The organism is Streptomyces sp. SM18 (genome assembly GCF_002910775.2).
GTDB lineage: Bacteria > Actinomycetota > Actinomycetes > Streptomycetales > Streptomycetaceae > Streptomyces > Streptomyces halstedii.
Window position 1 is genome coordinate 5,947,319 of record NZ_CP029342.1, and the last position, 56,989, is coordinate 6,004,307.

The window sequence follows — 56,989 nt, forward strand, 5'->3', positions numbered from 1 at the left end:
GCTGCAATAGGCGAGTTGGATGGGCGTGCCCTCCCGGAAGACGGCGTTCGCCACATCGAGGCAGAGACCGCCGATCCGCAACGTGCCGTCGGCCGCGGTCTGCCACTTCTGCGCGTTGGTGCCGTTGCAGTTCCAGGCGTCCAGGCGCATCCCGTCGTTGAACTGGCTGTGCGGGACGTTCAGGCAGAGGCCGGCCATGTGGTTGCGGATGGACACCGGACTGCCGAGCGACACTGCCGACTTGGTGCTCGCCTTCTTGTCGGCGCCGCTGTTCGAGGAGGAGTTCTGGCCCGAGGACACCGTCTTCGGCTTCTCCTTCGGCTTCTCCTCCGTGACCTTCGCCTCGCTCGGAGCCTTCCCGCCGCCGGCCTCGTCCTTCTTCCCGTCCGCGTCGCCCTTGGGAGCCTTGCCGTCCTCGTCGTCCTTGTGCGCCACGGGAGCGCCCGCGTCGGCCGTCTTCGGCTCGGGCACCTTCGCGTCCTCGGGCGCGCCCGCCTCGGGGGTGGCCGCCACGAAGTCGCCCGGCGCCCTCTGCTCGTCGCCGGCGAGCACGGTACCGGGGGCTTCGGCGGAGGTGCTCCGTCCGTCGTCCTTGTTCCCGCCGAGCAGCAGGAACGGCACCGACACCAGCAGCGCGCCGGCCACCGCCGCGCCGGCCAGCATCGCCTTGCCGGGCCTGCCCACCGGGGTGGCCTGCGGCTCCTTGTCACCGATGGCGGTGGCGGTCATGGTCCGTACGAGAGCGGGCAGCCGGCTCTTCGCCGCCGCGGCCGCGCCGGGATCGCTTTCACCGGCGGCGGCCGTGCCACCGGCTGTCGCGCGGGCTGTGTCCCCGGCCGTGTCCCCGGCCGTGTCCCCGGCTGTGCCGGATCCTTCGGTCTCGGCGGTCTCGGCGGTTTTAGTGGTCTCAGTGGTGCCGGTGCCGGTGCCGGGATCGGGCTGCGTTGCCGTGTCCGTGCCGGACGGGGTGACGGCCGGGCGCGCGGCGGAGGCTTCGGTCTCCGTGTCCTTCGCGCCTTCTGCGCCCTTCGGGGCCTTGGGGTCCTTCGCGCCTTCCGGGGTCTTCGCACCCTCTGCGGTCTTCGCGCCCTTCGGGGTCGCGGCACCCGTGGGCTCCGCACCCTCCTCGCCGCTCAGCGACAGCGCGGGCGTGGGTTCGGGCTCGGGAGAGGCGGGCGGGGGAGAGCTGACGCCCTCCCCGCCACCGGGCTCCTCGTGCGCCGTCGCCGGGGGGTTGACGGGGTTCTGGGCCGAGCGTGTCACGGGGTCCTCCCTGTGGTGTGGGGCCAAGGGGCCTGACCTGAAATGTCGGGCGCCGCCTCCGAGGTGCCGGCCGCCGGAGCGGCGACCGTGCCGGAACCCGCGCCGTCCGTGGAGCGGCCGGTGTCCTCGTCCCTCGGGGGCGTGCTCACCGGCAGGCTGTCCGCCGGAACGACCAGCGGGGCCGCGGCTGTGGCGTTGACCATCAGCGACGTGTGCGATCCGCGCAACTCGCGTACCAACTCGCCCGCCGGGAGGGTCTCATGGATCAGTGTCGGGGACATGAACTGATGTGCCGGGGAAGTGAACACCAGGACGACGGGCTTCCCGTCCGAACCGGCGGCGGTCAGCCTCCGTCCGTCCGCCCCACGTACGACGGTGACCTCCGCGTCGGCGAGTACCGCCAGTGCCTCGTCGACCGAACCGTACCCGGTCGCCGCCCGCTGGGCCGCCGCGTCCACCGGATCGGTGGGCTCGGGCCAGCCGAGTACCTGGGCGGAGGGCCGGTACCGGGGATTCGCGCGGTACTCCCGTACGTCCCCCTCCTCGTCGGAGCGCCACTCACCGACCACCGCCCAGTCCGGCGGCGGCCGGTCCTGCGGCCATTGCGGATCGACCACGCCGAGCCAGTGTTCGGGAGCGTCCCGTGCCGCGTCGCGCACCGAGTCGGGTATCTCGGGGGGCGGGTCGGGTATCCCTCCGGTCCGCATCGTCTTACCTGCCTCCGGTCGTGCGGCGTCGACGTTCCCCGGCGCCCGTGCGTGGAAGGCAACAGGATGCCACGGCGAGGCGACCGGCGGGCGGTCCCGGGTCGATCCGGCCGCCCGTGCGGGGGCCCGGATGATCAGTGGTGCTCAGGCACACGATACGGTTCGCTCGCGCCCCGCCGTCATATCGCTCCAGGTCGGGGCGGCTCGTGCAACACGCCGGGGCTGTACGACGGTTGCCCACGGACGTCCGGGGACACCACCGCGCGGCCCGGGCTGTGGTTCCGACAGACGGTACGGAGGGCGGGTCACGGGCCGGCTCGTCCCGCCCCGGCCGATCCGCCTCGTACCCACGACCCGTCAGTTCCGTTTCGCGGAGGACCTCATGACCGAGCCCCAGCACGAAGAGCCGGCCGCCGTGGCGGAGCCGAAGTCCCCGAGCGGGGAACGGGACACCCCTGACGCGGAGCCGGAGTCGGCGGGAACACCCGTCCCTGCCCCGGAGCCTGGGACGACACGGGAGGAGCAGCCCGCGAAGGCCGGGGCGGAGGAGCCGGTGGAGGTGGATACGGCGGCGGAGAAGCCGGCCGGGACCGAACCCACCGGACGAACGGCGGCCGACGCGCCCCAGGTCGCGAAGACCGAGGTCACGAAGGCCGCTGCTGCGAAGACCGGCACTGCGGAGGGGGCCGAGAAGCCTGAGGCCGTGGGGGAGACCACGGTGAAGGCCACGGAGCCCGGCACCGCGACGGCCGAGGTCACGGAGCCCGAGTCCACGGAGCCCGGCACCGCGACGACCGAGGTCACGAAGGCCGCTGCTGCGAAGACCGGCACTGCGGAGGGGGCCGAAAAGCCTGAGGTCGTGGGGGAGACCACGGTGAAGGCCACGGAGCCCGGCACCGCGACGGCCGAGGCCGCGAAGACCGGGACGGCCGCCCGTGCGGGGGTGGCCGTCGCGGACACCGACCCGCCGGTGAACTCCGTGGGCTCCGGTACGGCCACCGGCGACCGGATCGGGCGTCCCGGCAAGGCGCTGCTGGCCGGTGCGGCGATAGCCGGCCTGCTGCTGGTCAGCGTCCCCTTCCTGGTCCGGACCGGCGACGGCGACAGCGGACGACCGGCGGCGGGCGAGGAGTCCGGAACGGTCCTGGGCCAGGGCGAGACGGCCGCGCCCGGAGCCTTCGCGGCGGCGTCCCCGGGCACCCCGCAGGCGAAGGGGAAGGACCAGGACAAGGGCGGCCAGGGAGCGAAGGAGGGGCAGGCCCCGGTCACGGCGGGCGGCGTCCCCGCCCCCGGCGCGGACCCGGCGACAGGCGGAGACAAGGGCTCCGGTGAGGCGATCGACGGCGGCAAGGACGCGACCGTCCCCGGTACGGCCGCCTCCGCGTCCCCGGACGCGCCGTCCGCCAAGAAGTCGTCCTCACCCCAGACCTCCGCCCCGAAGGCCCAGATGCAGGCGGCCTCGACCGTCGTCTACTCGGCGGTCGCCGGCCCCGGGTGCCCCGTTCCCTCCGGCGGCGGCTACAAGCAGCACAACTACTTCGCGGACGGCACCAAGGGCTGGTACACCCGCACCACGGGAGCCTGGACGGGCGACGGCTGCAACGGCGGTTATGTGGCCGTCCCCATGTCCGGATCCACGAGCACGGACGCCAAGAACCGCGTGATGTGGTGGTGGCGGCCCGGCACCACGGCCCGCACCTGCCAGATATCCGTCTTCGTCCCGCACAGCAACACGACGCTGTACGTGGGAGGGCACCCCACGACGTACCACGTCCTGGTGGACGCCAACGACCGGACGACCAAGTACGACAGCTTCACCGTCAACCAGGCCTCGCTCCGTGGCCGGTGGGTCGATGCCGGCACCTTTTCGATGCAGGGCGCCACCATCGGCGTGAAGCTCCTCGACCGGGGTGACGACTGGTCCAGCGGATGGGGCAAGGCCCACCACGCCGCAGCGCAGATGAAGGTGACCTGCCGCTCCTGAGACGGCCCGGCCTCCGTCCGTTCAAGGTCCCTCCCCGGCTCCACGCTCGTCCCCCTGCCGGTCCACCGGGCGCCCGACCCGGAAGACGGCCGTGTCGTTTCGCCTTTCGCGCGCGGCACTGGGACCATGGAGCGGTCAGCATCAGGATGCGTCCTGACCGATCCGAAGCCGCGAGAGGTGGCCATGTCCTCGAAACGACGACGCAAGAAGAAGGCGCGCCGCAAGAACGCCGCGAACCACGGCCGACGCCCGCAGTCCTGAGAGAGCCGCATGACGAAGGGTCCGGCCTACCGCACCGACGGTAGGCCGGACCCTTCGGTGTACGGCCTGACCTGACCCGGGCCGGGCCGGGTCAGGTCGGCGCACCAGACCCCTGGGCGTCGGGCGGCGGCTCCGGGCGCGGACGGATGATCGCACGTCAGGCGGCGTTGTCAGTGGCTCCCCATAAAGTCGAAGCATCACTCAGGGAGCCCTGGAGAAGGAGCAGAAGCATGTCCGCCAACAAGATCCAGCACAAGGTGAATCATGTCGCGCTGGTCGTGGACTGTTCAGGTTCCATGCGTCCGCACGAGAGCCAGCTCATCCGCGTCGTGGACGAGTTCGTGGCGGGTCTGAAGGCCGAGTCGGACAGCCTCGGCCACGAGACCCGGATCAGTCTCTACTCCTTCGACCACAGGGTGGAGAACCTCGTCTGGGACATGGACGTGAAGCATCTGCCGTCCATGCGGGGCCTGTACAAGGTGAACAACGGCGCCACGGCCCTCATCGAGGCCTCTCTGAAGTCCCTGGACGACCTGGGCCACATATGGGAGGAGTACGGCGAGCACAGCTTCCTCCAGATCGTGGTGACGGACGGCGAGGAGAACGCCTCCGGCGGTGACCGGCGGCACGACGGCGACATGGCCATCCTGGGCCCCTGGCTGGACAAGATCGCGTCGAAGATGGGCCGGCTGCCGGGCCACTGGACGTCCGCGATCCTCGTCCCGAACTCCCTGGCGAAGCGCACGGCCCAGAACTACGGCTTCCCGGCCGGCAACATCGCCATCTGGGACGCCGATTCACGGGAGGGTGTCGAGGAGGCGATCGGCACCGTGCGCGCCGCCGCCACCAGCTTCCTCCGGGGCCGCGAACAGGGCGTGCGCGGCACGAAGAACCTGTTCGCCGTCGGCCAGGACATATCGGTGGACGAGGTGCGCGCGACGCTCGAACCGATCCCGGCCGACAAGTACCGGCTCCTGAAGGTCGACCAGGAGATGGAGATCAGGCCCTTCGTGGACTCGCACCCGGGCGTGACGTACGAACGGGGCGCCTGCTACTACCAATTGGGAGCGCGGGCCCAGGTGCAGCCGAACAAGGAGGTCATCGTGGTCGAGAAGGACACGGACCGCGCCTACACGGGCGACGCGGCGCGCAGCCTCCTGTTCGGTACGGGCATCCACGGCACCGTCTCCGTGAAGGCGGGCAACAACCCGGCGCTGGAGGTGTACGTGCAGAGTCGTTCGGTGAACAGGAAGCTCAAGCCGAAGACGCGTCTGCTCATCATGCTCTGAGAACCCGGCGATCGGCAGGGCGGGGGCATCGGCCCCCGGTGGCGAGGAACGCGAGACCGGGGGAGGGACCCCTCAACCCTCGACGTGGGCACGGCCCGGCGCCACAGCCCGGCGGCACGGCCCGGCGGCACCGCACCCGCGCCCGAATCCCCGGCACCGCAGCGCAGTGCCGGACATCCGGGCATCGGGGGCATCGGGGGGAACGGTGCATCCGGGTATCGCGGTATCCGGGCGGACCGACGCAGGTGACCGACACAGGTGGCCGACGGAGAGGCGACCGGCGACCGGTAGCCGATGCCGGCGACCCCGACCGTCAGCCCGCCTTCTCCACGAACTCGGTGGTGTAGGTCTTGCTGAGATCGACCTTGGCGTCCTTGAGGTTCGGGTTGAACGCCTTCAGGACACGCTCGACGGTCTCCGGGCCGTCCTTCGGCATCACACCGTCCGTCGTGAACATCGGCAGCGTGCTCCGGATGGCCTCGGCGTACAGCTTCTCGCCGCCCTGGGCGTAGTCGGCCGGCATCTTCGCGGCGATCTCCTCGGGCGTGTGGCTGTTCATCCACTTGAGGGTCTTGACGAAGGCGTTGGCCAGCTTCTGCACCGTCTCCTTGTTGTCGTTCACCCAGCTCGTGTTCATGTACAGGCTGGAGGAGGGGTAGGGGCCGCCGAGTGCCTCCTGCGAGCCCTCGGGCGTGCGCATGTCGACGAGTATCTTGCCGACCTTCTTGTCGAGGATCTGCGTGACCGTCGGGTCCGTGGTCATCCCCGCCTGGATGGAGTTCTGCTGAAGGGCGGAGATGAAGGTCTGGCCGGCGCCGACCGCCACCGGGGTGATCTTTTCCGTCGGCACCCCGTTCTTCACCGCGAGGTACTTGGTGAGGAAGTCGGTGGACGACCCCAGACCGGTGACGCCGAGCTTCTTGCCGGAGAAGTCCTTGGGCGACTTGATCTCCTCCGCGGCGGCGTTGGAGACCACCTCCACCTCCCCCGAGGTGTGGGAGAGCTGCACGACCGACTCGACCGCCTTCCCCTTCACCTGGAGGTCGAGGGTGTGGTCGTAGAAGCCGACGACCCCCTGGACGTCGCCGGAGACGAGTGAGGTGGTGGCCTGCACACCGGCGGGTTCGGTCAGCAACTGCACGTCGAGCCCCTCGGCTTCGAAGTAGCCGAGCTTCTGGGTGAGCATGGCCGGCATGTAGATGACCTTGTCCAGGCCACCGACCATGATCTTGACCTGGCCGTCACCGGAGCCGCCTCCGCACGCGCTGAGGGAACACAGGACCAGCATGGTGGTGGCGGCGGCAGCGGCGGCCTTGAGAGGAGTACGCATGATCACGTCCTTGTCAGGAAGGGTTCGGGCCTCCCTCGACGGGAGGGCGGTGGAGGTGGGGACACCCCCGGTCGGTCGGCGGTGGCGGAGGTTCAGCGACCGTCGCCGGAGTCGGCCGGTTTCCACCGGAAGAGGCTGCGTTCGAGGAAGGACAGCACCCCCTCGGCGAGCAGGGCGACCACCGCGAGGATCACCATGGCGGCGTACACCCCGGCGGCGTTGAACGTGCCCTGGGAGGCGGAGACGAGCAGACCGAGGCCCTTCGTGGCGCCGATGTACTCCCCGACGATCGCCCCGATCAGGGCGAAGCCGAAGCTCACGTGCAGGCTGGTGAAGATCCACGAAGTCGCCGAGGGGATGACGACCTGGAAGGTGACCTGCCGGTTGCTGGCCCCGAGGATCCGCGCGTTGGCCACCAGGTTCCGGTCCACCTCGCGGGCACCCTGGAAGGCGTTGAAGAAGACGGGGAAGAAGACGAGCACCACGGCCGAGGCGATCTTCGAGGCCGGACCCAGCCCGAACCAGATCAGGAAGATCGGTGCCAGGACGATGCGCGGCAGCGCGTTGAGCACCTTGATGTAGGGCCCGAGGACGTCGGACAGGAAGCGGACCCTGCCCAGCGCGATTCCGAGGATCACACCGGCGACCACACCGATGATCCAGCCGACCAGGGCCTCGTACAGCGTGTACCAGATCTGTTCCCAGAGGGACCCCTGCGGGGTGCCGTCCGTCGCCCACCGGACGATCTGGTCCCAGATCTTCGACGGCATCGAGAAGTTGAACGGGTCGATGACGGCGGAACGGGCCAGCCACTCCCACAGGCCCAGCAGCCCGATGAGGAGGAGGACACGTGCGGTGTAGACGGTGATGCGGCGGTTGCGTGCGGCCCGGGCCCGCTCCTGCGCGCGGGTGCCGCCCGCGGTTCCCGTGGGTCCGGCGTTCTCGGCCGCGGCCCGTGCCTTCGGGGCCGGTGCGGAGTCGGTCTCAAGCGGCATCGGACGCACTCCGTTCGCGGGTGATGCGGACTTCTTCACCGAGCGAGGACCAGATCTCGCGGTAGATCTCCACGAAGCGGGGTTCGAGCCGGACCGCCTCCACCCGGCGCGGCCGCGGCAGGTCGATGGTGAAGATCTCCTTGACGGTCGCGGGCCCGGCCGTCATGACGACGACCTTGTCCGCCAGGGCGATGGACTCCTCCAGGTCATGGGTCACGAAGACGACGGAGGCCCCGGTACCCGCCCACAGATCCAGCAGCTCGTCGGACATCAGGGCCCGGGTCTGCACGTCGAGGGCCGAGAAGGGCTCGTCCATGAGGAGGAGTTCGGGGTCGTTGACGAAGGTGGCCGCGAGCGCGACCCGCTTGCGCTGCCCGCCCGACAACTGGTGCGGGTAGCGGTCCTCGAACGCGCTGAGGCCGACCCGCGCCAGCCACGAGCGGGCGCGCTCCTTCGCCTCCGCCTTGGGCACCCCACGGAAGCGGGGCCCCGCCATCACGTTGGAGAGCACCGACCGCCAGGGGAACACCGCGTCCTGCTGGAAGACGAAGCCGACCTTGTCGCCGATACCGGACACCGGGGCGCCGCCGACCATGACCTCGCCCTCGGTGGCCTCCTCCAGCCCGCTCACCAGGGTCAGCGTGGTGGACTTCCCGCACCCGGTGGGGCCCACCACGGCGACGAACTCCCCCTGCTCGACGGTGAGGTTCAGATCGCGTACGGCAGTGTGCAGGCCACCTGAGGGGGTGCGGAAGACTTTGCTCGCTCCCCGCAACTCGATGACCGGACGTTTCTGAATGCTCATGGCCGGGACGGTAGGAGCGGCCGCGGCGGGCCGACAGTCTTGTGGGCACAACCCGTCCTTGTGCCCGTAGTCACCGTTCTGCTCGTTGTGCTCACCCGGAAACGGCGATCCCGGTGCACGGGGGTGGGCAGAGATCGGTGAGCCGTTTACCTTGCGGCTACACAGGTGTTAAAAGGGCATGTCCGCCGCGGCCGAAAACCGCCGGTACCAAAACGGCCGGCACAAGAACCGCCGGCACGACAACCACAACCACGACAACCACCGGCACGGGAACCGTCCGTTCCCGGCCCACCGAAGAGGGAGGAGGAGAGCGTGCGACCGCACTGGCCCCAGCGGCTCTCCGGCCAGGTCCTGATGGTGCAGCTCGCCATCACGACCGGAGTGGTGGTCCTGGCCATCAGCCTCTTCACCGCGCCCCTCGCCCGGGAGCTGGACGAGGAGGCCATGCACCGCGCCCTGGCGATAGCCCAGACGACCGCGGCGGATCCGTCCATCGCCCAGGGACTGCTCACGACACGGCCCACCCCGGACGGCCCCGTCCAGCGGGAGACCGAGCGCATCCGGCGCGCCACCGGGGCGCTCTACGTGGTGACCATGGACATGCGTGGTGTGCGCTGGTCGCACACCACGACGGCCGAGATCGGCAGGCACGTGTCCACCGACCCGAGCGACCCCCTGGCGGGCCGTGAGATCAAGCAGATCGACAGCGGCACGCTGGGGCGCTCCGCCCGCGCGAAGGTCCCGCTCTACGACGGCTCCGGCGACGTCGTCGGAGCCGTGTCCGTCGGCATCGCGTACGACAGCGTGCGCCACCGTCTGATCGGCGCCTTCCCCGCCCTGCTGCTGTGCGCGGCGGCGGCGCTGGCCGTCGGTGCGGGCGTGGCCGTCGCGGTGTCCAGGCGACTGCGGCGCCGCACCCACGGCATCGCCTTCTCCGACATCTCGGCCCTCCTGGACGAACGCGAGGCCATGCTGCACGGGATCCGCGAGGGGGTGATCGCGTTCGACCCGCGCGGCAGGATCCGCCTGGTCAACGACGAGGCCGCCCGGCTGCTCGGCCTGGACATCGACATGACCGACTACGGCCTGGACGCGGTCATGCCGGCCGGCCGTACCTCTGACGTACTGGCCGGCCGGGTGGAGGGCGCCGACCTCCTGACCGTGAGCGGCGGCCGCGTCCTGGTGGTCAACCGGATGCCGACCGCCGACGGCGGCGCCGTGGTGACCCTCCGGGACCGTACCGAACTGGAGCTCCTCGGCCGCGAACTGGACAGTACACAGGGCCTCCTGGAAGCCCTGCGCGCCCAGGGGCACGAGCACGCGAACCGCATGCACACCGTGCTCGGCCTGCTGGAACTGCGCAGGTACCAGCAGGCGGCCGACTACGTCACGCACGCCGTGGGAGACCACCGCAGCTCCGCGGAGGAGATCGCCGAGCGGGTCCACGACCCCCTGGTCTCCGCGCTGCTCGTCGGGAAGGCCGTCGTGGCCGCCGAACGCGCCGTCGAGCTACGCGTCCGCGCCCGCACCCGCCTCCCCGACCGGCTGGTCGCCCCACGTGATCTCGTGACCGTACTGGGGAACCTGATCGACAACGCGCTCGACGCCGCCGCGGAGAAGCACAGCGCCGACTCCTTCGTGGAGGTGGAGCTGTGGGCCGAGGACACCACCGTGCTGCTCCAGGTCTGCGACACCGGACCCGGGGTGCCGCCCGAAGCACGTGAGGCCGTCTTCACCGAGGGGTACAGCACCAAACCTCCGGCCCGCACCGGTGTCCGCCCCCAGCCGGTCCGTACGCGCGACCCGCTCCCGCACGGCCGGGGCATCGGGCTCTCCCTGGTCCGCAGGCTGGCCGAGCGTTACGGCGGTTCGGCCAGGGTGACCGCCCGCCCGGGAGGGGGCGCGGTGTTCACCGTGATCCTGCCGGAAATGATCATCCCGGGTCCCGTCCCGGGAGCCGGGACGGCAGAGCCCTCCGGAACCGGCCTCACCGTGGTCGGGGGTGCCCGGTGATCAAGGTCCTGGTGGTGGACGACGACTTCCACGTGGCCGAGATCAACTCCGCGTATGTGGCCAGAGTTCCGGGATTCACCGTGGTGGGACGTGCGCACAACGCGGCCCAGGCGCTCCTCGGCCTGGAGCGCACCGCCGTGGACCTCCTCCTTCTCGACCACTACCTGCCGGACGAGACCGGGGTGACCCTGGTCCGCCGGCTGCGCCAACTCGGTCATCACACCGACGTGATCATGGTGACGGCCGCCCGCGACCTGGCGACCGTGCAGATGGCACAGCGCTACGGGGCGTTGCAGTACCTGGTCAAGCCGTTCACGTACTCGGGACTGCGGGCCCGCCTCGAAAGCTACGCGGCGCTGCGCCGGTCACTCGACGACACGGCTCGGGCCAGCGAAGCGGGGCAGGACCAGATCGACCGGATCTTCAGCGCGTTCACGACGGCCGAACCATCGCGGCCCGCCCTCCCCAAGGGCCACTCGACCGCTACGGTCGGCCTCATCCGGGGCACCCTGACGGGCAGCGCCCTCCCCCTCTCGGCCCACGAAGTCGCCGCGCACACCGGCGTGAGCCGGTCCACCGCGCAGCGGTACCTGAAGTACCTGGAGGGTGTCGGACACGTCAGACTGACCCTGAAATACGGCGATACGGGCCGCCCCGAACACCTCTACTCATGGGTGGGCACCCCCTGACGCGATGAGGAATCGGACATTCCTCCACAGGGAAAGAGCCATGAGAGAACGAACCGCTCGGATTCGATCTCCTTTCGTGCAGGCTGACAACGACCGGTCAACTCGTGATCAGGAGGGCTCATGCGCCGTGCGCAGCGCGGACCCGCCTCGGTCGCCGCTCGCACGGCGACGGTACGCACGCGCGTCGCCCCGCCCGCGTGCGCCGTCCCGGACGCCGTCGCGCCCCCTCCGGACGCGTGCCCGGTGGTACGCCCGCGCACACGACGGGCTGCCGCCGCCCCCCACACGAGAAGAAGGAGTTCCATCGTGCACCGTCGCCGTGCGGCCGTGGCCGTCACCGCCCTCGCCTTACTGGTTCTGCCCGCCTGTATGCCGGAGGACGGCGAGGGCAGGCAGGGGGCCGGTGACGCGCGCCAAGCGGTCGTCGAGTACGTCAGCGCCCTCAACTCACGCAGCGCCTCCCGGCTCATCCGGGTCGGCGGCGTGAAGGACGAACCCTGGTCGCAGAAGGAGGCGTCGAAGATCCTCGCCACCAAGGGCGGGCGCGGATGGAAGATCAGCAGCCTGAAGGTCGACCAGGGCAAGGACTCCGACACCAGCTCCGCCCGTCTCCTGGCCAACGGCAACTCGGGTGTGCTCCTGAAGGAGACCCTTACGGTGACCCGCGACAAGAACACCTGGCACGTGGACCTCTTCAGCCGCTAGGCCCGCTCCCACCGCCCGCACGACGGCCGGCCCCGGCCCCGGCCCAGCCGTGGCGGCCCCGGCCGCCGCCTGCGCGTCCCGCTCGGCCCCACCCCCGCTCAGCGCCGGAGCCGCGCCCCCGTGAGGGCGTCCGCGGGGGTGTCCTCCACCAGCGGGTCGACGGACCCCGGCAGCCAGCGGGAGGCGGGGTGGATCGTGCGCCAATGCCGGGCGATGTCCACCCGGCGGGCCACCCAGACGTCCGGGTGGCCGGCCACGACGTCGAGGAAGCGGCGCAGGTCCGCGGCGCGTCCGGGCCGTCCGCTGATCCGCAGGTGCAGCCCGACACTCATCATCCGGGGGCGTTCCGCGCCTTCCTCCAGGAGGAGTTCGAGGGCGCGTGTCAGGTACGCGGAGAAGGACTCGGACTGGAACCCGTAGGTGTTGACGTAGCGGCCGTCGTTGTTGTCCAGGGTGTACGGGAGCACGAGGTGCGCGGTGCCGTCCACGTCGGACCAGTACGGCAGGTCGTCGCTGAAGGAGTCCGAGTCGTAGAGGAAGCCGCCGTGGTTGACGACGAGCCGGCGGGTGTTCGCGCTGTTGCGGCCCGTGTACCAGCCGAGCGGTGGCTCGCCGCACACCTCGGTGTGGATCCGTACGGCCCGCTCGATGTGCTCGCGCTCGGTCTCCGGGTCGAGTTCGGCGTAGTTGATCCACCGCAGCGAGTGCGAGGCGATCTCCCACTCCGACTCCCGCGCGGCCGCGACCAGTCCGGGGTTGCGCCGGAGCGACTCCGCTATGCCGAAGACCGTCAGCGGCAGGCCGCGCTCCTCGAAGAGCCGGCGCAGACGCCAGAAGCCCGCCCGGGTTCCGTACTCGTACTGCGACTCGACGTTGAGGTTGCGGCGGCCCCGTAGCGCGCTGGTCGGCTCCTCGGTGAGGAACGCCTCCGACGCCTCGTCGCCGTGCAGGACGTTGTTCTCGCCGCCCTCCTCGACGTTGACGACGAACTGCACGGCCACCTTCGCCCCGCCGGGCCACTGTGCGTGGGGGAGGTCCCCGCCGTAGCCGGCCAGGTCGCGGGGGTAGTCGCCGGAGGGAAAGGCACGCGTCATCGAAAGTCCCTGCCTTGATCACGGAAGGCCGTGCCGTCACAGGAACAGGCACGGTATCCTGAGTTCGGCAGGCGTCGGTCAGTTCTGACTAACCATGGTCGCAGAGGTGTGCGCAGTCAAGTGCGTGGCTTTCGGCGGCCCGCCCTCGCCCAGGGAGGTTCGCCCCTCGCCTGGGGAGGGGAGGGAACGGCCGGCGGACACGAGGCGTCCGGCGGGACGAGCGAGGGGACGACGATGAACGACCGCGAAGGGGCCATGCTTGCGCTCCTCCAGCTGATGTCCGCGTCGAGCGGGCCGCTGGGGACGCGCAACGCCCAGCGGGAGCTGGCGAAACGGGGCAGGGAGCTGAGCGAGTCCTCCGTCTCGCGCCTGCTGCGGGAGATGGACGCCCGCGGGTGGACCGTGCCCGTCGGCGCCAAGGGGCGGACGCTGGCCGGGGAGGGGCGGCGGCGCGCGGCCGAGGCGGTCCTGACCCATCGCGCGTCGGACTCCTTGCAGCACGCGGTACGCGACACCAAGGACCTCCTCGACCTGCTCAGGGCGCGGAGCGCCGTGGAGAGCGCGGTGGCGGGCGATGCCGCCCGCGCACCGGAGGAGGCCCGGCTGCGGGGGCTGCGGGACCTGTGCGACCAGCATGTCCGGGTCGTCGGCAACGCCCCGATGATCGAGCAGCCGGGCCTGCGGTTCCACCGGGCCATAGTGGAGATGTCGTCGAACCGGATACTCAAGGTGGCCGCCGAGATGATGCTCGCGCCGCACCTGGACCGGGTCGAGGCGGTGCTCGACACGGTCCTCGCCACCCGGCGCGACGAGGAGAACGTCGTCGCCGAGCACCAGGCCGTCCTGGACCGGATCGAGCGGCGGGACCCCGCCGGTGCCGAGGAGGCCATGAGGGCGCACTTCGAGGCGATGATCGCCGCCGTGGAGACCTCGATCGTCGGGGGCAACGAGGTGCTCGTCCAGCGACTGCTGGACTGGGTGCCCGACGGTGACCAGTCGACGAAGAGCGTTCGTCAGTATTGACAGACATGGGTACCTGCTCAACACTGTCGTGCACCGACGCACGTGCCACCGGCACGGCGCCCCGACGACAGGAGCAGGCATGACCCGGACAGGCACCATGACCCCCGCCCGGATCCACCCGAGCCCCACCGGCGCCCGGTACCAGGACGCCCACCGCAGGTGGCAGGGCATACCGTCGGTCGAGCGCACCCCGGGCGGGCGGCTCTACGTCAACTGGTACACCGGGATGGAGACGGAGACCGGCGGCAACTTCGTCGTGATCACCAGCAGTGACGACGACGGCACCACCTGGACCGGCCCCCGCTTCGTCGTCGAGCACGACGACCCCGAGGTCCGGGTGTACGACCCCTGCCTCTGGCGGGACCCCGCCGGGCGGCTCTGGGCGACCTGGAACCAGAGCCGGGACTTCTTCGACGGCAGGATCGGCGTCTGGGCCGCCACGAGCGACAACCCCGACGACGAGCCGGTCTGGACGGCGCCGCGGCGGATCGCCAACGGGATCATGATGAACAAGCCCACCGTGCTCGCCGACGGCACCTGGCTCTTCCCCGCGGCCATCTGGGCCTGCCACACACCCACCGAGGAACACGCCCTGGAGTCGGAGCGGTTCTCCAACGTGTACGTCTCGCGCGACCAGGGCGAGACGTTCTCCTACCTCGGCGGGGCCGACGTACCGAACCGCAGCTTCGACGAGCACATGGTCGTCGAGAAGCGCGACGGCGGGCTGTGGATGCTCGTCCGGTGCTTCGACGGCGTGGGCGAGAGCTTCTCCGAGGACGGCGGACGGACCTGGTCGCCCGGCCGCCGCAGCCACATCGACGGCCCCTGCTCGCGCTTCCACATCCGCCGGCTCCCGTCGGGCCGGCTGCTCATGATCAACCACGCGGACTTCGGTGACCGGCGCTCCCGCGAGGAGATCGAGAAGCAGGGCAACGTCAAGGTGTGGAAGGGCCGTACCAACCTCACGGCCTTCCTCAGCGACGACGACGGCGCCACCTGGCCGCACCGGCTCCTCCTCGACGACCGCGACGACGTCTCCTACCCCGACGCCGCCATCGGCCCCGACGGCCGCGTCTTCGTCGTCTACGACCACGACCGCTTCGGTGACCGGGCCGTCTACCTCGCCCGGTTCACCGAGGACGACGTCCTCGCCGGACGGACGGACAGCACCGGCTCCGCCACCCGGATCGTCGTCAACCGCGCTCTCGCCCTGCCCGAGCCCGAGGGCGACACGCCGTCGCCGTCCGGCCCCGCCACCACCAGGTGACCGGGCTCCCGCTCCGATCGGCCCGACCGTCCCCCAGGGCGTACGCACCCGAGGTCCGCGCCCGCACACACCAGCAGAGGAAAGACTCATGGCAACGGCGAAGACAGTGTCGGAGAACCGGTGGACGACGCTCCCCAACTGGAAGTTCCAGCTCCTTCCCCGGGACACGCGCACCATCATCACCTGTGTGTTCCTCGGGCTGACCATGGCGGTGATCCTCCAGATCACCGAGCGCCTCGACCTGGCGCTGACCGGCGGCAGCATCCCGATCGTCTCGGCGATCGTCGTCTGCGCGATCTGGGTGCCCTCCGCGGCGTTCTACGGCCTCACCGGCGCCCTGATCACCGCGTGGATCAACCCGATCATCTCCAACCTCACGGCCTCCCAGCCGATGGCGCCCTTCCTCTTCCTCACCAACGCCGCGCACACGATCCCCGTCGCGCTGCTGGTGTGGGTCATGAAGTCCCGTGACAAGGGCCTGAAGCTGTGGCAGCTCATCCTCATCGGGCAGATCGGCGGTCTGGGTGACGCGCTGATGTTCGGCGTGGGTAACCGCGTCATCCTGCATCTGCCCTGGGGCTTCATCTCCGGCCAGGTCCTGATCGTCCAGCCGTGCTACCTCGTCGGTTCCCTCATCACCTACGGGATCATGCGGCGACTGGTCAACACCGGACTCGTCCAGAAGGAACGCGACCTCAAGGCGGCCGCCGATGCCATCTGACCGGCCCACACGAACCAAAGGGGTCCCGCGATGAGCGGAACGATGCTCTACCAGCCAGGAAAAACGTTTCTGCATCGCGCTGACGCCCGCGCGAAGATCGCCGCGATCATCGTCGTCCTCGTCGTCGCGCTGACGACGACCCGCATCGACGTCCTCGTCGCGCTCACCGCCGTCGTCGTGATCGGCCTCGCGGTGCTCGCGCGGATCACGCCGGCCTCGTACGCCAAGGCGCTGCTCCTCGTCATCCCGCTCGTCCTCCTGCTCACCCTCCTGCAATCCCTGGTCCAGGGCGGACCGGCGCTGGCCACGATCGGCGGTGTCTCCCTCTCCAGGGCGGGTGTCCTGCTCGGTCTGGGCATCGGGATGCGCCTGTTCGCCATGGGCATCTGCTTCTACGGGTTCTCGGTGACCACCAGCCCGTCGGACATCGCGCTCGCCCTCCACAAGGCCGGCGTGCCCTACAAGTTCGCCTACCTGACGAGCTTCGCGTTCCGGTTCCTGCCGCTCCTCCAGGACGAGGCGCGGACCCTGCTCACCGCCATGGCCGTCCGCGGTTCGGCCGAGAGCAGTTCGCGCCACCCGCTGCGGCGCGGCCGCGCGATCGTCCGGATGCTGTTCCCGATGCTCGCCGGATCCATGAAGCGCAGCAGCGACATCGCCCTGTCGATGGAGCTGCGCGGCTACAGCCTGCCGGGTCCGCGGACGTTCTACCGGACGACCTCCTTCCGTACCGGTGACGCCCTTCTGGTCGTCGGAGTGATCCTCCTGGGCGCCGCGCTCCTGGTCATGCAGTGGCAGCTGCCCGCACCGTTCACCGAAGGAGCATGAACATGACTGCACCGGCACTGGCGGTCACCGGCCTGACCGTCCGCTACGAGGGCGCCGAGCGGCGCGCGCTCGACGAGGTCGGCCTCGTTGTCGCCCCCGGGGAGATCCTGGGCATTCTCGGTCCGACCGGCGCGGGGAAGTCCACGCTCCTGCAATGCCTGTCCGGCGTCATCCCCCACCACGAGGACAACGCCGCCATGCGCGGGGACATCGAGGTGTTCGGACGCCCGCTGGGGGACTTCGCCGGCCTCTCCGAGATCACCGAGACCGTCGGCCTCGTCATGCAGGACCCTGAGGTGCAGCTCGTCAACACCGTGGTGCGGGAAGAGCTCGTCTGGGGGATGGAGAACCGGGGGATCCCGGTACCGGAGATCGAAAGGCGCCTGCGACGCGCCACGGACCTCTTCGACATCGGCGGCCTCCTCGACCGCTTCACGCACGCCCTCTCGGGCGGAGAGAAGCAGCGCGTCGTCGTCGCCTCCGTCTTCTGCCTCAGCCCCCGGATCATGCTCCTCGACGAACCGACGTCCGAACTGGACCCCGCCGGAACCGAAGGCGTCATGGACGCCGTCCGGGTGCTCGCGGACGAAGGCGTCACCGTCATCGTCGTCGAGCACAAGATCGAGGAACTGGCCGTCTACGCCGACCGGCTCGTCGCCATGCGGGACGGCCGGGTCGAAGCGGCCGGCACCCCGCGCGAGGTCCTCATGGGCCCGGCGGCCCCGGACCGGCCCCAGGTGCTCGACATCGCCCTGCGGCTGCGGGAGCGAGGGCACTGGGACGCCGAACTCCCGTTGTCCGTCCCGGCGGCGGTCGCGGGCTGGCAGGCGATGACGCACGCCCCGCACAGCGACAGGAACCACTCATGAACCACCTGGACACGGTCATCGAGATCGACGGCGTCGAGCACACCTACGGCACGGGGGCCAAGGCCCTGGCGGGGGTGGACCTGACCATCGGCCGGGGCGAGTTCGTCGCGATCATCGGGCGGAACGGCTCCGGCAAGACCACCCTAGCCAAGCACTTCAACGGCCTGCTCAGGCCGACGAACCCCGGCGGTGCGGTCCGGCTGCACACCCGGGACGGCCGGACCGTCGACACGCGCGGCACCCGGCTGCACCACCTCGCCGCGACCGTCGGATACGTCTTCCAGAACCCGGACCGCCAGATCTTCCACGACACCTGCCGCGAGGAGCTGGAGTACGGCCCGCGCAACATCGGGGCCGACCCGGAGACGCTCGCCCGGGAGGTGTCCGAGACCATGGAACTGGTGGGGCTCGAAGGGCGCGAGGACACCAACCCCATCCACCTCTCCCGGGGTGAGCGCCAGCGGCTCGCCATCGCCTCGACCCTCGTCATGGGCTGCGACGTCGCGGTCATCGACGAACCCACCACCGGTCAGGACCGGGCCGAATCGCGCAAGATCCTCGACTCGCTCGCCCACCACCACGCCCTGGGCCGCACGGTCGTCATCATCTCCCACGACATGGCGCTGGTCGCCGAGTACGCGACCCGGGTCATCGCCATGCGCCAGGGCCGGGTACTCACCGACGGGACACCCGCGGAGGTCTTCTCTCAGCGCGAGGTGCTCCAGGAGACCAACATCCGGCCTCCGCAGGCGGCGGTGCTCGCCGCCGAACTCGGCCTGCCGGGCGTCCTGACGGTCGACGACGCCGTCCGTGAGATGAGCGCCGCCCTCGGCGGGACACGCTCCGGCCCGGCCCCCCTTCCCCACGACGACAAGGTCTCCTGAACATGCGCTATCTGGTCACCGGCGCCCGCGGTTTCGTCATGAGCGTCCTGGTCGAGCGGTTGCTCACCGCCGAGCCCGACGCCGTCGTCACCGCCGTCGATCTGCACGCGCCCGACGACGTACTCACCGCCTCCCTCGCCGGACACGGGGGCCGCGTCCAGCATGTCCGGGCCGACGTCACGGACAGCGCGGCCATGACGGACGTGCTCGCGCGGAGCGCACCGGACGTCGTCGTCCACGGCGCCACGGTCACCCACGACCCGGCGAGCGAACACCAGGACCCCGGGCGCTTCGTCCACGTCAACACCCAGGGCACCACCACCGTCCTCGACGCCGCTCGGCGCACCGGCGGCGTACGACGGGTCCTGCTGGTCAGCAGCGGTGCCGTATACGGGAGTTCATCCCTGCGGCTGCTCACCGAGGACGCCCCGCCCGAGCCGGACGAGATGTACGGCATCAGTAAACTGGCCGGCGAGCTGATCGCCCGGCGCTTCGGCCGGCTCTACGGTCTCGACGTCCCCGTGGCACGGCTCACCAAGATGTTCGGGCCCATGGAACGGCCGAGCTCGGGCCGCTCCGTGATGTCCCTGCCGTACCACCTCGCGGCGGCCGCCGTACGGAACCGGCCCGTCAGGCTCACCGAACGGACGCTCCAGGCGGGCGGCGACTGGCTCGGTGCCGCCGAGGCCGCCCGCGCCCTGCACCTGCTCGCCCGCGGCGAGGGCCGGGGCGACGGGACGTACAACATCTCCAGCGGCGTCCGGACGAGCGTCCCCGACCTCGTGGCGCTCTTCGGCGTCCGGACCCTCCAGGTCCCGGCCGAGGAGGCCGAGGCCGACATGGACCCCGCCACCGAGTCCGGCAAGAACGGCGTCTACGCCTCCGACCGGGCGCGGCACGAGCTGAAGTGGGAGCCGGCCGGCCTCGATGCCCAGGTCGCCCGGTACGTCCGATGGGCGCGCGAGCACCCCGGGTTCTTCGCGGCGGACCGATGACCGCGCGGCGGAAGGGCGGCGGCGGGCTCGTCACCTTCGGCGAGTCGATGGGGCGGATCAGCGCCGACCAGATCGGCCTCCTGGACACCTCCCGCACGTTCTCGGTCTCGGTCGGGGGAGCGGAGAGCAACGTCGCCGTCGCGGCCGCCCGTCTCGGCGCGGACGCGACCTGGGCGGGCCGGCTCGGCCGCGACAGCGTCGGCGACCTCGTCGAACGGCGCCTGAGGACCGAAGGGGTACGGCGGCGGATCACCCGCGACGACGGTTTCACCGGGCTCATGGTGTGCTCCCGCAGGACCAACGCGGGCGTCCGGGTCGACTACCACCGGGCCGGGAGCGCCGGGTCGCGACTGACCCCGGAGGACGTGGGCGAGGACCTGATCCGCCAGGCCGACGTCCTGCACGCTACCGGCATCACACCGGCCCTCGGTCCCACCGCGCGCACGACGACCTCCTGGGCGCTGCGCACCGCACGGGAGGCGGGCGTGACGGTGTCCCTGGACGTCAACTACCGGGCCAAGCTCTGGTCCCCGCGGGAGGCGGCACCGGTCCTCCGGGAGCTGGTCACCCAGGCGGACATCGTCTTCGCCGGTCCCGAGGAGGCCGCACTCGTCCTCGGAACCCAGGACGTTTACGCCCGGGAGCCGTTGGAGGCCGCCCGCGCCTTGGTCGCGCTCGGCCCCCGCACGGCCGTCGTCAAGGACGGGCCGCGCGGCTGCGCCGCCGTCATCGACGGCCGGGCGTACGTGCGAGAGGCGGTCCCCGTGCGGACGGTGGATCCGGTGGGCGCGGGCGACGCGTTCGTGGCGGGCTACCTCGCCGAACTCCTCGCCGGCCGCGACGCCGGGGCACGCCTGACGACGGCGACACGCACGGGCGCCTACGCCGTCACCGTCCCGGGCGACTGCGAGGGCCTGCCGTTCCGTCACGAACTCGACGCCTTCACGGCGGCCGAGGATGTGGCCCGATAGCGACCGGCCCCCGCGACAGCGCCCGGCCCGCCCTACCCCGCCACCGGCACCGAACGGAAAGGCCATCCACGTGTCCGCCACCCCCGCAGACGTCACCCGGTTCTTCGACGGCTGCTTCGCCACCGTCCCCGTCATGGCCATCCTCCGTGGCTACCCGCCCGAGCGCACCGTCGAACTGGCGGAGAGGGCATGGGACCTCGGCGTCACCCAGGTCGAGGTACCCCTCCAGGACCCGGACGCCCTGCCGTCCCTGCGGGCGGCCGTCGCCGCCGGGGCCCGGCGGGGCATGGGCGTGGGAGCCGGCACCGTCACCACCCCGGAGCGGCTCCACCTCGCCCGGGACGCCGGTGCGGCGTTCACCGTCGCCCCCGGATACGACGAGGATGTCCTGGACGAGAGCCTCGCCACCGGCATCCCCCACCTCCCGGGTGTCTCCACGCCGTCGGAGGCGGGCAGAGCACGACGGCGCGGCCTCCACTGGGTCAAGGCGTTCCCGGCGTCCCACCTCGGACCCGCCTGGGTACGGGCGGTGCGAGCGCCCTTCCCGGAACTGCGCATCGTCGCCACGGGCGGCGTCGACGCCGAGAACGCCGCGTCCTTCCTCCACGCCGGGGTCCGCGTCGTCGCCCTGGGATCAGCCCTCGCGGACCCGTCCCAGCTCGACCGCGTCACCGCGCTGCTCGCGCGCGACGGCGCGGGCGACGGCTGATCACGGCCGCTCGGGCACCCGCCCGTCCGGGACTTGCCGTCAGCGTGAGCCCCGGCACGCACATGGCGCGCCGCCGGGCCGGTCGTGCCGGGGACGGCATCCCGCCCTGCCCGTTCGGTCAGCCGGTTCTGCCCTCCCGTGCCTGGCCACGGGGGGCACCGTCCGCGTATGCAGGAGGAGTTGGTTCCCACCCGTTGGAGGAGAGGCGCTCATGCGCGCAAAGGACGGCGTCGGACGGTCCACGGCCGGGAACGGCCGGGCGGCCGCCGCTCGCACGCAGGCGTCCCGCCCCGCGGTGCGCCCGGACACGCCCCTGACACCGCAGGCCCTCCGGTCCCTCCAGGGCAGCATGGGCAATGCCGCCGTCGTCCAACTGCTCCACCAAGGTGGGCACCGGCAGGAGCAGGAGCAGGAGCCGGGCGCCGGCCCCGGGCCCCAGCCGACCGAGAGGGCCGAGGTACAGCGCGCCGCGGTCCAGGACGTCCTCCGCAGTGGTGGCCGCCCTCTCGACGACACGACCCGCGCGACGATGGAAGCCCGGCTCGGTGCCGATTTCTCCGATGTCCGGGTGCACTCCGGCAGCGCCGCGAGGGCATCGGCCACGGCACTGGGCGCCCGTGCCTACACCTCGGGCAACCATGTCGTCATCGGTGACGGCGGCGCCGACGCGCACACGCTCGCCCATGAACTCACCCACGTCATCCAGCAGCGCCAGGGGCCGGTCACGGGCACGGACAACGGCGACGGCCTGAAGGTCTCCTCTCCGGACGACCGCTTCGAGCGCGAGGCGGAGGCGAACGCGCGCCGAGCACTCAGCGGCCCGGTCCCCGCCACCGACGCCGGACCTGTCCAGCGGTCCGGCGCGTACCCCCCGCCGGGACGGCACGAGGAACACGTACAGCGTGCGGTGGCGTACCGGCAGGACAGCGACACCGGCAGCGCGGCGGACCAGGCCGCGTTCCAGAGGATCGTGACCGGTCTGGACGAGGCCGTCCAATGGGCCTACGACTACGTGAGAACCACCCCGGGCCTGGGCGCACTCGCCGAGTTCGACGGGCACACCAAGCACTGGGTGCGCACCTGGGAGGCGTATCTCGGGGGCGACGTCGGCTCACCCAGCAAGGAGTTCGGCTACGCCGTGGAGTCAGTGGCCACCTATCGGCTGAAGGGCCGGACGACGTTCGCCGACCACCACATCGGGCTACAGGAGGTACACGGCGGGACCCGGCCCGATGTCGTACTCACCGGTCCCGGCGGTCGACTCGTCGCGGCACTCGACATCACCGCGTCCAGCAGCGGACTCCATATCTTCGCGAAGGACAACTGGGAGGGACGGTTCCCCAGTTTCGCCGAGATCACGTACAACTCCCTCACCCCGGAGACGCTCGTGCTCATGCGCGCGCGGAAGGACGCCACCGGCTCCGTCTCGGCGGAGGAACTGGCGGCGTTCGAAGCCGCGGCGACGGAACAACGCGCCCGGTTCGAGGCACGGCGCTCCGAGATCCGGGCCGACTTCGACACGTATGCCACTCCTCTGGCCCCCAAGCGCGAGGTGTTCCGGCTCCAGCCCCAACTCGGCATCAACGTTGTCCTGAGCTGGCTCAGGAGCGGACGCTTCGACCTGTCGAACGATGTGGAGGGGCTGGACAAGACGGCTTCCTGCGTACTCGCCGCACTCGGTGTCAGGGGCAGCAGCTGGGGCTTCGACACCGGCTACACCGCCAACGTCGCGCGCGGGGAGTCCTTCCTCATGGTGACCGACACCCGCCCGACGGCGGATGCTTGGGGAAGGACCTTCCAGGTCGAGGAGTAGGATTTCGACCTCACGTGACCGACGTGTCGATCGACCCGTACCCCCGTTCGGACCGGACGAGCCCTGCCACGACCGTATCGGGCCGTCCCCGGCGGCCGCCGTGCCGACGCATCCTGATGACCGCGTCCCGGGCCTCCGTCACGCGACTCAAGCCGTTCGGTGGCGGCGCGAGTTGAGATCGGCCCTCCGTCGGCCGACCCGCCTTCATGACATAGGGAAGATGTACCTCATGCAGCCGTACAGCAGCACGTGAAGCCCCGCAACGATCAGCGGAACCTTCAGGGAAAGAGAGAAGGTCTCGCGTACTTCCCCGCCTTCGGGATGCGCGCCACTGCTCAGAAGGGGCTGAATGTGTCTCCTGATCAGCCGGGCTGACGGGTAGCCCGCAAGCTCACCGACGATCGAGGTGCCGACGACGCGTGCCCTGATTTCACTCCCGTTTTTGAGTGTGAACGTCAGCCCGTTTTCGATATTGACTCCGGCTATGTGTCCGTAGGGAACGACAGTCTCGGTCACCCAGTTCCGTATCCTGATGGTGTCACCGCACATCACCAGTCGTGGGCGGATCGTGATCATCCACCCCATCCACGCAATCGCCATGCTTATGGTTCCGCCGACGAGCGACCTGTTGATCAAAGGTTCGCCTCCCTTGCCCGGCGCCACCACAATAAAAGCCCCGACCCAGAACATTATCGCAGTCCCAGCCAGACCCACGTAGCGAACCTTGCTGTAGATGGTTGTACCCCTCAGGGTGACGGCAGTGAAATTCTTCACGATAGCTGAAAACTCGCTCTCATGAGGCGTTCGGGTCGGCGTCAAGGTCGTTCCGGCGCGCACAACGACGGGATGTGTCCCCGGCGTGATCGCGTGACGAGAAGATTGAGGGGCACGGTCTACAATCTGGCGATGACCTGGACAATCAGTGAAACGCCAAGAATGGCGCCAGTGATGCGAATGATGAGTGGACTGAAGCCGAATCCGGGGCTGACCGGGCTGTGGTTCATGAGCAATTCGTAGACGCGATATGCGGAGTCACGGAAATTCAAGGCAAGGAGAATTCCCGCTAGTCCTGGGAGTGTCACGCATGCGAAGAACAGGTACATCGTCACGGTCTCACCCTCGGGGTGGTTGAAAGTTTTCCGATTTCACTGTGCGCGGAATTCGGTCTCGGCGGCCCTGCCGAGCTACGCCCCGTCGTCGAGGGCGTACAGGTCGCGGCTGCGCGGCAGGCCTTCGACCAGGTCCAGAATCGCTTCGTGGAGCAGGCCGTTGGTGGCCAGCACCGTCATGTCACCCTTCAGTACGGGCCTGCCGCTCAGGTCCGTCACCCGGCCGCCGGCCTCCGACACGATGACAGGCATCGGGGCCACGTCCTCGTAGCCCATCGGCGGGCCGGCGATCACCACTGCGTCCGCACGGCCGGTGACGAGGTCCACGATGCAGCCCATCGACGCCATCAGGAAGACCTGACGGTGGAGAGCGGTGAGGAGTTCTTCCGGCCATCCGGCCGGGTTGAGTGCCTGGGTCCTCGCTCCGCGCGTGCTGGTGCGCTGGGTGACCCGGGCGCGGTGGCCCGACGTCAAGTCCGGCTTCTCGCCGTTCAGTACCCAGCAGCCCAGGCCCCGCCCGGCTACGATCATCTGTCGGCTCATGGGCATGTTGATCACCCCGACAGCGGGACCGTACTCGTCCTCGTAGGCGATGTCGTTCGAGAACAACGGCCACCGACGGGTGAACGACGTGGTGCCGTTGATGGGGTCGATGATCCATCGTCTCCCTGAGACCCCGGCGGTCGAGCCCCTCTCCTCGCCGTAGATGCCGTCCTCCGGCACATGGCGGGCCAGCTCGTCCCTGACCAGCTCTTCGACGGCGAGATCGATCTCGGTGACCTCGGTGCCATCTTCTTTGCGGCGACTGCCCCACTCTCCGAAGAAGCCCTGCGCGGACACCTGACCGGCCCGCGTGGCCAAGCCGACAGCGAAGTCGAGGAGCTCTCGGTCGGCGGGCGGAACGTCGAATGCGTGATCCATTCGGTGAGCTTCCCACGCCTTACGGCGCCAAGGTGCAGCCTCCCTCAACCGGCCAGTTCAGGACGCCGTTCGGAGTCGGAATCGGGGTCGGCGTACGCAGAGGAAGCCGCCGGCATGGTGGGGCGGGCCGAGGTGGAGAGGGGTGCGTACCTCGCAGCGGATCCGCAGCCATGGCCGGTGCCTTGCGGGCGGTGGTGCCGGTGGTGCCGGTAGTGCCGGTGGTGCCGGGCGGAGGCTCTCAGTCCGCAAGGCCCGACGGGTCTGTCGCGCCTGACGGGTCGGCGAGGAACGCGCTCAGCAAGGCGGCGAGCGACGCGGCGTAGTCGTCATGGCCCTCGTGTCGGTCCAGTGCGCGGACGCGGGTCAGCGCCGGGAGTTCCGCGGGATCGGCCCCCTCCATGGTCCGTTCGCGCTGGCTGGGCTGCCGGGGTGGCGTGAGCGGGTGCTCGTCGAGGAGTTCGCCGATGGTGAGGTGCCAGCAGGCGCGGTAGGCCGTGGAGGCGCGCCGCGGGTCGAGTCCCGCGGCGAGGAAGTCGGCCAGGCAGGCGTCGCTGAAGGGGAGGGCGTTGCGGGCGACGAGATCGCCGCGGATCAGGATGTGCAGCACCCAGACGTGGGCGGCCATGTAGTCGTGCGCGGTGAGGAGCCGGTTGAAGAGCCGCTCCCCGGGGGTCCGGCCGGGCACCTCCACCGGTAGTCGGGCGGCGATGTCCTCCAGGATCGCCACCAGGAGGGCGTCCCGGTCCGCCACGTGCCGGTAGAGAGAGGTCGCGGCCGTACCCAGCTCGGCCGCCACGGCGCGCATGGTGAGCGCGTCCAGCCCCTCGCGCTCGATGAGGTCGCGTCCGGCCCGCGCGATGGCCTCGGGGGTCAGTCCGGGGCGCGGCTGCGACCGGGGCACCCCCCTCGACGGCCGTGCGGGATCCGGCGTGACGGTCTTCGAGGGGCGGCTCATCCGGCCAGTCTCGCATCCACGACCTCACCCCCGTAGAAGTTAGGTAAGCCTTACGCGTACATTGTTCGCATCGCGTCGGCCGACGTGATGTGCCTGACGAACGGGAGTACGACCCCATGACCGAGACGGATTCCGGGCCTCCGAGCGCGGCCGGACCCGGCGCGGCGGCGGTGCCGCGCCACGCGGGCCTGGTGCTCGCCACCGCCTGTGTCGCCCAGGTGATGGTGGTGCTCGACGTGAGTGTCGTGAACGTGGCGCTGCCGTCGATCTCCGCCGACCTCGGATTCGCTCCGGGCAGCCTGTCCTGGGTGGTCAACGCCTATACCCTCGTGTTCGGCGGTCTGCTGCTCCTGGGCGGGCGGTTCGCGGACTTCGTGGGACACCGGGCCGCGATGTTCCTGGGGCTGGTCGTCTTCGGCGTCACCTCGGTCATCGGCGGCCTGGCGCAGACCCCCGGCCAGCTGGTCGCGGCCCGAGCCGGTCAGGGCCTGGCGGGAGCACTGCTGGCACCGCTCAGCCTCGCCGTCATCATGGTGACCTTCACCGAGGGCAAGGCGCGTGCACGGGCGGTCGGAGTCTGGGCGATGGTGGCCGCCTGCGGCAGCGCGCTCGGCGTCCTGCTCGGCGGCCTGCTGACCGAGTGGCTGTCGTGGCGGTGGGTGCTGTACGTCAACGTCCCCATCGTGGCCGTCGGGCTGCTGCTCGCCTGGGCGTCCGTCCACGACCGGCGGACCACCCGGGTCAGGCGACTCGACACGGTCGGCGCGGTCCTGGTGACGGTGGCGGTCACGGCTCTGGTGAACGGCCTCATCCGTGCCGGGGAGCACGGCTGGGGGACGACAGGCGTGCTGCTGTCCTTCGCCGTCGCCCTGGTGGCGGGTGCCGCCTTCGCGCTGTGGGAACGGCGAACGGCCGGACCGCTCGTCCGATTCGGCGTGTTCCGGGCCCGCTCGGTCTGGGTCGCCAATCTGGTCGTGCTCTTCATCGGGGCGGCCACGGTCGCCGGCTTCTACTTCGCCTCCCTGTTCCTCCAGAACGTCCTGCACTACTCGCCGCTGCGGGCAGGGGCCGCCTTCCTGCCGTTCTGCCTCGGGACGGTCGTGGGGGCGATGCTCTCCGGCCGGCTGACGCCCCGACTGGGTACCCGTACCGTCCTGACGGCGGGACTGACCCTCGGCGCGATCGGCATGCTCCTCTTCGGCATGATGCACGCGGAGTCCACCTTCGTGGGGGGCTTCCTGCTTCCGTCCCTCGTGGCATCGACCGGTGTCGGCCTGTGCATGGTCGCCAACACCTCCCTGGCCACCGCGGGAGTCTCCGCCGACGAAGCCGGAATGGTCAGCGGACTCGTCAACGCCGCCCGGCAGATCGGTGGCAGCATCGGCCTGGCCGTCCTCACCACCGTCGCCGCCGCGGGCAGTTCGGCGTCCGGTTCCGGCGACGCGGTGCAACGGCTGGTGCAGGGATACGACCGTGCGTTCCTCGTCACGGCGGGGCTCTGTGCCGTCGCGGCCGTGCTGTCGGGCCTGTTCGCCCCCGGAGCCGCCGTCTCGCGCCCGCCGGGGTCTCCCGGAGCGGACTCCGTCACCGAGCGCGCGGAAACGGCCGACGGCACGGCGGCCCCCGCCTGACGGACGGGTCGCGCCGCGCCGAACGAAGCCGTCTCGGCGCGGCGGGCCCTACGGTTTGTGGGTCACCCAGAGCAGTTCCGCCGGCCAGCGGTGTGCCCAGTCGGGTGGGTCGGTCTCGTTGTAGCCGTTGGGTGTTCCGGGGTCGGGCCGCGGCTCGATGAGGTCGTCGATGAGGAGACCCGCGCCGCGCAGGACCCTGACCCAGTCGCCGTACGTGAGCTGATAGCTGGTCGCGCCGTCGCCTTCGGCGATGGTGTCCAGCCCGAAGTAGTCCTGCCGCATCGTCGTGGTCACGCGGCCCGCGGCTTCGTCGTAGCACGCTTCGAACCATGGGCCGGCGACGTTGAACACCAGGCGCCCGCCTCGGCCCAGGACGCGTGCGGCCTGCGGGACGGCCAGGTGCGGGGGTGCCCAGCTGAGCCCACCGAAGTCGCAGAACACCAGATCGAAGCTGTTGTCGGCGAAGGGGAGCTGTTCGGCGGCGCCTTGCACCAGCGGGTAGCGGTCCACTCCCATCGCGCGGGCGGCGGCGGCCAGTTGGGCTTCGGACAAGTCGAGCCCGACCACGGTGGCGCCCTCGGCGGCGAGCGCCCTGGACCACTGGCCGGCGCCGCAGCCGAGTTCGAGGACGCGTTTGCCGGTGACGTCGCCCAGGGCGTGCAGGCGCGTGTCGGGGATGGAGTACATGCCCCACAGCCGGGGCGTGGCGCCGATGCGCGGGTCGTGCTCGTGCTGGTAGGCGCTGCTGATCCGGTTCCATAGCCGCCGGTTGGCGGGGATGCTGTCCACGTGCCGACTCCAGCACTGACCGCCTGCGGCGGTCAACACGATGAGGACACTGACCGGTCCTCGCCCCGGTCCGGCTCCGGCTCGGCCCGTGATCCGCCGGACGAGCCCGACGGGACTCGTCCGAGGGCGGTGACCAGGAGCGCCCCGAGCGCGAGCACACCAGCCAGCCACAGCACCGACGCCGTGCCGAGGCCGTTCACCGCCATGCCGCCCAGGAAGGCGCCGAAGGCGATGGCCGCGGCGCGTGGACACGGTGTACGACCGGCGCGGACCGTGTCACTGGAGGGAATGACCAGGGCCGTCGTCAGTGCGGGGCCCGGTGCCGGGAAGCGCCCGTCGGTGGGCACCGTGGAGATCCGCGAACTGGAGTGCTTCCTTGTCCTGGCGGACGAACCGCACTTCGGACGGACGGGGGAGAGGCTGTACGTCTCACAGGGCCGGGTCAGTCAGCTGATCCGCGCCTTGGAACAGCGCATCGGTGCCCGCCTGGTGGAGCGTACGAGCCGGCGGGTGCGGCTGACCCCTCTCGGAGAGGCGTTCCTGAGCGACCTCCGGCCCGCCTATGACACCCTGCGCGCCGCCGTGGACCAGGCACGTGCCGCGGCGCTCGGTGGCAGAGGCCCTCTGCGCATCGGCTTCCAGGGGGTGGCGGGTCACGAATTCATCGACGTGGTCCGCGAGTTCGAGGAACGGTGTCCCGGCTGCGAGACCCGCATGACCGAGTTGCCGCTCTCCGATCCCTTCGGGCCGCTGCACCGGGACGAGGTGGACCTCGCGGTCGTCCTGCTGCCGGTCCAGGAACCGGATCTCGTGCTCGGACCCGTCTTCTCCCGTCAGCCGCAGTATCTGGCGGTCTCCCGGCGGCACCCTTTCGCCGGCCGGACCGCCCTGGACGCCGAGGAACTGGCGGATGCACCTCTCATCGGGCTGGGTGCCCCGGCGCCGGACTACTGGCGTGACGTGCGGGCACCCACCCGGACCCCCTCCGGCGCCCCGGTGCCGCGGGGTCCGGTGGTCGGCACGCTCCAGGAGGGCCTGTCCCTGGTGGCGGCGGACCGGGGCGTGATGCTGCTCTGCCTCCCGACCACCCAGTACCACCACCGCCGGGATGTGGCCTACGTCCCGGTGGCCGGGCTGCCCGAGTCCGCGCTCGGCCTGGTCTGGCACGGCGCCCGTGAGAACGCGAGGGTCCGCACCTTCGCCGAAGCGGTCGCCGACGACCTGGTCCGGTTCGGCCTCTGAGGCAGTGCTTTCATGGGTGAACTCGCCGCCACGGCAGCTGAGTTCAGCGCGGCCCTGGCCTCACCGGCGGAGGGCCGCCCGACCGTCGCCGCCCGGCCCGGCCTCGACAGGGCGGCGACGGAGACGGAGAGGAACGAGCCCCGAGGCGGTGGCCGCCCACAGAGCGACGCCGATGTAGAGCAGTTGTTCGGGAATTCTGAACCACAGGGGTACGGCGGGGTCCTCGCCGAGCGGAATGCCCTCGGCGGCGGCGTGGACGTTGGCCGGGAGCAGCAGCACGAACAGCACCGCGAGCCCAAGGCCCGCGGCCGGGCGTGTGGCGGTCCGTACGAGTCCCGCCGCGCCGAGAAGTTCCAGGACGCCGGTCAGCAGGACCACTGCTCCGGGGAACGGTACGAACGGCGGCACCATGGCCGTCAGATCGGCATGGCCCGGCATCACACCGTTGCCGGACGGGGCGAAGTGGGCGGCGGCGGTGGCCACCAGCATGACCGCCATACCGTGGGCGGCCGAGACCCGCCAGGACGCGAACCGGCCGACGCCCAGGGCGCCGAGGCAGCGGAAGGCCATTGCGGAACCGGCGAGAAGCAGCAGAGTGACGAACACGAGATCCTCCGTGGTCTTCCGGGTCTTCCGGATGGTGCGGGTGTTACGGGTGTTGTGGATGTTCCGGGTGTTCCCGTCGTCCCGGCGGGAGCGCGTCCCGCCGGGGGGCCGGAGCCGTACCGGCCGGTGGGCAAGCTCAGCCGGCGCTGAAGAACAGGCCCGCCCCGTACGCGTCGCGTGCGGAGACGAAGAAGCCGTCGGTGGTCGGCCGGGTGGCCGTGCCGCCCCGTTCGACGACCCGGCGGGCGTGGTCGGCGTCCTCGACCACGACGGTCATGGCGGCCAGGTAGGAGGCGGCCGGCGCCGGCTCGCCGGGCAGCACCTCCCCGGCGTCCGACGCCCGGACGACCCGCAGCCGTGCGGCCCCCGTGCCGAGGACGGTGACGGGGCCCTCGCGCCGGGGCGCGGTCCCCAGCAGACGGGCGTACCGGTCGGTCATGGCGTCGTACGCGGTGTCCTCGGCCACGATCAGTACGGCGGCGAGGCCGCGTGCGCCGTTCGGGTGCCGGAGGTGGCGCGGCTGGTGCACGTACCGCCGGGTGAGGTGCTGGGCGACGCCCACGTGGCCCTCCGGCGTCGCGTGCGGGTCCAGGTGCACCGCGCGCGCCCGTACCGTGCGGGGACCCTCGTCGGTGACGACGTCCCGCTCCAGGTCCAGTACGCCCGAGGTGCGCAGACCCGCGTCGCGCAGGCGGCGGTGGGCGGCCCCGGCGTCCCCGGTGTCGAGGTTGAGCACCCGGAAGCCCTCGTACTCGTCCGCGACCGGCCGGGTGTGCCAGGGATCGGGCGCGGTCTCGTCGACGATGCCCAGGAGTTCGATGTACGCGTCGCCGAAGAGCGCGCACCGGTTGGCCGTGCAGCCGGGCACCGGCGCCTCGCCGGGGCGCCCGGCGAGCAGATGGCGGGAACGAGGGCTCAGCGTGAAGCCGAAGGAGGCGTAGGCGCGCTCCAGGCCGTCGAGGTCGCGGGTCAGGATGGCGGTGTGATGGATACCTCGGATGTCGCCTGTCATGGAAGCGATGCTGCACGCGCCCGCCCGCCGGGGTCCGGCTGTTCCGGCCCGCACGCCGGTATCCGACACCGGCCTAGACTGAGCCGGTGGATTCGGTCACCCTCGACCCCGTCGACCTGCGGCTCCTGCACGCCCTCCAGATCGACGGACGGGCCGCCTTCAGCAGGATCGCCGACGTGCTCGGCGTCTCCGACCGCACCGTGGCCCGCCGCTTCGACAGGCTCCGGGCGCGGGGGAGCGTCAGGGTGGCGGGCGTCACCGGCAGCCGGCACACCGGCCACGCCGAATGGCTGGTACACCTGCGGGTCCTGCGTCCGGGGCCGCGGCCCTCACCCGCAGGCCCGACACGGCGTGGGTGACGGTCACCTCCAGCGGCACCGGGATCGTCTGCGTCTTCCGCGTCCCCGGGGAGGGACCGGCACGGGCGGGCGGCCTGCCCGGATCTGGCTGGCTCCGGTCGAGCGTGCGTGCGCATCGCGCGGCCGACACGGGGCACGCGAGCGGCATGCACCGAAACCCCCATGACCGCAGCGGCCCCGGCGGCCACCCGCTTCGGGCCGCCCCGGCGCCCGACCGAATCCGGCATGGCACCGCCCACCCGTGCGGCGAGAACCCGGCCCCGGACGCCCGGCCCGGCGCGGCAGCCGCGCACGCGCCCCCGGCCCGGCGATCCTGACACCAGCCCTCGGGCCGTCACCGGCGCGCCACCGCCCCGTACCGGCCCGGCGGTCCCGGGCCCCCGACCGAAAGGACCACCTCGTGCCCGAAGGGCAGCACAAGAACATCTTCGTCATCGGCCTCGACGACGCGAACCTGCCGACCCTGCGAGCCGTCCCGCACGCCGACACCTACCGCTTCCACCGACTCCTGAGCATCGAGGAACTCCAGGAGGGCGAGGTGTCCGTGCCCGAACTGATGGACCGGGCACGAGCCGTCCTCGACGCCCACGACGGCAGCGTCGACGCCGTCGTCGGCTACTGGGACTTCCCGGTGAGCGTCCTCGTACCGCTGCTCGGCAAGGAGTACGGGGTCCGCACGACCAGCCTCGAATCCGTCGTCAAGTGCGAGCACAAGTACTGGAGCCGCCTCGAACAACGGAAGGTCACCGACGCCCTCCCGCGTTTCGGCCGGGTGGACCTCGACAGCGACGACCCCCGTCCGCCCGAGGGCGTGGCCTTCCCCATGTGGCTCAAACCTGCCCTCGCCTACTCCTCCGAACTGGCGTTCGGTGTCTCGGACATGGCGGAGTTCAGGGAGGCCGTCGAAGCCGTACGCAAGGGCATCGCTCGCGTCGGCCGGCCGTTCGACGCCGTACTGGACATGCTGGAACTGCCCCCGGAGATGCGAGGGGTGGGAGGCCAGGTCTGCCTGGCCGAGGAGGCGATGACCGGACTCCAGGTGGCGGTCGAGGGCTACGTGCACGACGGGGAGGTGACCGTCTACGGCGTCCTCGACTCGGTCAACTACCCCGGCTCGCCCTGCTTCCTGCGCCACCAGTACCCGAGCAGCCTCCCCGCCCCCGTCATCCGCGAGCTGCGCGACGTCAGCACGCGCACCATGCGGCAGATCGGCGTGGACGACGCCACCTTCAGCATCGAGTACTTCTACGACCCGAAGACCGGCGACGTCAGACTCCTGGAGATCAACCCCCGCCACTCCCAGTCCCACGCCGAGCTGTTCGACTACGTCGACGGGGCCCCCAACCACCACCGGATGATCAGCCTCGCCCTCGGTCAGGACCCCTCGCTGCCCGGCGGCCGGGGCCCGTACAGGACGGCCGCCAAGTGGTACTACTGCTGGTTCGGCGACGGCACCGTGCACGAGGTTCCCTCCCCCGAACGGATCGCCGCCATCGAACGCGAGATACCCGGCGTACGCGTCGACGTGGTGCCCGGCGAGGGCCAGAAGCTGTCCACCGTCTCCCAGCAGGACAGTTACAGCTACGAGGTGGCGCACATCTTCACCGGCGGCGACGACGAGGAGGACATGCGCCGCAAGTTCGACCGGTGCGTGGCCGCGCTCGGCCTCACCTTCGACGACACGGAGCCCGGCGGGCACGGCGGCAACCCGGGCTGAACCGGCGGCCCCGTACGACGAAGCCCCCCGTACGACGAAGTCCCGCAGGACGAAGTCCCGTACGAAGACGTCCCGTACGACGAAGTCCCGTACGACGAAAGGAGGTCGCCCCGGCATGCGCTACGTGGACGAGCTGCCCCACGCGACCCAGGAAGAGAAACACGTCACGATCCCGATGAGCGACGGAATCCGGCTCTCGGCCCGGATCTGGCGGCCCGCTTCCCCGGACACCGGACCCGTGCCGGCCGTCCTGGAGTACATCCCGTACCGGAAGAACGACCTCACCTCCACCCGGGACGCCATCCACCAGCCGTACATCGCCGGGCACGGCTACGCGTGCGTACGCGTCGACCTGCGGGGGACCGGCGAGTCCGAGGGCGTGCTGCGGGACGAGTACCTGGAACAGGAGCAGCGGGACGCCGAGGAGGTGCTGGCCTGGATCGCCGCGCAGCCCTGGTGCGACGGCAACACCGGGATGATGGGCATCTCCTGGGGCGCGTTCGCCGCCCTCCAGGTCGCCGCCCGCCGCCCGCCGAGCCTGCGCGCCATCTGCATCGCCTCGTTCACCGACGACCGGTACGCGGACGACATGCACTACCTCGGCGGAGCCATGCTCTCCGACAACCTGGCCGAGGCCGGGACCATGTTCGCCTACGCCACCTGCCCCCCGGACCCGGCCGTCGTCGGCGACCGCTGGCGGGAGATGTGGCGGGAACGACTGGACGCCGCCCGCCCCTGGGTCCTGGAATGGCTCCGCCACCAGCAACGCGACGACTACTGGCGCCACGCCTCCCTCAGCGAGGACTACTCCGCCCTGCGCTGTCCCGTCCTCGCCTCGAGCGGCTGGGCGGACGGCTACTCCAACGCCGTGACCCGGCTGCTCGCCCACGTGGACGTGCCGCGCAAGGGGCTCATCGGCCCCTGGTCGCACAAGCTGCCGCACCTCGGTGAGCCCGGCCCGGCCATCGGCTACCTCCAGGAGGTCGTCCGCTGGTGGGACCACTGGCTCAAGGGCGCCGACAACGGCGTCATGGACGGGCCCGTGCTCCAGGCGTGGATGCAGGAGAGCATGCCGCCCTCGACCGCCTACGAGGAGCGCCCCGGCCGCTGGGTCGGTGAACCCTCCTGGCCCTCGCCGAACGTCGGCGAGAGGGTCCTCCCCCTGCGCCACCACGCCCTGGGCGCGGAGGGCGACGCCCCGGGAGACGGGGTGCACACCGTGCTGTCCCCGCTGTCGGTGGGCCAATTCGCCGGCAAGTGGGCCTCGTACAACGCACCGCCGGACCTGCCCTACGACCAGCGGGAGGAGGACGGCGGCTCCCTCGTCTTCGAGACCGGGCCGCTGTCCGGACGCGTCGAGATCCTCGGCTCCCCGGTCGCCGTCGTCGAGGTCTCGGCGGACGCGCCGGTTGCCCAGCTGAACGTCCGGCTCTCCGACGTCGCCCCGGACGGCCGCTCCACCCGGGTCACGTACGGGGTGCTCAACCTGACGCACCGCGACAGCGAGGAGAAACCCGAACCCCTGGAACCGGGCCGGCGCTACCGGGTGCGCGTCCCGCTCCACGGCGTCGCCCAGGTCTTCCCGCCCGGCCACCGCGTCAGGCTCTCCCTGTCCACCTCGTACTGGCCCCTGGTCTGGCCCGCCCCCGAACCGGTGCTGCTCACCGTGTACGAGGAGGGCAGCACCCTCACCCTGCCCGTCCGCCCGGCCGGCGGCCCCGGCGACACCGCGCTGCCCGCCTTCGGGGAGCCCGAGGGCTGCGAACCACCCGAGGTCACCCGCCTTGGGGAACCGGAGCAGCGCTGGACCGTCTCCCGCGACCTGGTCGACTACCGCTCGGTGCTCGACATCGTGAAGGACCGGGGCCTCCAGCGGTACGAGGACAACGGCATCGAGACCGGACTGCGCGCCCGCGAGCAGTACAGCTGGGTCGGCGAGGACTTCGGCTCCGTACGCGGCGAAAGCGCCTGGGAGATGCGTTTCCGGCGCCCCGGGTGGGACATCCGGGTCGAGACGCGCACCGTACTCACCTGCGACACGGACACCTTCCGCGTCGACGCGACCCTCGACGGATACGAGGACGGGCGCCGCGTCTTCTCCCGCACCTGGAACGAGCGGATCCCCAGAGAGCACGTCTGACCCCGGCCCGCCCGCCCGGCACACCCCCGGCAAACCGGGCCGGGTGGCGCCCGCCGAGGAGACGTGAAGGCGGGTTCCCCGCCCTCGCGGTCCACCGGCGCACGGCACCCGGCTGCACCCACGTCGTGGCTCTCCCACGGCGCGGGAGAGTTCGGTGGCGGGCCCTCTGCTGTGGTCGGCCGAGGAACCGTGGCCGGTGTGCGCCGTGACACACACTGCCGGCGAATCCGTTCCGTGAGCCGAGGCAGGGTAGCTGTCACGTCATCCATGCCAAGATTCGAGGATGGAGATGACCGACGTCACGCGTGCGATCGCGGCTGCGACTTCGGTCGCTGCCTCTCTCGACCTGCCGGCCGACGACGCGATCGTTCTCCACAACTCGAACAAGCTGGCACTGCGGCTGACGCCGTGCGACGTCTTCGCGCGGGTCGCCCCTGTGGGACAAGAAGTCGCACAGTTCGAAGTAGAGCTCGCGCAGAAGCTCGCAGAGGCTGGATGCCCGGTGTGTCCCTTGGAGCCTCGGGCGGACCCACGTGTGCACAGGCGCGATGGCTTCGCAGTGACGCTGTGGACCTACTACGAGCCCGTGACTCCTCGCACCCCACCAGTCGACTACGCCAGGGCGCTGGAGCGGCTGCACGCCGGCATGCGCACGGTCGACGCACCGAGCCCGAGGTTCACGGACCGGGTCGCGGAGGCGGAGGAAGTCGTCGCCGACCCGGATCGCTCGCCGGAACTCGCCGACGCGGACCGCGTGTTCCTGAGCGGCAGGCTCGCAAGCGTGCGACGGGCGATCGAGGATCGCGGCGCCGTGGAACAACTGCTCCACGGCGAGCCGCATCCGGGCAATGTGCTGAACACGAAGAACGGCCCGTTGTTCATCGACCTTGAGACGTGCTGCCGTGGACCCGTCGAGTTCGATCTCGCCCATGTTCCCGAGGCGGTCTGTGAGCACTATCCAGACCTTGACCGAGGGCTGCTCGACGACTGTCGGCAGCTCGTTGCCGCGATGGTCGCCGCGTGGCGCTGGGAGATTCGCGACCAGTTTCCGAACGGGCGGAGATTCGGGGAGGAATTACTGCGCTTGCTGCGAGAGGGGCCTCCGTGGCCGGCACTCGACGCAGTCACCAGGCGACTGGACGGATTTCGGCAGTGACAGTCGTCGGGCTTCGGCTCATCCACCGGGTTCTGTCCGGCGGCCCGAAATGCTGCCTGTGAGAAGCCACCGCCCCCCGGCCTACCAGCGGGTGGAGGCGGGGACCGGGCCCACCGGATTGACTTGTCATCCCGCCGGGCAACGACCAATTCCCTGACTGTGGCGTACCCCGCGCCGCGGCCCACCGCGGGCCCGCAGCCCCGGAGTTAGAGGTCATCTCATTTGGGAGACTCGGTATTCTGTGAGTGTGAGTCATGGCGGGGATCGTTGAGCGGCTGGTGCCGGACGAGCTGTGGGAGTTTTCCAGCGGGTGGTACCGGAGGCGCCGTCGCGGCCGCAGCGCGGTGGTCGGCGTCGTCACGGTGACCAGGAAGTGCTGGCGGCGATCGTCTTCGTGGCCACGTCGGGTTGTACCCGGCAGCAGATACCCTCGGCGTCGTTCGGCCCGTCCGGAGCAACTGCCCACCGGCGGTTCTCGGTGTGGTCGAAGGCCAGGGTGTGGGCGAAGCTGGACTAGTCGCGTTGCGCGATCGACTCGGTGAACATACGGGCCCCGAAAAGGGGGACCTGACAGGTCCGAATCCTGTCGACCGGGGCAAGTACGGCTCGAAGATCCACCTGATCACGGAACGATCAGGTCTGCCCATATCCATCGGAATTTCCGGGGCCAACCTGCACGACAGCCAGGCCCTCATGCCGCTCGTGAAGGGCATCCCACTGATCTGCTCCCGCCGCGGCCGCCGACGGCGCAAGCCCGGCAAGCTCCACGCCGACAAGGGCTACGACTACGCCCACCTGCGGCGATGGTTACGCGAACGCGGCATCACCCACCGCATCGCCCGCAAGGGAGTCGAGTCCTCCCAACGGCCGGGCCGCCACCGCTGGACCGTGGAACGCACCATGGCCTGGCTCGCCGGCTGCCGCCGCCTCCACCGACGCTACGAACGCAAGGCCGACCACTTCCTCGCCTTCACCAGCATCGCCTGCACCCTCATCTGCTATCGCCGACTCACCAGATGAGCCAGCCCAGGCAACGTCAGCGCCCGTGCAAGCCCGCGCCCCACAGAGCAGAGTCCTGCATGGCCTTGGCCCCGCCATCTGCGCTCAACATCCTATAAAGGAACTGCGACATGCCGTAGTCGAAGCGCGTCCAGGTGTCGTCGCCGTGGCTGAAGAGGACCACTGGCCAGTCCTCCGGTGCACCTTGGGTAAGCCAGCAGTACAGGTCACCACCACCATCCGCTCCCCAGGCCACCAGGTCCCCGACTGCTGTATCGATGTCGTTGGGTTTGGTGTCCATCCACGTAGCTCGAGCGTCTGCGGTGATGAACCCCATGCCGCCTTTCGGGGCTCCCGGTTCGTCACAGAGTGACGGTCGAAGGAACCAACACACTGAGATCCAGATCCGACAGGACATCCCCGTATTGCGCGAGGAACGCCTTGAAGTCTGGCGGGAACACGAGTCTCCAGGCCGTTTGCACAGCCTCCCAGTGCACCATTGCCCCTGCTCTGGCCGGGGGCGGCAACAAGCGGCTCAGGCCAGCGAGGCCATCACTGTCAATCATGTCCCTACTCCGTCCCTTCACGGGTCGACTTGCAGCGATGCCGTGTGAGTCGAACCCGGAGGACACCCTAACTGGGCCAAATGAGATGACCTCTTACTCCCAGAGACGCCGCCGCACCCCTCTCTGCCCCGCCGAACAGCCGGTCAGGCGGGGTGCGGCGGCACTCGCCGGTCAGATGTCCCGGAAGACACCGCGCACTTCCATGACCTGCGACGATGCGCGGTTGTACAGCGTCGACCTGCGTCGATCATCTTTCAGATGTCACCTGCGCGTGCACGTTGATGCTGGCGAAAGTCCCAGAAAAGTCCCAGGGGTCCTTGCAGCCCACGACCGTTCTCTGGGCTCCACATGGGCCTTTGCCCTGAGCCGTTGCCGAGGTCTTCCCGGGCCGGTCTCGGGGCTTTCGGGTCCCGCGGTGCAGACAGTTGAGGTCGGTCAAAGAGTGGTTCCCGGGCGGGCAGGGATTCCTGCCGCTGGTTGGTAACCAGCGGCAGGACGGGTGCTGGTGAGTACGACGATTTCCCTCTGCGGGGATGGACGGCAATGCACTGCCGTCCATCCCCGCACCCGTTATTCTCTTCTGGCAGAGGGGAATGCTCCCTGTCCAGGCGGAGCAGCCGTGTCGATGACTGTCTGGAGGTCGAAGACGAGAGCCAGCCAGTACCGTCGCAGAGTCGCGAGTTCGTGGAAGATCTGTCGGGAGATGACTGCTTCCCGCTCCATCGAGCTGTTGGATTCCCGTACAGTCAGAACGACTTGGTAGCGCTCGAACGGGATGCCCTTGTCCTCCTCGTACTCATGCTCCATTTCTAGTTCAAGTGTTGCGTCGCTCAGGCTTACGACGTAATCCGCGGGCACGTTCACGGCTCGCCGCAGCCTCCCGCCACAAGCCAGTGCCACGTCCGCGAGGAGGGCTTCCACAGGGTGACCGGGGTGGATGAAGATGCTGTGGTGGGAGGTCACAGTTCAGCTCCCTCAGGGGTAGGTGATGTCATAGCCGTCGCCGACGATGCGGATGTAGTCCATCCGTCCGGGCGGATTGTTGCGCAGGAACTTACCCAGCCCCTCTTGTGCTGCTGACTCACTCAGTCCGCTCGCGCGTGCGTCGATGATGGCATGCCTGGCCTGGCCCTTCGCCGAGTTCAACTGGTTCTTCACCGTGTTTGCGGCGGCTCCCGGAATCAAGCTCTTGAACTCCGTCGGCACCCCGTTCACTTCGGAGTCGGCGGTCCTCACTCCCGGCACGGTCGACTCCTTGAGTGCCTTCACGTTCTTGCCCTCGGACACGAGGAGTTCGGCGATGCGCCCTTCGGCGTCGTTGAACGCCTTCGCACTGAGGTCGAGTGTGCCGCGCTTCGGCCCCAGACCCCCAGATTTCATGATGGACGTCTCGGTCTCGTACACACTTCGCCGCCACCCGGTCAGTCCTGCGAGTCCGGTGACGGCGAGCTGTTGGGTGAGTTCGTCGGCTGCTTCGGCGTAGAGGTCGGCGAGTGCGTCGCAACCTTGTTGGCGGAGCATGTATTCGGCGCGGTAGAGGCGGTAGGCGGGGCGGACGGGGAGGTACTTGTCGAGGAAGGCGCCGGCGCCGCCGTTCTGGCCGGTGACGGCGTCGTAGGCGTCTCCGAGGAACTGGAAGGGTGCCTTCAGCCCTTGGAGGAAGCCCGAGCCGAAGTCGCCGAGGACCGCGCCTGGGCTGTTGGGGTCTTCGGGGGTGAGACCGCTGGGGTCGGTCAGGAGGGTGGGCTGGTTGTCTGCGTAGGCGTACGGGGACACATAGGGGGTCGAGGCGCTTCGGGCTGCCGGGTCGGTGCTGGTGAAGCGCCCGGTGGCCGGGGTGTACTGGCGGGCGTGGAGGTCGATGTTGCCGGTGGTGGTCTCGTAGCGGGCGCCGGTGTAGGTGGGGGTGCTTGAGGGGGCGCCGCCGGTGACGGTTCCCAGGACGCGGGTGCCGTAGGGGTCGTAGGCCCAGCGCTGGTGGAGGGTGCCGGTGCTGCTGGTGACGTCGAGCGGGGAGCCCTGGGTGTCGTGGTGGTAGTAGAAGACCGCACCTGCACCGGTTCTGGTGGCCGCGGGCTGGCCGAGGGGGTCGTAGCGGTAGGACTGTTTGACGGCCCAGGCGCTGTCGTACTCGGTTGCGAGGATCGGCAGGGGGGCGTTGGGGTCCCACTGGGTGCGGCTGGTGACCGCGCCGTCCTGGAGCGTGGCGACCTGATTGCCGGTCGCGTCGTGGTCGTAGGTGTAGTTGGCGTCCGAGACGGTGGCGGCGGAGATCTGTCCGGCCAGGTCGTAGGTGAAGGTGTCGGCGCCGGCCTTTGTCTGGTTGCCTTCCGCGTCGTACTCGTATGCGGTGGTGGTGGCCCCGGCGGTGGTGGAGGCGAGCTGGTCGGCGTCGTCGTAGGCGTAGCTGGTGGACGTGGTGCCGAGGGTGGAGGTCAGGCGGTTGCCGACCTTGTCGTAGGTGTAGGACGTGGTGCGGGTGGCGGCGCAGCCGGTGATCCAGGGCTGGGGGTAGCAGCCGGAGGTGAGGCGGCCTGCGGTGTCGTAGGTCTGGTCGTAGCCGCCGGTGCCGACTCCGGCCCGGGTGACGTCGACGTGGGTGGGCAGGCCGGCCGCCGAGAGGGTCAGGGCGGTCTTGGTGACTGTCGTGCCCGCCTTGGCGGAGGTGACGGCGGTGACGCGGCCCGCCCGGTCGTAGGCGCGTTCCTCGGTCTCCGTGTTGGGCAGTGCCGTCTTGGTGAGGTTGCCCGCCGGGTCAGAGGTGTAGGTCGTGGTGGCGCCGTCGGCCGTCATGGTGGCGGTGCGGCCGTCGTTGTCGTAGGTGTAGCCGATGGTGTTGCCGTCGGAGTACTTGCGGGTGAGCATCTGCCCGGCGGCGTCGTAGGTGTAGGCGAAGCCGCGGGTCTTGGTGAGGTCGCCGACCGCGTTGTAGACGAAGTCCTCGGTGATCTTCGCGTTGGCGCGGGCGGTCATCTGTCCGGCGTCGTCGTAGCCGAGGGTGACGTCCGGCGTGGTGTCCGAGTAGTCGATCTTGGTGACCAGGCCGCGGACGTCGTACGTCCGGGTGGTGGAGCCGCGGGGCGTCGTCACTTCGACCGGGTTGCTGTCCGCGTCGTACGCGTAGGTCGTCGCCCGGTCCAGGGGGTCGGTGACCGACGTCAGGCGGTGCGCGGCGTCGTAACCGTAGGTGGTGACGTGGTTGTTGGCGTCGGTCCGGCCGGTGACGTTGCCGACCGCGTCATAGCCGTAGGCGGTGGCCGCGCCGCCGGGGGCGGTGACGGTGGTCAGCTGGTCGAGTGTGTCGTAGTGGTAGGTGGTGGCGCGCTGGTCGGCGTCGGTGCTCCGGGTGACGTTACCGGCGGCGTCGTATTCGGTTCTGGTCACGTTGCCGAGTGGGTCGGTGACGGCGGTCGGATTGCCCGACGGGTCGTAGTCGTACGTGGTGGTGTACTGGGCGGGGGAGGCGCCGGTGACGTTGCCTCGCGGGTCGACGGCCGTGGCCTGGCGGCCGTCGTCGTCGTAGGTCCAGCTCTCCTTGTTGCCCATGGGTGAGGTGCTGCTGAGCAGGTTCCCATCGGCGTCGTAGGTGTAGGTGCTGGTCTTGCTCAGCTGGTTGGTGCTGCTGGTCAGCTGGTTGTTCTTGTCGTAGACGGAGAGGGTCGTCTCGCCCGCGGCGTCGGTGACCTTGGTGACGTTGTCGTTGGCGTCGTACGTATAGGCGGTGGTGTGACCCAGTTGGTCGGTGTTCACCAGCGGCCTGTTGATCGCGTCGTAGGTCGTGGTGGTGAACGCGCCGGTGGGACCGGTGACCTTGGTGCTGTTGCCTGCGGCGTCGTAGGCGTAACTCGTGGTATAGGCGGCCGGGTCGTTGCCTGTGATGTTGCCGCGCGGGGAGACGCTGGTGAGCAGGCGTCCCACCTTGTCGTAGGTGTAGGTGGTCTTGTTGCCGGCGGCGTCCGTCTCGGAGGCGAGGTGTCCGGCGGCGCTGTAGGTGCGGGTGACGAAATTGCCCGCCGCGTCCGTCGTCCGGATCAGGTGCCCGGCATCGTCGTAGGCGAATGCCGTGGTGTCGCCCTCAGGGTTCTTCGCGGTGAGGAGCTGTTCCGCGCCGTTGTAGGTGTAGGTCGTGGTGCGGTCCAGCGGGTCGGTGGCCGAGCTGAGCAGCCCTCGCCCGTCGTAGGCGTACGTCGTGGTGTAGGCGGCTGGGTCGGCGTTGGTGACGTTGCCGCGCGGGTCCGTCTTGGTCAGGATCCGCCCGGCCGCGTCGTAGGTGAACGTCGCCTTCTCACCCAGGGGCGTGGTCACCGACGTCCGGTTCCCGGCCGTGTCGTAGCCGTAGGTGGTGACCTTGCCCCGTGGCGTCTTCACGGTATGGACGGCGCCGAGCGTCGTGTACGTGTAGGCGGTGGTGTTGCCGAGCGGGTCGGTGGCCGTCGTCAGCTGGTTGGACGTGTTGTATGCATAAGTGGTCTTGTTGCCGCGGCCGTCGGTGTGGCTGGTGATGTTGCCCGACGTGTCGTAGGTCCAGATCTCCTTGTAGCCGAGCCCTGAGGGCGAACTGCGCGTCAGCATCCGGCCGGCGCTGTCGTATGTCATCGACGTGGTGTTGCCGCGCTGGTCGGTGATGCCCACGGGCCGCAGATTGCGGTCGTAGTCGTAGGTGATGCTCTTGCCGTACGGGTCGATGGTCGACATGAGGACGTTGCCGGAGTACACGTCGGTCCACACGCCGCCGTCGGGCGCCGTGGTGTGGGACTCGCGGCTGCCATCCCAGGTGAAGGTGGTCGTCTTGGTGTTCTGGTCGGTCTGGGTCTTGATCCGGCCGGCGGTGTCGTAGGTGTTGCTGACCTTGCCGCCTGCGGGGTCGGTGTAGGACGACAGCCGCTTGTTTGCGTCATACGTGTAGGAAGAGGCCTTCCCGGCGGGGTCGGTCACCGAGGTCAGCAGACCACCGGTGTAGCCGTAGGACACCGATGTCGTGTCCGGCAGGGCCACGTTGGTCAGCAGCCCGTCGGCGCCGGCCGTGAAGGTCGTCGTGCGTCCGGCGGCGTCCTTGACGGAGGCGAGTGTGCCGGACGCGTACGTCAGGTTCAGCCCCTTTCCTGCCTTGTCCACGACGGAGGTGAGCTGACCACCGCTGGTGAAGGTCCGCTTGGTGTGGTCGGGCGTGGTCAGGGTGTAGTCATGGGTGCCCTTGACCAGATTGGCCGCCGACCCGGCCGGGGCTCTGTATGTCCCGTCGCTGTTCTGCGTGAACACGAACGACGCCCCGTCGTCCGCCCGGTAGGTGGCCCTTCCCGTCGCGACTGTGAGCTTCGAGTCGAACGGTGTCGCCCAGCCGCGGCCCAGCAGGCCCGCTGTGGCCGAGTCGGAACGGTACGTCCGCTCCAGGGCAAGGGGCACACCTGGGCCGACCAGGGAAGCGTCGGTGAGCTGTTCGAAGAACATGCCGGTCGCCGTGTTGACGGGGTCGGCACGGTGGGCCTGCGCGTAGCAGGTGCAGATGCCCGCCTGCGCTCCGGGAATGTCGGGCGTGTAGAAGGCTTCCACCAGGGGGGAGGTGGTTCCGCCCGGACTCGAAGACCCGTCCGTGCCGGTGAGGAAGATCCAGGCGTAGTACTTCTTGCCGTCATCGAGATGCCCCCCGAGCGTGCTGCCGCTCCACCAGAAGCACTGGTCGGCGGGGTAGGCGTTGCCTGGCCACCAGCCGTAGCACCAGGCGCCGTTGTCGAGATAACGGCCCGAAGGATCGCCGGTGGAGCGCTTGATCTCCTGTTGGAGGACGAAGTTCCCCGCCTCGTCGCGGACGTAGAGCCACATCCCGGACACCGAGGAAGCCGTCGTGCCCGTCGGCAACTGCAGTTGCCCGCCGATCGACAACATCGCCGGGTAAGCAGTGGCGTACGCGCTGACCCACGAGGGATTCCCCGTTGCCTGCGCGCCGAACGGAGTCGCCGATCTGTTGGCGGCCGGGCCTCGGTCGGCTGGTTCGGTGGGGCGGGGGCGCGGTGTGCCGGACGGCTTTTCCGCGCGCGGGTCGATGTAGCTGTGCATGGGCGACAGCTCGCCCCGGACCCGCTTCACCTGCTGGCGTCTCTCGGCCAGCGTCATGGCCTTGGGCGGCTTCGGGAGGTCCGAAGCGGTTCTGGCGGCGGCCGTCCTTATGGCAGCCGACGGGGGTAAAGAGGTCTGTTGGCCTCCGGGGGATGCCCAGGAGGGGACGACTCCTGCGACGGCCAGGAGAGCCAGAGCCAGGAGTGTGGTGAGGATTCTTCGCGCTTGTGTGCGCACAGTGCATCACCCGTGAGTAAGTCGTGAAAAGAGTCGGGGTGATGCTTGATCCAAAAATGGATCGAACTAACGCACGACGTGGGATGGGGCTGGATTCCGACGTGCAGCGCCGAACGGTGCCCGGGGTGTCCCTTGGTCACGTGGGCAACCAGGCGCCCCGTGGTGGGTGATTGGCGTGAACACGCCGTCCTGTCCTGGAGGTGGTAGTTGAACACCCGGAGAGCTGTCAGCCAAGCCTGGGTTTCTGTCCGGAGGCCGGCGTGGTTGTGGCGGCCGGCGGGGGAGTGAAAGGTGCGCCTCGTTCGCGGGCCTTGCCTGCTGTCGACCGGAGCTTCGAGCGGCGCTGTGGCTTCGCGGGCCGTGGGCGGCCGGGTGCTGTCAACTGTCGTTGGTCACGCCCTCGGCCGGGCGGTCGGTGCCTACCCCATGGGCCGGCGCGAGGCGGCTGGGGACAGGGTCGGACGCGCCGAGCAACCACCGTCGACGGCAAGGTGCTGAAGGGATCGGCCCCATCTGGCCGCTACTCACAGGCGCCTGCTCTCCGCGGTCACCCACCGTCGTGGCGCAACTCTCGTCCAAGCGGAGGCCGGGCCGGTGATGGGGCTCTCTCGGTACAGCGCGAAGCCGTTGGTGTCTGTGGTCGAGAGGTCACTCCGCACGGGTACGGGGTGTTGTCGCCCGGCGGGCAGGGCTCAATGATGTTGGTCGGACAGATGGTGCGGGGGATGACAGGGAGGGCCGGCGGTCGGAGCCGGCGGGGTGGACCCGATGGGTGACATGCCTTGGGCGGCCTGTTCACCGGCTGTCGGCCATGACGCTCGTTTGACGCTCCGAGCCGCCTCACGCAGGACCAGCTGAGAAATGGTCTCTGACCTAGGCTTTTCCATTAGGTGCTCAGGTCGACATCTTTTCGATGACGCATCATGTGGAGTGCGTGGCGATCCTTGAGCCTGCCGAGAGGGGCCGCTGACCTGCAAGTTTGCCGAGTGTGCATTATGGGCGTTACGTGCGCTAGGTGCGTTATCTTGACGCATATCTGACGCACGTGACGCACGTTTGACGCACGGACGGCGCGCATTCTAATGGGTCGTCATGCAGACTTGGTGACCACGGAGTGGAGCCCTCAGCTGTAGACATCTCGAGGTGGCTGAGGCGCTGGCTGCTGAGCTGTTGGCTGGCCCGGCCCCACCCGCTTCTCGGTAGTGACATTCCGTGAGCTAGGTGGGGGTCCGGCCCATGTTGAGTCAGGGGCCGTATGGGCTCCAGTGCCCGAGAAAGGGCCTGAGATCGTCGGCTCGTGGTTCGGGGATGTCGGGCAGCCGGGACGGTGTGTTCAGCGAGCCGAGGCGCCCCACGCGTGCTGTCGCCCAGCCGATCCATGCTTCGGCTTGGGTCCTGGCCTGACTTGGGGGCATGGTCTCGCGCTTCTGGCGGGCCGCGCCAAGCCAGCAGGTTGGAAAAGGCTCAGTGCCACGCGCCTGAGTTCGTCTGGGCCGGCGTGACGGCTGGAGGGGACGGTCGGTTCCGGATTCCGGTAAACCTCAGCACCCGGGAGTCAGACGGGTCCTAGCGAGGGATGGGGATCGCCATGGCGTTGTATGGCGTCTGCGGAGTCGGTGGGAGAGGGAAGCGGGCGTTGGTGATGTAGAGCCGGTTCCCGTACACGTCGGCCGCGACGGGGGTGTCGAAACGGGGGTCGGTGACCGTACGCACCAGGCGGCCGGAGTGCCCGGTGCGGTCCAGGCGGATGACGGCGAGGTCGGAGACCGTCGGTGCGTAGAGGGTGCTCCCGTGCACGAGGATGCCGTTGGTCGTGCGCAGCCGGGCCTCTCCGAGGTCGACCTTCCGCGCCCGGACCGTCGCGGGATCCACCCGGAACAGGCTTCCTCCTCGGGCGTGGATGTTGACCACCAGCAGCGCCCTGCGGTCCGGCGTGGCCGCGATGCCCGTTGCCGTGAGTCCGTCCAGCGGCCCCTGCTCCCATTCGTCGGACAGCGGCAGCGTCACCACCCCGTCCCGTGGCGGCAGCTCGCCGTCGGGGCCGAGGGGAAGTCCGTAGAGCTGTCCGGCGAAGGCGTCGGTGCACCACACCATGCGGGGGGTCAGGACGACGTGGTCGACGAAGGTGTCGGCGACCCCGACGTCGTACGTCCGGAGCACACGCCCGGTGACCCCGTCCATGACGGTGATCGTCCGTCCCCAGCCTCCCGCGATGAACAGCCGCTGGCGGTCGTCGACCCGGAGGCCGGCAGCGTAGTGTCCTTCGCCGAAGCCGGGGTGAATCAGCGTCCCGTCGCCGGTGGCCAGCCGGACGCGGTAGACGTCCCCGCCGAGCAGGGAGCCGAAGTACGCGTACGGGGCGGGCCCGATTCCGATGCCCGCCGGATGGAACCCGTCCGGCAGGTGCAGGGTCGTGGGCCAGTCCTCCGTGCGCCGCCGCTCGGTCTGCGCGGCGGCTGGTCGCCCGCCGGCCAGCACGGCGGCGCCGAGAGCGGTTCCGATGCCGAGCAGGCGCCGTCGCCGAACGTCCGGACCCGAGCCCCGCACGGTCGCCCGGTCGGCCAGGGGCTGCCCGGCTCTCATCGCGTGCGCGCGTTCTATCGCTTGTCTGTTCATCATCTCCATGAGCGGCACTCTGGTCCTGTCCGCCTGAGAACGGCTCAAGTCCGGCCTCATCGCAGGTCCGCACCACGGTGCTCCGGCGGTCGCCCCGCAGTGCCCTATCCGGCTTCAACCGTCGCTTGAGCCGTGCGCCGCAGCCTGGGCGTCCCGGGGGGCCACTCCCCGCGGGGGTAGCGCAGCCCGAGCGGCGCAGGCGAAAGGAACACGCTGAGATGATCTCCAAGGACCGGAGTGCTCGTCTCCGGAGGGCCTGCCCGGGGGGCCGGCCGTGACGCGCCGTGTGGTCGTCACCGGGATCGGGGTCCGCGCCCCGGACGGAAACGGCACAAAGGAGTTCTGGGAGCTGCTGACCGCGGGACGGACGGCCACACGTCCGATCTCCCTCTTCGACGCTTCTCCGTTCCGCTCCCGGATCGCCGGGGAAGTCGCCTTCGACCCCGTGGCCGAGGGACTCACGCCACGTCAGGTCCGCCGGATGGACCGGGCCACGCAGTTCGCGGTCGCCTGCGCCCGTGACGCCGTCGCCGACAGCGGCCTCGCACCCGGTGAGCTCGATCCGCACCGGATCGGGGTGAGCCTGGGCACCGCCGTCGCCTCCGCCACCAGCCTGGAGCAGGAGTACCTCGTCCTCTCCGACGCGGGCCGGGAGTGGGAGGTCGACCCGGCGCACCTGTCCCCGTACATGGCCGACTACCTCAGTCCCGGCGTGATGCCGGCCGAACTCGCCTGGGAGATAGGCGCCGAGGGCCCGGTGACCATGGTCTCCGACGGCTGCACCTCCGGCATCGACGCGGTCGGACACGCCGCTCAGCTCATCCAAGAGGGCACGATCGACGTGGCCGTCGCGGGCGCCACCGACGCCCCGATCTCACCGATCGTCGTGGCCTGCTTCGACGCGATCAAGGCGACCTCCAACCGCAACGACGACCCTGAGCACGCCTCCCGGCCTTTCGACGGCACGCGCAACGGTTTCGTGCTCGCCGAGGGCGCCGCCGTGTTCGTCCTGGAGGAATACGAGTCCGCCCGGGCCCGCGGCGCGCACGTCTACGCCGAGATCGGCGGATACGCGACGCGCTGCAACGCGTACCACATGACCGGATTGAAGAAGGACGGACGTGAGATGGCGGAGGCCATTCGGACGGCACTGGACCTGGCACGTCTCGACCGCACCGCGGTGGACTACGTCAACGCGCACGGCTCCGGCACGAAGCAGAACGACCGCCACGAGACGGCGGCCTTCAAGCGCGCGCTCGGACCGCACGCCTACGATGTCCCGGTCAGCTCGATCAAGTCGATGGTGGGGCACTCGCTGGGCGCGATCGGCTCGATCGAGATCGCCGCGTCGCTGCTGGCCATCGAGCACGGCGTGGTGCCCCCCACAGCGAACCTGCACACTCCGGACCCCGAATGCGACCTGGACTACGTACCGCTGACCGCCCGGGAGCAGCGGGTGGACAGCGTGCTCACGGTGGGCAGCGGGTTCGGCGGCTTCCAGAGCGCGATGGTGCTGCACACCCCGGAGCTGACGGCATGACGGCGGTCGTGGTCACCGGCCTCGGGGTGGCGGCCCCGAACGGCCTGGGCATCGACACGTACTGGAAGTCGGTCCTAGCGGGCCGGCACGGCATCGGCGAGCTGACCAGGTTCGACAGCACGTCGTATCCCGCCCGGCTGGCCGGACAGATCGAGGACTTCGACGCCGCCGAACACCTGCCCGGCCGGCTGCTCGCGCAGACCGACATCTCCACCCGGTACGCCCTCGTCGCCACCGACTGGGGGCTGGCCGACGCCGGTCTGGGAACCGCTCCGGAGGAACTCGCCGACTACGACATGGGGGTGGCCACCTCCACCGCCCAGGGCGGCTTCGACTTCACGCACCGGGAGTTCCGGAAGCTGTGGACGCAGGGGCCGAAATTCGTCAGTGTCTACGAGTCCTTCGCCTGGTTCTACGCCGTGAACACCGGGCAGATCTCGATCCGCAACGTCATGCGCGGACCGGGATCGGCCGTGGTCGCCGGGCAGGCGGGCGGGCTCGACGCCCTCGGCAACGCCCGCAGGGCGGTACGGCGCGGCACCGCGCTCATGGTGGCCGGAGGGGTGGACTCGGCCCTCGACCCGTGGGGCTGGGCCTCCCAGCTGGCCGGGGGCGGGATCAGCACGGTCCCCGATCCGACCCGCGCCTACCTGCCCTTCGACGTGGACGCCTCCGGTCACGTCCCCGGCGAGGGCGGTGCCCTCCTCGTCCTGGAGGACGAGCGGTCCGCCGCGGAGCGTGGCGCGCCCCGGATCTACGGCCGGATCGCCGGCCATGCCTCGACCTTCGACCCGCCGCCGGGGTCCGGGCGTCCGCCAGGCCTGCGCCGGGCGGCGGAACTGGCGCTGGCCGACGCGGGCCTGACACCGGGCGACATCGACGTGGTGTTCGCCGACGCGTCCGGTCTGCCGGAGCGTGACCTGGCCGAGGCCCAGGCCATCGCCGGGATCTTCGGCCCGCGGAGTGTCCCGGTCACCGCTCCCAAGGCCCTCACCGGTCGACTGCACGCGGGGGGCGGCCCGATGGACGTCGTGACCGCGCTGCTGTCCATCCGGGACGGTGTGGTCCCCATGACCCCGCACACCACGCGCGTGCCCGACGCGTACGGCCTCGATCTCGTGCTGCACGAGCCCCGCTCCCTGCCGGTCGGTGCCGCGCTGGTCCTGGCGCGGGGCAGGCACGGCTTCAACTCGGCCGTCGTCGTGACCAGGGCGAACCACCGACCGCTCGATTCCTCAGCAATAGGGAGAACACTGTGTCGATCATGAACTTCGGCGATTTGAGGCGAATTCTCGTGGCCAGTGCCGGCGAGGAGGAGGTCGCCGAACTGGACGACCGCGCCGCCGACACCGTATTCGCGGATCTGGGCGTCGACTCGCTGGCCTTCATGGAGAGCGTGGCCGCCATCGAGCGCGAGTTCGGCGTGGAGCTGTCCGAGGAGGCGGTCGCGGAGACCCGGACCCCCCGCGAGCTGCTCGACCTGGTCAACAGCGTGTCTGCGAACGCGAGCTGAGCCGCGCGGCTCATCACCAACCGGAGGAGCACCCTTGTCAGCACTGAAGCGGCATCGCGCCGAGCACCGGCTGGTCGTTTCCGCGCCCGCGGCGCAGCTGTACGCCGTGATCGCGGACGTGACCCTGTGGCCGGCGGTGTTCGGCCCCACGGTGCACGTCCGTCATCTGGAGCGCGGCGAACGCGCCGAGCGCTTCGAGATCTGGGCGACCGTCGGCGACGGAATCAGCCGGTGGACGTCCTGCCGCACCCTGGATCCGGCGGGGCTGCGGGTCACCTTCCGACAGGACCACAGCCGTCCGCCGGTCGCGTCGATGGAAGGCGAGTGGACCCTGCGGGAACTGCCCGGCGGCGACACCGAGGCCGTCCTCCTGCACGACTTCACGGTCGTCGACGACGATCCGGAGGCGGTCGCCTGGGTCAACGCGGCGCTGGACCGGAACAGCGAGGCGGAATTGGCGGCGCTCGCCCGGGTCGCCGGGCGGGGGTACCCCGTGGCGGACCTGGTCTTCTCCTTCACCGACCGGCTGGAACACACCGGACCGGCCGCCGAGGCGTACGGGTTCGTCCGCCGTGCCGAGCTTTGGGCGGAGCGACTGCCGCATGTGGAACGCGTGCGGCTCACCGAGGACGCCCCTGGAATCCAGGACCTGGAAATGGACACGGTCACGGCCGACGGGTCGCGGCACACCACCCGGTCGGTGCGGGTCTGCCGGGACCCGGAGTGGATCGCGTACAAGCAGCGGGTGACGCCGGCGCTGCTGGCGGGCCACAGCGGCCTGTGGACGTTCTCCGACGGGCCGGACGGGCCGGTCGCCACCGCCCGGCACACGGTGGCACTCGACCCGGACGGCCTGGAGACGGTCCTCGGCGCGGGCGCCACGGTCGCCGACGGCCGCGCGTACGTACGGGAGGCTTTCGGCCGCAACAGTCTGGCCACGCTGACGAGGGCCGCCGAGCACGCCCGGACCGTCGTCGGCCGACCGTGAGCCGGGTCCCGGCGCCCGCGGTCCGCCGGCGCCGGGACCCGTCAGCCGGCCGTGCCGGAGAGTTCCAGCGCCTCGGCGGCGGCGGCGAGGATCTCCAGCCGGCCGTCCAGGGACGTGGCCGCCGCCGACACCATCACGCCGAGCGTGGTGACACCGGCGTCCGCGTATGCGCGCATCCGCTCGGCGATCCTGGGAACCGGTCCGACCAGGGCCGTGCGGTCGATGAGGTCCGGCGGCACCGCGGCGGCCGCCCCGGCCCGGTCGCCGGCCGCGAGCCGCTCCCGCATGACGGTGATCTCGTCCCCGAACCCCATCCGGCGCGCCAGCGCGCAGTAGAAGTTCCGCTCGAGGTCACCGATGCCCAGCAGGTACACGTACTGTCCGCGCAAGGCGTCCACCGCCGTGTCCGGATCGTCGGCGATCGCGGTGGGCAGGCTGGGCAGCACCTCGAAGCCGCTCATGTCCAGACCCGCCGACCGGCGGCCGCCCCGGATCTCGACCAGGGCGTCGGCGACCGCCTCCGGCGAGGTGAACACCCCGATCCAGCCGTCGGCGATCTCTCCCGCGAGCCGTAGCGCGCGGGGGCCCACCGCCGCCAGGTAGACGGGGACGCGGCGGCCGGGCGGTTCGGTGAGCAGGTGCAGCGGCGCCCCGCTGCCCTCGGCGGACAGCCGGAAGTGCCTGCCCTCGAACGTCACCGGATCGCCCGTCAGCGCCCGCCGCACGATCTCGACGTACTCACGGGTGCGGGCCAGCGGCGCGCCGAAGGGCACGCCGTACCAGCCCTGCGACACATCGGGGTTGGAGACGCCGAGCCCCAGCCGGAACCGACCGCCGCTGAGCGCGTCGAGTGTGGCGGCCGTGAGCGCCGCCATCCCCGGCGGACGGCCGGGGATCTGCATCACGCCCGAGGCCAGGGCGATCGTCGAGGTCTGCCCGGCGACCAGGCCCAGCACACTGGCGGCGTCCGAGCGGTAGCCCTCGGGGGCCAGGACCATGGCGTAGCCCAGCCGTTCTGCGGCGCGAGCCAGGTCGCCCGCCCCCTCGTAGGTCAGGTTTGCGGCAAGTCGCATGCCAACTCCTCGGCAGGGCCGTCGTTCAGATGAGGTGGGCGCCGCCGTCGACCAGCAGCACCTGTCCGGTCGTGTACGTGGACCCGACCAGTTCCAGGACCGCCTGGGCGATGTCCTGCGGCGTGCCGACGCGGCGCAGCGGTGTGGTCTGCCGGACCATGTCCGCGATAGGGGCGAAGAAGGGTTCGTCCCGTGTCCAGGGGGTCTCGACCAGACCTGGTGCCACGGCGTTCACCCGTACCTCCGGGCCGCACACTTTGGCCAGCAGACGGGTCATGTGCTCGATGGCGGCCTTGCTGACGGCGTACGGGATCGAACTGCCGGCGGGGCGGCTGCCCGCGACGGACGAGACGTTGACCACCGCGCCGTTCCCGTGCGCCCTGAGATGGGGCATTGCGGCCACGGTGGTCTGCCAGGTGCCGAAGACGTTCAGCGCGAAGACGTCTCGCCAGAGCTCCGGGGTGGCTCCCTCGAGGTCGGCGTGTGGTACCGGCCGGGTCATCCCGGCGTTGTTGACCAGGACGTCGAGCCGGCCGTACTCCTCGACGGTCCGCGCGACCAGGTGCCGGGCCTGCTCCTCCACGGAGATGTCGGCCCGTACGTAGACCGCGTCGGGCAGGGCGGCCGCCACCTTCCGCCCGTTCTCGACGGAACGGGCGGAGTTGATCACCAGGCGGTATCCGGCGGCGGCCAGCCGGCCGGCCACCGCCTCCCCTATGCCCGAGGAGGAGCCTGTGACCAGCGCGACCGGGGCGGAGTGCGGTGTGTTCATCAGTAGTTGCCCAGTCCGCCGCAGACGTTGAGCGCCTGCGCGGTGACCGCGGCGGCGTCGTCACCGACCAGGTACTCGACCATCGCCGCTACCTCGCGCGTCTCCACGTACCGCTTCAGCGGCACTCGCGTGGTGATGCGGTCGAAGGCCTCGTCCGTGCTCACGTCCCAGATGGCGGCGTAGTGCTCGCGTACGCGCGCGGCCATCGGGGTCTCGACGAAGCCGGGGCACACCGCGTTCACGGTGATGCCGGTGGCGGCCAGTTCGAGGCCGAGGGCCTTGGTGAAGCCGACGACGCCGTGCTTGGAGGCGGAGTACGGGGCGGCGTGGACCACGCCCTGCTTGCCGCCGGTCGAGGCGATGTTGACGATGCGGCCGCGGCCGCGCGCGAGCATGCCGCCGGTATTCAGGACCTCCTTCGTCATGACGAAGACGCTGTTGAGGTTGGTGTTGATGACGTCGAGCCACAGTTCGTCCGGGATCTCGGCCGTGGCGCCGCCACCGCTGCGGCCGGCGTTGTTGACCAGGATGTCCACCGGCCCGTAGCGCTCCACGGCCGCGGCCACGAACGACCGGATCTGATCGTGGTCCGCGACGTCGCAGACGCTGCCGTCCGCGTCGTAGCCTCGCTCCCGGAGTTCCCGGACGCGGTCGGCCAGCTCGTCGCCCTTGCGCGCGCACAGGTAGACCCGTGCTCCCAGCCCGGCCAGACGGGTCGCGATCTCCAGCCCGATACCGCTGCTAGCTCCCGTGATCAGGGCTACGGGCTTGTTCGCCTCAGGCATGGTTCCTCCAGTTTCACTGTGAAGTGGACGTCGGCGACTCTGGCGACGCGGGCTAGAATCCGGCTGGACCACGGCATGAGCCGAAGCGGTCGAGCGGCCTTCGAGCGGGGACCGGCAGCGTGAACGGGAGGAAGCGCACACCGAGCCGCCCGGAGGACCCGATGACCGGCACCACCCACGTATCGACCGACCTCTACACGGAGGTGACCCAGTTCTACGCGCACCAGATGCAGGCGCTGGACGGCGGCCGCTTCGAGGACTACGCCGCCACGTTCACCCCGAGCGGCACGTTCCAGCACTCGCCTCAGGCCGATCCCGCGGTGGGCCGGGCGGGAATCGTGGCGGAGCTGGTCAGGTTCCACAAGCGGTTCGACGACGACCCGGTTCGCCGGCGCCACTGGTTCAACCATGTGGCCCTGACACCACGGGAGGACGGTGCCATCGACTCGACCGTGTACGCGCTGGTGGTCACGGTCCGGCCGGGCGGCAAGCCGGAGATCACCCCGAGCTGTGTCGTGCACGATGTTCTCGTTCGGGAGGAGGGCCGGGTGTTGACCCGCTCGCGCACGGTGACGCACGACCAGATGTTCTGACCGGGGGAGTGACTACCCCGACCGGCGGGCGGCTCGAACGGGCCGCCCGCCGGCGCGTCGTCAGCGGCGCTCGGGCGCCGGGCCCATGGCGTTGAGGGCCGCGACGACCGTCTGTTCCTCCCACTCGAAGTGGGCCTCCAGCTCGGTGGCCAGGTCTTCGAGCCTGTTCCGGAGCTCGTGAGGATCGCTCACGCCGGGCGTGTAGCCGTCTACGAGCCGCTGGATCTCATCGTGGAGCCGCGCCACCTTCTTGTGCTCCTCGGTGAGCTCGGCCAGGGTCGGCGCGAGTCCCGGGAACCACTTCGCGAGTACGGGGAAGCCGCCGGCGTCCTCTCCGTTGTGGTGCACCTTCAGCGCCTCGCAGAAGCTCAGGCAGTGCGTGCGCAGTTCCCGCGCCAGGTCCGGCGTCGGCCGTCGTACCTCCGCGGACTCCGCGCCGTCGACGACCTCGTCCACCTGCTGGCGGAGCTCGACCAGCTCCTGGCGCAACCAGTCGTGGATCTCGACCAGTTCGTCGCCCAGGCCCTTGACGCGATCGGCTCCCGGTACCGGCTCGATCCGGTGCAGGACGACCACCGGCAGGAGCCGTGTCGTCTTCTCCTGGTAGTCGCCGAAGCCGGGTTCTGCTTCGAGCACCTTGGCGAAGAGCCTGTCGCGCTCCTCGGCGGGCGGGACGGCCGCGATGGCCTCGTACGTCTCGGTGCCCGTCTCGACGGTCACCATCGGGTTCTTGCGGATGTTGTGGAACCAGGCCGGGTGGTGGGGCGCGCCCGCCGCCGAGGCGATGACGGTGGGCTGTCCGTCGATCTCCAGATAGGCCAGGGGGTTGGTCCGGCGTCGGCTGCTCCGTGCGCCGACGGTGGTCAGCAGGACCAGTCTGGCTCCCTCGAACATGCCGCCGACTTTTCCGCGGTTGGCCCGGAACTCGGCGATGACCTGTCGTTGGAAGTTCTGGACATCGTCCATCGTTGGGGCTTGCTGCTCGGTCACTTCGTCCTCTCGGATGCAGTCCCGTGGAACAGGGCGTTGACCCACACGCGTACACACCTCGCGGGCACAGGACAGGTGAGAAGTCACTCCGCACGCCACAAGAGGGTTCGCTTTTCCACGGCACCTCAACGCCGCCGACATCTTGTCGCCGACGGCATGAAGGCTTGCGAGCACCTTATAGGTGAGAAAGGAATTCGCAAAGTTGATTTTCGGTCACATTCTCGCTCGAGTATGACTCGAATAATACTGGTGCACTTCGCGCGCCTCCTATCAAGGGCTTGTTTGTGATGTCAATGTGAGTCACGCAACAGCATCAGCGGTCATGTTTCTGTAAAGTGATCCATTCGTAAAGGAAGTCGCAGGAAAGGGCTCCAGGTATTCGCCCGAGGATGTATATGGCGCATTAGGGTCCACCGAGCCGGATTTACTCATGCCTTACTTCCAGACTTACCCCAACAAAAGTAAGGAGACCAATGGAAGGCCTTCTCTCCATGCGGACAGAGGCCGTGCCGGCCGCTGCGGACGTCGTGGCAGTGGCCGTACTCCACGCCGAAGAGGCGGAACGTCGGTGGCGTCCCGCCACCGAGGTCGTCCGCGCGGTCACCGCAGCCGGCTTCCCCAGCCACTTCGTGCCCGCGAAGCACGGCGGCACCGCCGGCACGTTCACGGCGCTGACCGGAGCGATCGCCGAGGTCGGCGCGGCCTGTCCGGCCACCGCCTGGTGCGCCTCGGTCACGGCCCACCTCGCGCGGATGGCCGCGTTCCTGCCCGCCGAGGGGACCCGGGAGGTCTGGGCCGCGGGCCCGGACATGCTCGTCGTCGGCTCGCTCATCCCCGCCGGCCGCGCCGAACCCGCCCCCGGCGGCTGGCTTCTGACCGGCACCTGGCCCTACGTCAGTGCCGTCGACCACTCGGACTGGGCGCTGGTGTGCGGCATGGTGCCGACCCCGGAGGGGCCCCGGGCCATGGTGTTCGCCGTACCGCGCGCTGCGTACTCGGTACGGGACACCTGGTCGGACATCGGCATGCGCGCGACCGGAAGTCATTCCCTGATCGTCGAGGGCGTCCACGTACCGACGCACCGGACGATGGACCGCGACGACCTCCTGGAGGGGCGCCTCGCCGATGCGTCGGCCCCCTGCCACACGGTTCCGCTGCGCGCGGTGAACGCCCTGTCGTTCGCCACCCCCGCGTGGGGCGCCGCCCAGGGACTCCTGGCTCTGTGGCGGGAGCTCGTCGGACGGAAGCTCGACGGCCCGACCCCCCCGCCGGTGGCGGCCCGCGGATTGTACGAGGTCGTCCTCGCGCGCGCCTCGGGCGAGATCGACGCCGCCGGACTGCTGCTGGAGCGTGCCGCGCGGGTGGCCGATCAGGGCGGCCCGCTCAGCCCGCTGCTCACGGCCCGGAACCT

At 70.3% G+C, this 56,989-nt stretch carries 48 protein-coding genes and 1 pseudogene (2 of these 49 cut by a window edge); 28 read left to right on the forward strand and 21 right to left on the reverse strand.

The genetic code is table 11. From position 1 onward, the window contains the following. Together B9S64_RS26515 and B9S64_RS26520 are read right to left on the reverse strand one after the other, a co-directional pair. Nucleotides 1–1,263: the 5' portion of an RICIN domain-containing protein gene (locus tag B9S64_RS26515; RefSeq protein ID WP_258038054.1), read on the reverse strand. Its footprint begins 162 nt before the window's first position; the window shows 1,263 of its 1,425 coding nt (coding positions 1–1,263); it begins with the start codon at nucleotides 1,261–1,263; its stop codon lies beyond the left edge, outside the window. Beyond that, the gene (locus tag B9S64_RS26520; protein WP_107498628.1) at nucleotides 1,260–1,970 is read right to left on the reverse strand and encodes a type VII secretion system-associated protein; all 711 of its coding nucleotides are present in this window, start codon (nucleotides 1,968–1,970) and stop codon (nucleotides 1,260–1,262) included. The genes B9S64_RS26515 and B9S64_RS26520 overlap by 4 nt, the downstream gene beginning before the upstream one ends. Before the next feature lie 382 nt (nucleotides 1,971–2,352). Between B9S64_RS26520 and B9S64_RS34225 the strand changes: the two genes are divergently transcribed. Next, entirely contained in the window at nucleotides 2,353–3,954 is a 1,602-nt protein-coding gene (locus B9S64_RS34225; RefSeq protein WP_146225114.1) for a hypothetical protein, read from the forward strand. Nucleotides 3,955–4,445: 491 nt separating this feature from the next. Next, nucleotides 4,446–5,504, forward strand: coding sequence for a vWA domain-containing protein (locus B9S64_RS26530; RefSeq protein ID WP_028440912.1), 1,059 nt, complete (start codon nucleotides 4,446–4,448; stop codon nucleotides 5,502–5,504). Nucleotides 5,505–5,817: 313 nt separating this feature from the next. Here the strand turns inward: B9S64_RS26530 and B9S64_RS26535 are convergent, their stop codons facing one another. The 3 genes from B9S64_RS26535 to B9S64_RS26545 all read right to left on the reverse strand — a co-directional run bounded on the left by B9S64_RS26535 (nucleotide 5,818) and on the right by B9S64_RS26545 (nucleotide 8,634). Beyond that, a complete protein-coding gene (locus B9S64_RS26535) occupies nucleotides 5,818–6,834 on the reverse strand; it encodes an ABC transporter substrate-binding protein (protein WP_103493651.1) in 1,017 nt (338 codons plus the stop codon). A gap of 92 nt (nucleotides 6,835–6,926) precedes the next feature. Further along, the gene (locus B9S64_RS26540) at nucleotides 6,927–7,829 is read right to left on the reverse strand and encodes an ABC transporter permease (RefSeq protein ID WP_103493652.1); all 903 of its coding nucleotides are present in this window, start codon (nucleotides 7,827–7,829) and stop codon (nucleotides 6,927–6,929) included. Then, a complete protein-coding gene (locus tag B9S64_RS26545) occupies nucleotides 7,819–8,634 on the reverse strand; it encodes an ABC transporter ATP-binding protein (RefSeq protein WP_028440909.1) in 816 nt (271 codons plus the stop codon). Before B9S64_RS26545 ends, B9S64_RS26540 begins: the two co-directional genes overlap by 11 nt. Before the next feature lie 312 nt (nucleotides 8,635–8,946). On the opposite strand from B9S64_RS26545, the gene B9S64_RS26550 reads away from it, so the two are divergent. The 3 genes from B9S64_RS26550 to B9S64_RS26560 all read left to right on the forward strand — a co-directional run bounded on the left by B9S64_RS26550 (nucleotide 8,947) and on the right by B9S64_RS26560 (nucleotide 12,041). After that, nucleotides 8,947–10,647, forward strand: coding sequence for a sensor histidine kinase (locus B9S64_RS26550; protein ID WP_103493653.1), 1,701 nt, complete (start codon nucleotides 8,947–8,949; stop codon nucleotides 10,645–10,647). Further along, nucleotides 10,644–11,336, forward strand: a complete 693-nt coding sequence (locus tag B9S64_RS26555) for a response regulator (RefSeq protein WP_103493654.1) — start codon at nucleotides 10,644–10,646, stop codon at nucleotides 11,334–11,336. The genes B9S64_RS26550 and B9S64_RS26555 overlap by 4 nt, the downstream gene beginning before the upstream one ends. 306 nt (nucleotides 11,337–11,642) lie before the next feature. Then, a complete protein-coding gene (locus B9S64_RS26560) occupies nucleotides 11,643–12,041 on the forward strand; it encodes a hypothetical protein (protein WP_146060189.1) in 399 nt (132 codons plus the stop codon). Nucleotides 12,042–12,139: 98 nt separating this feature from the next. On the opposite strand, the gene puuE is transcribed toward B9S64_RS26560, so the two are convergent. Further along, the gene (gene puuE, locus B9S64_RS26565) at nucleotides 12,140–13,135 is read right to left on the reverse strand and encodes an allantoinase PuuE (protein WP_103493656.1); all 996 of its coding nucleotides are present in this window, start codon (nucleotides 13,133–13,135) and stop codon (nucleotides 12,140–12,142) included. Nucleotides 13,136–13,369: 234 nt separating this feature from the next. Here puuE and B9S64_RS26570 point away from each other — a divergent pair, with 234 nt between their 5' ends. The 10 genes from B9S64_RS26570 (at nucleotide 13,370) to B9S64_RS26615 (ending at nucleotide 23,215) form a co-directional block, all read left to right on the forward strand. After that, nucleotides 13,370–14,158: an FCD domain-containing protein gene (locus B9S64_RS26570; RefSeq protein WP_103493657.1), complete on the forward strand. Its 789-nt coding sequence runs from the start codon at nucleotides 13,370–13,372 to the stop codon at nucleotides 14,156–14,158. 79 nt (nucleotides 14,159–14,237) lie between these two features. Beyond that, nucleotides 14,238–15,425, forward strand: coding sequence for a sialidase family protein (locus B9S64_RS26575; protein WP_103493658.1), 1,188 nt, complete (start codon nucleotides 14,238–14,240; stop codon nucleotides 15,423–15,425). 88 nt (nucleotides 15,426–15,513) lie between these two features. Further along, on the forward strand, nucleotides 15,514–16,146 hold the full coding sequence (locus B9S64_RS26580; protein WP_028440903.1) for a hypothetical protein: 633 nt from the start codon (nucleotides 15,514–15,516) through the stop codon (nucleotides 16,144–16,146). A 30-nt stretch (nucleotides 16,147–16,176) separates the two neighbouring features. Further along, nucleotides 16,177–16,974, forward strand: coding sequence for an energy-coupling factor transporter transmembrane protein EcfT (locus B9S64_RS26585; RefSeq protein WP_103493659.1), 798 nt, complete (start codon nucleotides 16,177–16,179; stop codon nucleotides 16,972–16,974). 2 nt (nucleotides 16,975–16,976) lie between these two features. After that, complete coding sequence (locus tag B9S64_RS26590) at nucleotides 16,977–17,843, forward strand: energy-coupling factor ABC transporter ATP-binding protein (RefSeq protein ID WP_228870475.1); 867 nt, start codon at nucleotides 16,977–16,979, stop codon at nucleotides 17,841–17,843. Next, nucleotides 17,840–18,727 (forward strand): energy-coupling factor ABC transporter ATP-binding protein, encoded by an 888-nt coding sequence (locus B9S64_RS26595; RefSeq protein ID WP_103493661.1) that lies wholly within the window; start codon nucleotides 17,840–17,842, stop codon nucleotides 18,725–18,727. The genes B9S64_RS26590 and B9S64_RS26595 overlap by 4 nt, the downstream gene beginning before the upstream one ends. Before the next feature lie 2 nt (nucleotides 18,728–18,729). Continuing rightward, a complete protein-coding gene (locus B9S64_RS26600; protein WP_103493662.1) occupies nucleotides 18,730–19,722 on the forward strand; it encodes an NAD(P)-dependent oxidoreductase in 993 nt (330 codons plus the stop codon). Continuing rightward, entirely contained in the window at nucleotides 19,719–20,693 is a 975-nt protein-coding gene (locus B9S64_RS26605; protein WP_103493663.1) for a sugar kinase, read from the forward strand. Before B9S64_RS26600 ends, B9S64_RS26605 begins: the two co-directional genes overlap by 4 nt. 70 nt (nucleotides 20,694–20,763) lie before the next feature. Further along, nucleotides 20,764–21,402: a bifunctional 4-hydroxy-2-oxoglutarate aldolase/2-dehydro-3-deoxy-phosphogluconate aldolase gene (locus B9S64_RS26610; protein WP_258038055.1), complete on the forward strand. Its 639-nt coding sequence runs from the start codon at nucleotides 20,764–20,766 to the stop codon at nucleotides 21,400–21,402. A 211-nt stretch (nucleotides 21,403–21,613) separates the two neighbouring features. Continuing rightward, the gene (locus B9S64_RS26615; protein WP_103493664.1) at nucleotides 21,614–23,215 is read left to right on the forward strand and encodes a DUF4157 domain-containing protein; all 1,602 of its coding nucleotides are present in this window, start codon (nucleotides 21,614–21,616) and stop codon (nucleotides 23,213–23,215) included. A 204-nt stretch (nucleotides 23,216–23,419) separates the two neighbouring features. Here B9S64_RS26615 and B9S64_RS26620 read toward each other — a convergent pair whose 3' ends face one another. The 4 genes from B9S64_RS26620 to B9S64_RS26635 all read right to left on the reverse strand — a co-directional run bounded on the left by B9S64_RS26620 (nucleotide 23,420) and on the right by B9S64_RS26635 (nucleotide 26,200). Then, nucleotides 23,420–23,989, reverse strand: a complete 570-nt coding sequence (locus tag B9S64_RS26620) for a hypothetical protein (protein WP_103493665.1) — start codon at nucleotides 23,987–23,989, stop codon at nucleotides 23,420–23,422. A 119-nt stretch (nucleotides 23,990–24,108) separates the two neighbouring features. Continuing rightward, nucleotides 24,109–24,324 carry a hypothetical protein gene (locus B9S64_RS26625; RefSeq protein WP_374936108.1) on the reverse strand — a complete coding sequence of 72 codons (216 nt, stop codon included), beginning with the start codon at nucleotides 24,322–24,324 and terminating at the stop codon, nucleotides 24,109–24,111. Between the two features lie 75 nt (nucleotides 24,325–24,399). Continuing rightward, on the reverse strand, nucleotides 24,400–25,245 hold the full coding sequence (locus B9S64_RS26630; RefSeq protein WP_103493666.1) for an inositol monophosphatase family protein: 846 nt from the start codon (nucleotides 25,243–25,245) through the stop codon (nucleotides 24,400–24,402). Nucleotides 25,246–25,483: 238 nt separating this feature from the next. Continuing rightward, nucleotides 25,484–26,200, reverse strand: coding sequence for a TetR/AcrR family transcriptional regulator (locus tag B9S64_RS26635; RefSeq protein WP_103493667.1), 717 nt, complete (start codon nucleotides 26,198–26,200; stop codon nucleotides 25,484–25,486). A gap of 116 nt (nucleotides 26,201–26,316) precedes the next feature. Here B9S64_RS26635 and B9S64_RS26640 point away from each other — a divergent pair, with 116 nt between their 5' ends. Continuing rightward, the gene (locus B9S64_RS26640) at nucleotides 26,317–27,831 is read left to right on the forward strand and encodes an MFS transporter (protein ID WP_103493668.1); all 1,515 of its coding nucleotides are present in this window, start codon (nucleotides 26,317–26,319) and stop codon (nucleotides 27,829–27,831) included. Between the two features lie 48 nt (nucleotides 27,832–27,879). On the opposite strand, the gene B9S64_RS26645 is transcribed toward B9S64_RS26640, so the two are convergent. Then, entirely contained in the window at nucleotides 27,880–28,620 is a 741-nt protein-coding gene (locus tag B9S64_RS26645) for a class I SAM-dependent methyltransferase (RefSeq protein WP_103493669.1), read from the reverse strand. Nucleotides 28,621–28,959: 339 nt separating this feature from the next. On the opposite strand from B9S64_RS26645, the gene B9S64_RS26655 reads away from it, so the two are divergent. Next, nucleotides 28,960–29,862 carry a LysR family transcriptional regulator gene (locus tag B9S64_RS26655; RefSeq protein ID WP_103493716.1) on the forward strand — a complete coding sequence of 301 codons (903 nt, stop codon included), beginning with the start codon at nucleotides 28,960–28,962 and terminating at the stop codon, nucleotides 29,860–29,862. 60 nt (nucleotides 29,863–29,922) lie between these two features. Here B9S64_RS26655 and B9S64_RS26660 read toward each other — a convergent pair whose 3' ends face one another. Further along, the gene (locus B9S64_RS26660; protein WP_258038056.1) at nucleotides 29,923–30,468 is read right to left on the reverse strand and encodes a hypothetical protein; all 546 of its coding nucleotides are present in this window, start codon (nucleotides 30,466–30,468) and stop codon (nucleotides 29,923–29,925) included. Between the two features lie 136 nt (nucleotides 30,469–30,604). Beyond that, complete coding sequence (locus tag B9S64_RS26665; RefSeq protein ID WP_103493670.1) at nucleotides 30,605–31,480, reverse strand: VOC family protein; 876 nt, start codon at nucleotides 31,478–31,480, stop codon at nucleotides 30,605–30,607. An 86-nt stretch (nucleotides 31,481–31,566) separates the two neighbouring features. Here B9S64_RS26665 and B9S64_RS35205 point away from each other — a divergent pair, with 86 nt between their 5' ends. From B9S64_RS35205 to B9S64_RS26695, 5 genes and pseudogenes are all read left to right on the forward strand, one after another. Beyond that, nucleotides 31,567–31,839: an Lrp/AsnC family transcriptional regulator gene (locus B9S64_RS35205; RefSeq protein WP_258038057.1), complete on the forward strand. Its 273-nt coding sequence runs from the start codon at nucleotides 31,567–31,569 to the stop codon at nucleotides 31,837–31,839. A 400-nt stretch (nucleotides 31,840–32,239) separates the two neighbouring features. Continuing rightward, nucleotides 32,240–33,556 (forward strand): acetyl-CoA carboxylase biotin carboxylase subunit family protein, encoded by a 1,317-nt coding sequence (locus B9S64_RS26675; protein WP_103493671.1) that lies wholly within the window; start codon nucleotides 32,240–32,242, stop codon nucleotides 33,554–33,556. A gap of 115 nt (nucleotides 33,557–33,671) precedes the next feature. Then, nucleotides 33,672–35,696, forward strand: a complete 2,025-nt coding sequence (locus tag B9S64_RS26680; protein WP_103493672.1) for a CocE/NonD family hydrolase — start codon at nucleotides 33,672–33,674, stop codon at nucleotides 35,694–35,696. Nucleotides 35,697–35,979: 283 nt separating this feature from the next. Next, on the forward strand, nucleotides 35,980–36,852 hold the full coding sequence (locus B9S64_RS26690; RefSeq protein WP_181012454.1) for a phosphotransferase enzyme family protein: 873 nt from the start codon (nucleotides 35,980–35,982) through the stop codon (nucleotides 36,850–36,852). Between the two features lie 254 nt (nucleotides 36,853–37,106). Further along, nucleotides 37,107–37,872: pseudogene (locus B9S64_RS26695) on the forward strand (IS5 family transposase). Between the two features lie 16 nt (nucleotides 37,873–37,888). On the opposite strand, the gene B9S64_RS34230 reads toward B9S64_RS26695, so the two are convergent. From B9S64_RS34230 to B9S64_RS26715, 4 genes are all read right to left on the reverse strand, one after another. Beyond that, nucleotides 37,889–38,152: an SMI1/KNR4 family protein gene (locus B9S64_RS34230; RefSeq protein WP_146060190.1), complete on the reverse strand. Its 264-nt coding sequence runs from the start codon at nucleotides 38,150–38,152 to the stop codon at nucleotides 37,889–37,891. A gap of 835 nt (nucleotides 38,153–38,987) precedes the next feature. Further along, a complete protein-coding gene (locus B9S64_RS26705; protein WP_103493675.1) occupies nucleotides 38,988–39,380 on the reverse strand; it encodes a hypothetical protein in 393 nt (130 codons plus the stop codon). 12 nt (nucleotides 39,381–39,392) lie between these two features. Continuing rightward, nucleotides 39,393–44,528 carry a DUF6531 domain-containing protein gene (locus B9S64_RS26710; protein WP_181012455.1) on the reverse strand — a complete coding sequence of 1,712 codons (5,136 nt, stop codon included), beginning with the start codon at nucleotides 44,526–44,528 and terminating at the stop codon, nucleotides 39,393–39,395. Between the two features lie 1,746 nt (nucleotides 44,529–46,274). Beyond that, nucleotides 46,275–47,324, reverse strand: coding sequence for a superoxide dismutase (locus B9S64_RS26715; protein ID WP_258317584.1), 1,050 nt, complete (start codon nucleotides 47,322–47,324; stop codon nucleotides 46,275–46,277). Nucleotides 47,325–47,598: 274 nt separating this feature from the next. Between B9S64_RS26715 and B9S64_RS26720 the strand changes: the two genes are divergently transcribed. From B9S64_RS26720 to B9S64_RS26735, 4 genes are read left to right on the forward strand one after another with little or no spacing between them, the layout of a single operon-like run. After that, nucleotides 47,599–48,864 (forward strand): beta-ketoacyl synthase, encoded by a 1,266-nt coding sequence (locus B9S64_RS26720; RefSeq protein ID WP_103493677.1) that lies wholly within the window; start codon nucleotides 47,599–47,601, stop codon nucleotides 48,862–48,864. Continuing rightward, entirely contained in the window at nucleotides 48,861–50,132 is a 1,272-nt protein-coding gene (locus B9S64_RS26725) for a ketosynthase chain-length factor (RefSeq protein WP_103493678.1), read from the forward strand. Before B9S64_RS26720 ends, B9S64_RS26725 begins: the two co-directional genes overlap by 4 nt. Beyond that, nucleotides 50,129–50,377: an acyl carrier protein gene (locus B9S64_RS26730; protein ID WP_103493718.1), complete on the forward strand. Its 249-nt coding sequence runs from the start codon at nucleotides 50,129–50,131 to the stop codon at nucleotides 50,375–50,377. Before B9S64_RS26725 ends, B9S64_RS26730 begins: the two co-directional genes overlap by 4 nt. Nucleotides 50,378–50,411: 34 nt before the next feature. Further along, a complete protein-coding gene (locus B9S64_RS26735; RefSeq protein ID WP_103493679.1) occupies nucleotides 50,412–51,365 on the forward strand; it encodes an aromatase/cyclase in 954 nt (317 codons plus the stop codon). A gap of 41 nt (nucleotides 51,366–51,406) precedes the next feature. Here B9S64_RS26735 and B9S64_RS26740 read toward each other — a convergent pair whose 3' ends face one another. Genes B9S64_RS26740 through B9S64_RS26750 form a run of 3 tightly spaced genes read right to left on the reverse strand, consistent with a single transcriptional unit; the run spans nucleotide 51,407 to nucleotide 53,995 of the window. After that, entirely contained in the window at nucleotides 51,407–52,438 is a 1,032-nt protein-coding gene (locus tag B9S64_RS26740) for an LLM class flavin-dependent oxidoreductase (protein WP_103493680.1), read from the reverse strand. A gap of 25 nt (nucleotides 52,439–52,463) precedes the next feature. After that, nucleotides 52,464–53,210: an SDR family NAD(P)-dependent oxidoreductase gene (locus B9S64_RS26745; protein WP_103493681.1), complete on the reverse strand. Its 747-nt coding sequence runs from the start codon at nucleotides 53,208–53,210 to the stop codon at nucleotides 52,464–52,466. Next, nucleotides 53,210–53,995 carry an SDR family NAD(P)-dependent oxidoreductase gene (locus B9S64_RS26750; protein WP_103493682.1) on the reverse strand — a complete coding sequence of 262 codons (786 nt, stop codon included), beginning with the start codon at nucleotides 53,993–53,995 and terminating at the stop codon, nucleotides 53,210–53,212. Before B9S64_RS26750 ends, B9S64_RS26745 begins: the two co-directional genes overlap by 1 nt. A gap of 161 nt (nucleotides 53,996–54,156) precedes the next feature. On the opposite strand from B9S64_RS26750, the gene B9S64_RS26755 reads away from it, so the two are divergent. Next, nucleotides 54,157–54,588 (forward strand): nuclear transport factor 2 family protein, encoded by a 432-nt coding sequence (locus B9S64_RS26755; RefSeq protein WP_103493683.1) that lies wholly within the window; start codon nucleotides 54,157–54,159, stop codon nucleotides 54,586–54,588. A gap of 60 nt (nucleotides 54,589–54,648) precedes the next feature. Here the strand turns inward: B9S64_RS26755 and B9S64_RS26760 are convergent, their stop codons facing one another. Next, nucleotides 54,649–55,554, reverse strand: coding sequence for a nitroreductase/quinone reductase family protein (locus B9S64_RS26760; protein WP_103493684.1), 906 nt, complete (start codon nucleotides 55,552–55,554; stop codon nucleotides 54,649–54,651). Between the two features lie 497 nt (nucleotides 55,555–56,051). On the opposite strand from B9S64_RS26760, the gene B9S64_RS26765 reads away from it, so the two are divergent. Next, nucleotides 56,052–56,989 carry the 5' portion of an acyl-CoA dehydrogenase family protein gene (locus B9S64_RS26765; RefSeq protein ID WP_219818815.1) on the forward strand. The gene runs 190 nt beyond the window's last position, so the window shows 938 of its 1,128 coding nt (coding positions 1–938); the start codon lies at nucleotides 56,052–56,054; its stop codon lies beyond the right edge, outside the window.

Excerpts from the sequence above, each read along its gene's own strand:
- B9S64_RS26535 (WP_103493651.1), bottom strand. The coding sequence starts at position 6,834 with ATGCGTACTCCTCTCAAGGCCGCCGCTGCCGCCGCCACCACCATGCTG.
- B9S64_RS26760 (WP_103493684.1), bottom strand. The coding sequence starts at position 55,554 with ATGGACGATGTCCAGAACTTCCAACGACAGGTCATCGCCGAGTTCCGG.
- puuE (WP_103493656.1), bottom strand. The coding sequence starts at position 13,135 with ATGACGCGTGCCTTTCCCTCCGGCGACTACCCCCGCGACCTGGCCGGC.
- B9S64_RS26570 (WP_103493657.1), top strand. The coding sequence starts at position 13,370 with ATGAACGACCGCGAAGGGGCCATGCTTGCGCTCCTCCAGCTGATGTCC.
- B9S64_RS26585 (WP_103493659.1), top strand. The coding sequence starts at position 16,177 with ATGAGCGGAACGATGCTCTACCAGCCAGGAAAAACGTTTCTGCATCGC.
- B9S64_RS26595 (WP_103493661.1), top strand. The coding sequence starts at position 17,840 with ATGAACCACCTGGACACGGTCATCGAGATCGACGGCGTCGAGCACACC.
- B9S64_RS26580 (WP_028440903.1), top strand. The coding sequence starts at position 15,514 with ATGGCAACGGCGAAGACAGTGTCGGAGAACCGGTGGACGACGCTCCCC.
- B9S64_RS26750 (WP_103493682.1), bottom strand. The coding sequence starts at position 53,995 with ATGCCTGAGGCGAACAAGCCCGTAGCCCTGATCACGGGAGCTAGCAGC.
- B9S64_RS26615 (WP_103493664.1), top strand. The coding sequence starts at position 21,614 with ATGCGCGCAAAGGACGGCGTCGGACGGTCCACGGCCGGGAACGGCCGG.
- B9S64_RS26600 (WP_103493662.1), top strand. The coding sequence starts at position 18,730 with ATGCGCTATCTGGTCACCGGCGCCCGCGGTTTCGTCATGAGCGTCCTG.
- B9S64_RS26575 (WP_103493658.1), top strand. The coding sequence starts at position 14,238 with ATGACCCGGACAGGCACCATGACCCCCGCCCGGATCCACCCGAGCCCC.
- B9S64_RS26640 (WP_103493668.1), top strand. The coding sequence starts at position 26,317 with ATGACCGAGACGGATTCCGGGCCTCCGAGCGCGGCCGGACCCGGCGCG.
- B9S64_RS26755 (WP_103493683.1), top strand. The coding sequence starts at position 54,157 with ATGACCGGCACCACCCACGTATCGACCGACCTCTACACGGAGGTGACC.
- B9S64_RS26590 (WP_228870475.1), top strand. The coding sequence starts at position 16,977 with ATGACTGCACCGGCACTGGCGGTCACCGGCCTGACCGTCCGCTACGAG.
- B9S64_RS26725 (WP_103493678.1), top strand. The coding sequence starts at position 48,861 with ATGACGGCGGTCGTGGTCACCGGCCTCGGGGTGGCGGCCCCGAACGGC.
- B9S64_RS26745 (WP_103493681.1), bottom strand. The coding sequence starts at position 53,210 with ATGAACACACCGCACTCCGCCCCGGTCGCGCTGGTCACAGGCTCCTCC.
- B9S64_RS26545 (WP_028440909.1), bottom strand. The coding sequence starts at position 8,634 with ATGAGCATTCAGAAACGTCCGGTCATCGAGTTGCGGGGAGCGAGCAAA.
- B9S64_RS26740 (WP_103493680.1), bottom strand. The coding sequence starts at position 52,438 with ATGCGACTTGCCGCAAACCTGACCTACGAGGGGGCGGGCGACCTGGCT.
- B9S64_RS26730 (WP_103493718.1), top strand. The coding sequence starts at position 50,129 with ATGAACTTCGGCGATTTGAGGCGAATTCTCGTGGCCAGTGCCGGCGAG.
- B9S64_RS26665 (WP_103493670.1), bottom strand. The coding sequence starts at position 31,480 with ATGACAGGCGACATCCGAGGTATCCATCACACCGCCATCCTGACCCGC.
- B9S64_RS26680 (WP_103493672.1), top strand. The coding sequence starts at position 33,672 with ATGCGCTACGTGGACGAGCTGCCCCACGCGACCCAGGAAGAGAAACAC.
- B9S64_RS26635 (WP_103493667.1), bottom strand. The coding sequence starts at position 26,200 with ATGAGCCGCCCCTCGAAGACCGTCACGCCGGATCCCGCACGGCCGTCG.
- B9S64_RS34225 (WP_146225114.1), top strand. The coding sequence starts at position 2,353 with ATGACCGAGCCCCAGCACGAAGAGCCGGCCGCCGTGGCGGAGCCGAAG.
- B9S64_RS26520 (WP_107498628.1), bottom strand. The coding sequence starts at position 1,970 with ATGCGGACCGGAGGGATACCCGACCCGCCCCCCGAGATACCCGACTCG.
- B9S64_RS26710 (WP_181012455.1), bottom strand. The coding sequence starts at position 44,528 with ATGACGCTGGCCGAGAGACGCCAGCAGGTGAAGCGGGTCCGGGGCGAG.
- B9S64_RS26605 (WP_103493663.1), top strand. The coding sequence starts at position 19,719 with ATGACCGCGCGGCGGAAGGGCGGCGGCGGGCTCGTCACCTTCGGCGAG.
- B9S64_RS26530 (WP_028440912.1), top strand. The coding sequence starts at position 4,446 with ATGTCCGCCAACAAGATCCAGCACAAGGTGAATCATGTCGCGCTGGTC.
- B9S64_RS26690 (WP_181012454.1), top strand. The coding sequence starts at position 35,980 with ATGGAGATGACCGACGTCACGCGTGCGATCGCGGCTGCGACTTCGGTC.
- B9S64_RS26630 (WP_103493666.1), bottom strand. The coding sequence starts at position 25,245 with ATGGATCACGCATTCGACGTTCCGCCCGCCGACCGAGAGCTCCTCGAC.
- B9S64_RS26540 (WP_103493652.1), bottom strand. The coding sequence starts at position 7,829 with ATGCCGCTTGAGACCGACTCCGCACCGGCCCCGAAGGCACGGGCCGCG.
- B9S64_RS34230 (WP_146060190.1), bottom strand. The coding sequence starts at position 38,152 with ATGGACACCAAACCCAACGACATCGATACAGCAGTCGGGGACCTGGTG.
- B9S64_RS26715 (WP_258317584.1), bottom strand. The coding sequence starts at position 47,324 with ATGAACAGACAAGCGATAGAACGCGCGCACGCGATGAGAGCCGGGCAG.